Origin of the sequence: Luteitalea sp., assembly GCA_009377605.1 — a bacterium.
Lineage (GTDB): Bacteria > Acidobacteriota > Vicinamibacteria > Vicinamibacterales > Vicinamibacteraceae > WHTT01.
Genome location: WHTT01000051.1, coordinates 8,548 through 49,880, shown reverse-complemented (window position 1 = coordinate 49,880; position 41,333 = coordinate 8,548). Strand labels below are relative to the sequence as shown.

Here is a 41,333-nt window from a genome sequence, read left to right as displayed (position 1 = left end):
CCTTATAGGGGAGCGCCCGTAGCAACGCCGCGTCGACGAGGCTGAAGAGCGCTGTCGTCGCTCCGATCCCTAGCGACAAGGTCAGGACGGCAAGCAGCGCAAACCACGGCGACCGCGAGAGCGTCCGACAGGCGAACCGGACGTCCCGAAACAGATCGCTCATGGGAGACCTCTCCTGTGAGTGGACACTTTTCCCAATAGCCCTGCCCCGCTTGAACGCCACGAGCGAGGCAATACCTGCCACCCGCCAGTCGGCCAGCACGCGACTGACGTCGTCAGCGGCCCGGGCATCCTTATTGACGCAGACGTGTGCGTTTCGGCCGTCCTGGGGCGGGGGCCAAAGAGAAGGTCGGGCCTAGATTTCCGACCGTAAGGCGATGATGGGGTCGATGCGCGACGCGCGGCGGGCGGGAAGATACGTCGCCAACAGGGCAACGCTCGTGAGACTCACCGTGACCACGACGTAGGTCAAGGGATCCGTCGGGCCAACGCCAAACAACAACGACGACATGACACGCGTGAGCAGCATAGCGGCGCCGATGCCGAGTACGATGCCGGCCAGTGTTAACACGAAGCCGTGTCGAAGAAACAGCCGGCGCACATCACCCGTCTGCGCGCCGAGCGCCATGCGGATGCCAATCTCGCGGGTCCGCTGCGCCGCAATGTACGCAACCACGCCATAGATCCCCACGATGCCGAGCAGTAGCGCAACCCCCGCAGCGATCGCCAGCATGACCAGCGTGAACGAGGTCTGGGCCATCGAGTTCGCGCGAATCTCCTCAAGGGTCCGCACATTGGCGAGCGGCAGGTTTGGATTGACTGACCAGACTGCTTGCTGGAGCTCGCGCAGAAAGCTCGGGGAGCCCATGCGGTCCGACCGAACCACATACGCCACGTTGCGCGCCATGGAAATCGGGCTGTTCTCAAACTCCCTCATCAGCATCGGCCAATACACGATGGCCGGCGCTGGCTGGTTGAGGCCATCGTCGCGTTCGTTTCCGACCACGCCGATGATTTCCCGCCACGGGCCCTCGAGGCCCTCCCTGATCCGCTTGCCGATGGCTTCGGCAGGGTCGTGCCAATACTCGCGCGCCAGACTCTCGGAGACGATCGCGACGGGTCTGGCCTGGTCGCTATCAGCCCACGTGATCGCCCGGCCGACGAGCACCGGGTTGCCCATCGTCTCGAAGTAGCCAGGCGCGATCCGCTTGTCGCGGCGAAGCGGAGTCGGCCCTCTGCTTGCTTCGGAGAAGTCCTCGACGAAAAGCGAACCGTTACGCCTGATGCCGTCCATCGTCACGGAGGACGAGAGGCCGACCGAGATGACACCAGGCACTTGCTCGAGGCGCTGGGCGATCTGCTCGTATGTGCGGACGGCTTGTTGCGGATCCTCGACAAGCGCCTCGGGAATCGAGACGCGGAACGTCTGCACCTCCTCGGGCCGCACGAAACCCGGATCGACCTGTCGCAAGGCCACGAACGTCCGAATCATCAACCCGGACACAACCAGCAGCACGACGGCCAGCGCGACCTCTGACACCACGAGCACGTTGCGCGCCCGATGCCGCCAGGGTGCGTCGCTCGCCGACCGGCCACCTTCCTTGAGCGCCGCGACGTTCGGCGTCCAGAATCTCATGACCGGAATGAGGCCGAACACGAGGCCCGTCAGCACCGAGAGGGCCAGCGTGAACAGCAATACCACCGGATCGATGGCGATCTCGTCGATCCGCCGCAAGGTTGGTGGTGCCATCCACGCGAGAAGGCCGGTGCCGGCGAAGGCGAGCGCCACGCCGACTGCTCCGCCCGCGAGCGCCAATCCCACACTCTCCGACAGCAGCTCTCGGGCCATGCGGCCGCGACTGGCTCCGAGCGCGGCACGGATTGCGAGCTCCTGCTGGCGTCCCTCTGTTCGCACGAGGAAGAGATTGGCCACGTTCGCACACGCAATGAGGAGCACCAGGCCCACCGTACCAAAGAGAATCCACAGCACGCGGTCGGCGTCGCCGATCACGTCCGCGGAAAGTGGGTGCACATTCGGACCCAGCCGCACCTCGTCGAACATCTTGCGCGTGGCTCCGGGCGGCAACGGAAACCGATCGAACATCAGCGGGATCATGCGCGCCACGTCCGCGTTGGCCTGTTCGAGGGTGACGCGAGGCTTCAGCCGTGCGATCGCCTGATAGCTGAAGTCCGTTCCCACGACCACCTCGGCTCGATTGAGTTGGAATGGCAACAACACGGCAGCAGCCGTGCGCGGGAACGTAAACGATCGTGGCAGGACACCGATCACCTCATGAGGCTGACCATCAACGTTCAGTGACTGCCCGACCGCGTCTGGGGCGCCGCCGAACCTGCGCTGCCAATACCCGTGCATCAAGATCACCCGCAGTGGGCTGCCAGGGGCATCATCCTCCTTCGTGAAAGTCCGGCCGAGCAGCGGCTGCACGCGCAGCAGCGGCAGCAGGCCGTCCGTGACTCGTAAGGCCTGTGCGCGCTCCGGCTCGCCGCGTTCGGTAACCGAGACCTGTGTGGCGTCCCATAACGCGATATCCTCGAAGACCCGACCGGTCTCACGATAGGTAAAGTACGTGGCAGGACCCTGTTCGAGCAGGGGTATGTTGAGCCCTGGAGCCCGGAGCCACACGGCGAGCAGGCGGTCCGGCTGATGAAGCGAAAGTGGCTTCAGCAACACGCCGTACACCACGCTGAAAATGGCGGTGTTCGCGCCGATCCCGAGGGCGAGCGTCAAGACGGCGACGGCTGTGAAGCCCGGACTCCGGCGCAGCACGCGCACGGCATGCCCGACGTCCTTCCATAGGTCTTCAACGAGGTTCAGGCGTCGCATGTCGCGGCACTCCTCCTTGCGTCGCTCGAGGCCGCCAAAGCGACGCAAAACGACGGTGCGTGCCTGTTCGAGCGTCAGCCCTTTCGCGACGTGCTCGTCAATCTGCCGCTCGATGTGATCCTGCAACTCCTCGTTCAGCTCGTGATCGAGTTGTCGGCGGCGAAACAGGGCACGCAGCCGGAGCGGCACCGTGTAGAACCAGCGCTCCAGTCGCATCGGTCAGGCCTCCTTCAGCGTCACAACGTGTGAGATGCATAACATAGTTATCTCGGTTACCGAGCCAAGATTAGCACCGGCCGTCTCGGTAAGCAAGAGGATGGGAGGCCAGTGTTTGGGTTAGGCTCAGCAGTCAGTAACGGCTGCCGACCGCGAGGGATGTCGCATGGACCTGGCGCTTTTCGACTTCGACGGCACCATCACGACCAAGGGCACATATCCCGGTTTCGTGCGTCTCGCGGTGCGTCCACGACGAAAGCTCGTCGGCGCCATCATGCTCGCTCCGAAGATCGTTGGGTACCAATGGAGATTGGTGTCGGAACGGGCCATCAGAAAGGCCATGTCGAGGGTCGGGTTCTGGGGAGAAGACCCGGACCGCCTGCGCCGATTGGGAGAGCGGTACGCCACGGAAGTCTTGCCCGGTCTGATCCGCCCGGTAGCACACGAGCGAATTGCATGGCACAGGGCCCGAGGGGATCGGATCGTTATCGTCTCGGCTTCGCTCGACGTCTACCTTGGACCATGGTGCCGAGCGCTCGGTCTGGATGTGATCTGCACGCAGCTCGAGGCGCGGGACGGACGCCTCACGGGACGATACCTGCGTGGTGACTGCTGCGGGGAAGAGAAGGCGAGACGAATTCGGGAACGTTACGCGCTGGCCGACTATGTGATGGTCCACGCTTACGGCGATACGGAAGAGGATCGTCAAATGCTCGAGATAGCGGATAGAAGATACTTCCGTTGGGAGGAGGTCCGCGAAGTGCCGGCCGTCAGCCGAGCTACGCGTAGAGGCGACGGCGGCGTGTGATGGTTTCGGAGGTCGGACTGAACCGGCAGTGTTCGCAACCACCTCAGAGCGTCATGGTAAAGTCCCTGAACGCACCTGTGAGCTGGTGTCTGGTACGGGAGAGCTTTTCAAGCGAGGTAGAACGTGTCCAAGCTGCGCCTCAGGATTTCGATGTCGTTGGATGGCTTTGTGGCCGGTCCCAGCCAGAGCGTTGACAATCCGCTCGGGATCGGTGGTATGCGTTTACATCAATGGGTAGTTCCGCTCGCGACCTGGCGCGCGTCGCACGGGCTCGAAGGCGGAGAGGTCAACGAAAGTACGCAGGTTGTCGAGGAGTCGCTTGCTGATATCGGCGCGACGGTCATGGGACGCAACATGTTTGGCGGACACCCCGGTCCCTGGGATACCAATAAGCCCTGGAACGGCTGGTAGGGAGCGAACCCGCCGTTCCATCACCCGGTGTTCGTGCTCACCAATCACGCTCGCGAACCGCTCGAGCTCGAAGGCGGGACGACCTTCACGTTCATCACTGACGGCATCGAGGCGGCGCTCGAACGGGCGCGGCAAGCCGCCGACGGTAGGGGGGTGTCGCTGGCCGGCGGAGCAAAGGCTGCCCAGCAGTATCTGGCGGCCGGCCTCGTCGATGAAATGGAAATCCACGTCGTGCCGACGCTCCTCGGCAGCGGTGAGCGCCTGTTCGACGGCGTTGGCGACGATCTACATGGGCTCGATCTGATGCGAACGGTCGCCACGCCAAAGGTGACGCACCTCAAGTTCGCAAGGCGCTGAGCGGCAGCGAAGATCGCGGCGCTTCTTCGTACGCCGGTTAGCACGGCGGAGAGCAGTCGGTCGACCGCTTCGAGCGATCAATCGATAAGGGCGCCTGTCTGCCGTACCGCCCAATCGTCAATGAGGTTCTTCGACGCCCGCCCCGGTCTTTCAATCGAGTTCTTGCGGACCGCGGCCTGCGGCCGCGCCCCCCGCCCTTCGACTACGCTCAGGGCGCCCCGAGCGAGCGACAGCGAGTCGAGGGGCGACGCTCACTTGCGAGCCCAGAAGACTGACTCAATGCGTCAACTTTTGGGTTCTCAAGGGTTTTAGTGAGCGGACGAAGTGAATGATGGTACGATCCAATTTTTATAGAAGGTACGATTCCTAAGCTATTTGTAGTACGACTCATATATCAAATAGGGTACGATTAGTTTAGGCAGAGCAATCATCGCTTGGCCGCAACGCCCAAGCGTCATCTCGCCGACCCCTCGCTCGCGGTAGCCGCCATTGCTGCTACACTCCGGCGCCTGCTCGGGCCGGAGATCGAGCTGGCTGGCTTCCTCTTCGAGTCGCAGGTCGTCCACGACCTGCGTGTGTACGCACAAGCCCGCCGATCCACCGTTCGGTTCTACCGGGACAACAAAGGGCTCGAGGTCGACGCCATCGTCGAGGCCGCCGATGGCCGCTGGATTGGGATCGAGACCAAACTCGGCCACAGCCGTGTCGACGAAGGAGCGCACAACCTGCTCGCCCTTCGGCGCAAGCTCTCGGAGGAGACGAACGCGCTGTGTGGTGCCCTGGTTGTTGTCGTTGCGGACAGCCCAACCTACGTCCGGCCCGATGGCGTCATCGTGACATCGGTGGCGTCGTTGGGCCCGTGATGATGACGCGCCCGGCGCTGACCGGGACTGCGTGCTCACGCGGCCTTCAGAATGTCATCCCTCGACGGGTTGGCGTCCGTTCGCTTTCTTCCGTATCCTACCCGTCGCGCATCCGCGAGCGCACGGAGGGATAACATGCAGCGGATCTCGGTTGAGCCACAGGTGATAGCAAGTACCCAGAGCGAGGCGTATGCGACGCTGCTCGCACGCGCCCACCGGCGGACCGGCGCCCTGCCATCGGAGATGATCGTTCGCCACATCCTGTCGGTCACCCGTGACGCGGACTGGCCGGTCCAGCGCGACGCGCTCGAGGCTGTCCTTCGCCGGCTTGCCTCCGCCCGCACTGCCGACGTCCAGATTGTTGCGCGACCGCCGCGGGGTCGGCTCGTGGGACTTTACGCGACGCGACGCCGTGAGTCGCGTGCACAGCCCTACCGCACGCTCCTCCGTGGGATCGAGCCCATCGACGGCAGCTGCGATTGCGCGGACTTCCTGCGGAGCTCGCTCGGCCTTTGCAAGCATCTCCTCGCGGTCTTGGAGAAGGTGGCCGCGAAGCGCCGCGGACTGCACGTCGCGCGCACGCCGACCTCCAACGCCGGACTGCTGCGCTGGGATCCGGTCCGCCCGTTGACGGGTCCCGGCGACTGGCTGGCGCGCGTTCATTGGGTGGACGGCACACCCGCCCGCGATCTGCGACAGTGGCTGCATCCAACGGACGGGGATGCCTGGACCGTGAAGACGCCCGAAGCACCCGCGCAGCGGTTGGCGCTGGTGGGTCGACTGCTCAGCGCGCTCAGAGACGGCGACGACGAGCCGGCCTTACACATGTTGCTCCAGGCAGACCGTCGGCGACTCGCGGGCGAGATCCAAGCCACGCGCGCCATCGAGCGCCTGCGCGAAGCGCTGGGGAGCCTCAAGCAGCGGCTCTATCCCTATCAGCGTGAAGCGGTCGAGTCGTTTCTCGTGCGGGGCAGGCTGCTGCTCGCCGATGACATGGGGCTCGGCAAGACCGCGCAAGCGATTGCCGCGTGCCACACCCTCTGGAGCACTGGCCGCGTTCGCCGTGGCCTCCTGTTGGTTCCGGCCGCCCTCAAACCGCAGTGGATTCGCGAATGGCGGCTCTTTACGAACGCGCCCGCCGAGATCGTCGAAGGAACACCCGGCCAGCGTCGTGCCATGTTCGAGACATGCCGCCGCGGGTTCCTCGTGGCGAATTACGAACAGCTCATCAGGGATCTCGATATTGTTCGCGACTGGAATCCGGACATCGTCGTGGTGGACGAGGCGCAGCGGATCAAGAACTGGGCGACGAAGACCGCGCTCACCGTGAAGCGCCTGGATCCGCGGTATCGCCTCGTCCTCACGGGCACGCCGATGGAGAACCGGCTCGACGAGCTCGCGTCGATCGTCGAATGGGTCGACGACATGGCGCTGGAGCCGAAGTGGCGTTTGGTACCGTGGCACACGACGTCCGTGGATGGGAAGGCCGAGATCGGCGGCGCCAGGAACCTCGACACGCTGCGGGCACGTCTCGCCGGCTGCATGATCCGACGCGGCCGCCATGAAGTGTTGTCGCAGCTGCCTGCGCGGACCGACACGCGAGTGCCCGTCGAGATGACCGCGGAGCAGATGGACGAGCACGATGCGCTCAACCTGCCGATCGCACAGCTCATGAGCCGCGCGAAACGGCGACCGCTCACGCAGGCCGAGTTCTTGCGCCTGATGATGTTGCTCACCACACAGCGGATCATCGGCAACGGCCTGGCGCAGCTCCGTTTCGAGCAGATCTGGCCCGACCTCTCGCGGATTGCGCGGCCCACGGAATCGACGCTGCGGGGACTGGCGAGCCCGAAGCTCGTGGAGCTCCGCGAGCTAATCGGGCAACTCGCCGTCTCGCAGGAACGGAAGGTCGTGGTGTTCAGCCAGTGGCGGCGGATGCTCCGGCTTGCGGACTGGACGACGCGCGACGAGCTGTCGCGCGCGGGCGTCCGGGCGGCGTTCTTCACGGGAGCAGAGGGCCAGAAGCGCCGGACCCAGAATCTCGTGGACTTCCACGACGACCCCGCGTGCCGTGTGCTCTTCGCGACCGATGCCGGCGGAGTTGGCCTCAATCTCCAGCGGGCAGCGAGTGCCTGCATCAACATCGAGCTGCCTTGGAATCCGGCGGTCCTCGAGCAACGAATCGGCAGAATCTACCGCCTGGGTCAGCGTCGCCCGATCGACGTCTACAACCTGGTCAGCGAACCCGGCATCGAGTCACGGATCGCGGAGGTGGTCGGGTCCAAGAAAGCGTTCTTCACCGGGTTATTCGACGGTGCGACCGACGAGGTGACATTCGAACGTTCCGGAAGCTTCCTCTCCCGGCTCGAACGTGTCGTCGGGCCGGCGCTCGAGTCCGCAGGAACCCAGGCTGCGGCTGCGGCGACCGAATCCGAGGACGATACCAGGGAAAGCGAGGTCGATGCGAGCTTTGCGGCTGGAGAAGAGTCCGGTGACGCAGCGGGTCCGACCGGGCCGGAGGCGGTACCGGCGGAGTCAGCCATAGACCTCCAGCGACTCTTTGCAGGCTTGACGGTCCAGCGAACCACCCGTGGCGGCCTCGTCATCGAGGCGCCCCCTGAAACCGCCTCGACGCTTGCTGCGCTCTTCACGGGGATGGCGCAGATCCTTCAGACCGCTGCAGCGCCCCCGGCGACAGCAGCGAGGAGATCCACAGAGTAAGGGCTCGACGACCGGCGCCAGGACGCTCCTGTACCCGCATGGGTAGACCGTTCTGAGTGAAGGCGAATGAAATGGCGTCGATTGAGGGTCACAACAGCACGTCCGTTCCCAGTGGCGAAATCGAGGACCTCGATGTCGGGAACGGCTCGCCCGGCATGGCCGCTCTCCCGCATGGTCACAACGTCATGACCCAAACGACGCAGCTCAACTGCGACCTGCTCCGGCACGTTCTCGTTTGCGTAGAAGTGCGCCACGTCAGGCTGCTTCGTGCGCAGCAATCATGTTGTCGACCTCCGTCGGATGGAGCTGGGCATAAGCCCACGCGTTGGCCAGGTCCTGAGCGCGAAGTGCCGGATACGCCTCGAGCAGGTCAGCTTCAGACGCGCCGAGGCGTCGAGCTTGCACGAGTAGCCAAACGGGGATCCTCGTGCGAGCGATACATGGCTCGCCTCCGCAGACCGTCGGGTCCGTGTCGATGCCGGGCATCGCGCCACCCAGCTCGGCAGCGACTCTCTGCAGCACGAGTGCCTTCTCGCCTGGGCTCAGCTCTGAAAGGGCTTTTTCGATTGTCTCAATAGGAGTGCGTTCGGCCATTGGAATAGGTGTGGCTCCACCCCACCGTTGTCTAGGCTCTATTCTACCGACTCTATGGTCATCCAGGGCGCCGACCCGTATCGCGACTCGGGATGGCGATTGAAGGCGACCAGGTGACCGATACGACCTCCGAATCAAACGACCAGTCTGTGGAGCATCCAGCCCAAAACGGTTGGCCGTATCAGCCATGCCCCGGCGATAGCCGCACGCCACGAACGTGGAACCACAGATGCACAGCAAGCCGAATCGAGCATTGATCGCGGACGTTCGCGAGCGACTCGCCCAGGCCGCGGACCCGGACAAGGCAGCGCCGATGCAGGCCTACATGAAATCGGCCATGCCTTACCACGGCGTGCAGATGCCGGGTGTGCGTGCGATCTGCCGGCAGCTGCTCGCTGAATACCCGATCGATAACCGGAACGTCTGGGAGGCAACCGTTCGGGCGCTGTTCGACCAGGCGCGGCACCGCGAAGAACGATCTGTGGCGATCGAGCTGAGCGGCCACCGCCCCTACCGCCGATGGCAGGATGTCGACACGCTCCCACTGTACGACCATCTCATCGTCACTGGCGCCTGGTGGGACCTGGTGGACGAGGTCGCGATCCGTCGAGTCGGGCCGATCCTGCTGACCCATCCAGAGCAGGTGCGGCCGATTCTGCTGCGGTGGGCCCATGACCAGGATATCTGGCGCCGCCGAACCGCGATCATCTCCCAGATCAAGGCCGTGGTGGCCACCGACACAAAGCTCCTGAAAGATTGCATTCGGCCCAACCTGGCCGAGAAGGGTTTCTTCATCCGCAAGGGCATCGGATGGGCGCTTCGGGAGCATGCCAAGACAGACCCGGAATGGGTACGCTCGTACGTCGAGCGGCACAGAGCAACGCTCTCGCCGTTGTCGGTCCGGGAAGCGCTGAAGAACATCTAGTGTCTATGTCACAAGGCGGGACAAGTGAGGGACGCGGCTAGTGGTGGGGCCCGCGTCATCACGTCACAAGCTGGTAGCCCGGATCGAGCAGTTGATGAAAGGTCAAGATCTGGTGAATGTCGTACGGGCTCGTCTCGCTGTCCGTACGCCAGTGTCGTAGCACCTGAAACACGTGACCCAGCCCGCCGGCATCGTCGATATCGGCATCGAGCTTGAACTTGAGGTCGTTCACCGACGAGAAGAACGTCAATTGCAGGACGCCTGCCGGAAAGCGCTCGTGCTTGAAGGAGCCGGCAGAGGCAAAGCCGGGCGGTGGCGTGTGCAGCTTGTCGCTGACGGGTGAGAAGTCGCCGGCCGAGACGGCAGACTTCACGTGGTCGCGAAAGTCCTTTGTCACGTTCGCAAAGATTCGGTCGCCGCGGACGCGGTATACGTCGGTCACGAAGCTCCACATCGCCCGCCCGCCGGTGACGGTATTACTCATCTTCGTGAACACGTTTAGGAGCCCTGCCTTCGGGATAGGCTCCAGACCGTCGTACAGTCCCTGCCCCTTCGAGCTACCGACCCCAGCGCTCGGACCGCCGGCTTCGAGCACGCTCCTGTCGAGCACGTCGCTGAGCTCGTGCAGCAGCGCGCCATAGCTCGGAAAGGTGACCTCGATCACCCTGCCAGGATGCACTGGGCAGAAGAGGTGCACATTGGCTGGGCGCGGCTCGTGCGGCGCCTGCTGCACAGCGCCAACTGGCCGATGTCGAAGGGGAAACAGCTGCACACTGTAGACCCGCCGCGGCGTCAGGCCGTCGATCTTGACCGTCGACGTGCCCTTCTTGTCGCGCTCGTTCGCAACGATCTGCCCAGAGGTTAGATCCCGCACGAGCACGTCGATGCGGTCATCGAGCCGCTTGCGATTGGCGTCGTGGGCACGAATGTTGAAGGCGGCCATGTCGCGTTCCCGTGAGCCGGCTGGTCATCACGGCCGCTCACTATTCGTGGTTGGGGCGCCGCATGATTCCCTTCGAAATGTAGTCAGAAGGCGGTCAGCGGTCAATTGCCTGTTTCATGCGCTTCGCGGCGCGGCACATGCGGCGCTGTACGTCGTGCCGGTATCGCGGCATTCACTCTCGTGTGAGATCCGTTGTACGAAGTTCGCATTGTCGCCAAGCAGCTGTTACACGGCCGTTTGATAATGTCACAACCGTCGCGCCGTCGATTCACGATCACGCGCGGTCGCTGGAGGGGCACTGCAGGGCAGACTGCGGATCAGGAGGCGGGCTTCACCGGATGGCCCCTGGCGCCACGGCTCAACCGTGCCGCCCGTGGAGGCCGTCTACAAGCGACTGGCGCCTGTTTACGACCTCCTCTACGGCGTCGGGTTGCAGCATGGCCGTCGGCGCGCAATGGCTCGGCTCTCCCCCCGTGCGGGCGAACGGATCCTGGAAATCGGCGTCGGCACCGGCCTCAGCGCGGTGGGCTACCCCTCCGGCTGCCAGGTCGTGGCCATCGATCTCTCGGCGCCCATGCTGGCGCGTGCCCGCGCCCGTCTCGCACGCCGCCGGGTGGGCCACGTCGCGCTCTGCCGGATGGACGGAACCCAGCTCGCCTTTCCCGACGCGCGATTCGACGCCGTCTACGCGCCCTATGTCATCAACGTGGTACCGGATCCGCTTCTCGTCGCGCGCGAGATGCTACGCGTCTGCCGGCCAGGCGGGCGCCTCGTCTTACTCAACCACTTCGCACCCGCTGACGGGAGTACCGGGGTGACCACACGCCTCGCCGGCGGTGTGGCGACCCGTGCGACCGGCGTGAACTGGAACCTAGAGCTCGACGCCTTCCTGCGGGACGCTGGGTTGACCGCGCTCTCGGTCGACCATGTCAACCTGCGCGTCTCATCGGTCGTCGTGTGCCGTAAATGCCAACCCGGAGACCATCGACCATGACGTTTCTCGAGGCCCTCGCGAAGCAGCGCTGGGACGATCATCGCTACTACCATCACAGCCGGATCAACCAGTCGCTACATTTCTTCAGCGCGCTGAGCTTCATCGGCGCGTACGTGTTCATCTTCCTGGAGCCGACGGTTGCCGTGCTGCTCGCGTGGCTGGTGGCCATGCCCGTGCGACAGATCGGGCACTTCTTCTTCGAGCCGAGAGACTACGATGAGGCGAATCAAGCCACGCACGAGTACAAGGAGGAGATCAAGGTCGGCTACAACCTGCGCCGGAAGGTCGTCCTGCTGACGATCTGGATGTGCTGTCCGCTGCTGCTCCTGCTCGACCCGACGCTCCTCGGCCTGTTCGAGGCGCACACCAACTGGCGCGCCTTCGCGGACAATGTCTCGATCCTCTGGCTCACGTTGGCTGGCGCAGCCCTGGTCGGCCGAAGCGTCCAGCTGTTCTTCCTCAGGGACGTCCAGACGGGGATTGTGTGGTTCACGAAGATCCTCACAGACCCGTTTCACGACCTGGAGCTGTATCACAAGGCTCCGCTGCACGTGCTACGGGGCGAGCTGGTCGATCCAATCGTTCCGCATCGGACGGCGTGAGCGGATCCAGCCACGGGACTCGCGTGGCGAGCATCTCCCAGAGCACCCGTCTCTTGAGCGCCGCGTCGGTAAGGCCATCGGTATGCCACCAGCCGTCTTGTTGCATTGCCGACGCGGCGGCCAGGAACCGCTCGGCCACTGCTGCGAAGTCCGTATCCGAGTAGTTGTGGCTGAAGATCAGGCGCCCGCTGCCCACCCAACTGAGGGCGAGACCGTGGGCCCGCAAGTAATACTGGAACATCCAGTTGTAGCGCGAAGGCACGGTGTAGTGAACGGTCCAGACCGAGCAGAGGTTCGCCACCTGCACCGGCAGTTGTCGGCTGGCGAGCGCCTGGTTCAGCGCCGCAGCACGGCTGTTCCATACCTCGTCTGCGCGAGCGTAGGACTCGCGCACTGCCGGCGTGTCGACTCGCCGCAGGAACTCGTTCATCGCGCCCATCACGTAGGGATGCGCGTTGAACGTGCCGCGCGCGAAGCAGACGTCGGCCGGGCGGTCGTCGCGAAACCGCTTCATCAGCCGTCGTTGCCCGCAGAGCACACCAATTGGAAGCCCTCCGCCGACCGTCTTGCCGTAGGTCACCATATCGGCCCGCACGCCGAAGTACTCCTGCGCACCACCGTAGGCCAGGCGGAATCCGAGGAAGACCTCGTCTACGATCAAAACGATGCCGCGCGCGGTGCAGATCTCTCGCAGTTGCCGCAGCCACACGGAATACGTCGTCCGATCGACAGTGGGGGAGGCGGCGCTCCCTATCAGCGCCCCGTCGCCTGGCGCGCTCCGGTTCGGATGCAGCGCCTGCAGGGGGTTCACCAACACGCAGGCGATGTCGCGCCGGCTCTCGAGCACTCGCAGCGTCGCTTCGTCCATCTCCTTCAGCACGTACACGTCGTGGACCGCACGCGGGTTGCCGACGCCCGGCTGCACGCCGTCCCACCATCCGTGATACGCCCCGCAAAACTGAACCAGGTGGCTGCGTTGGGTGTGATAGCGGGCAAGGCGCACCGCCTGCATCACCGCCTCGGTACCGGACATGTGAAAGGACACCTCGTCCAGCCCGGAGATGGCCCGGAGGCGCCGACTGTTCTCCTCGATGACCGGGTGATACGTCCCGAGCAGCGGGCCCAGCGCCCTCACGCGATCGATGCCGTTGTCGATGCACTCCTTGTAGAAGTCGTAGCCGAAGACGTTCACGCCGTACGAGCCGGCGACATCGTAGGCAAGGTTGCCATCGAGATCCTTGACGAGAACCCCGTTCGATTCCTGGGCGAGCGCGCCGACCTTCAGATGCTGACGGACGAAGTGGCTGTACTGGAAAGGAACGCGATAGAGCCCGGTGAACTGGAGGTCGGAGATACCAGGCTCGATCGCTTCCGTGACACGGATGGTCTCTGGCGCCCGCTCGCGCAGCAGCTCGGCGAGCCGCATGAAGCCCGCACGGCGGCGTTCCGCGACGTGCGGCGGCGCACCGTCGGACTGGAAGAACCGGCCTGCGTCGAACGTATAGAAGGGAACGAGCGTCGCCAGGCGCTTCGCGATGCGCGCGTGGCCAGACGGAGAGGGATGCTTCGCCCGCGAGAGCCGCAGGCGGGCGCGGGCGCGAGGAATGACCAGGGCAACGAGCGCGGCCCCCAGTACGACAGCCGTCGTCACCATTCGACATCCTCCCAGTGAGACACGCTCCATCGGTGATCGAGCGGATCGCTCAGCACGACCGGATCAACTTCCTCCTGACCAACCGGATTCCGCGTCGGCTGGCGACGAGGTTCATGGGCTGGTTCAGCCGGATCGAGCATCCGCTGCTCTGCCGCGCGTCGATGGTGGTCTGGCAGCGTTTCGGCGGCGACCTCAACTTGCACGAAGCGAAGAAGAGCCGCTTCAGCAGTCTGCACGACTGCTTCGTGCGAGAGCTCAAGGAGGGAGCCCGGCCGATCGATTCCAGGCCCGAGGTGCTCGTCAGCCCTTGTGATGCGATTGTCGTCGCATCGGGGCGCGTCGAAGGGACCGAGCTGATTCAAGCGAAGGGGCTGACGTACACGCTCGACGAGCTGCTGGTAGATCCCGCGCTCGCCGAGCTCCACCGCGATGGCGTCTACGTCACGCTGCGACTTCGATCGAACATGTACCATCGCTTCCACGCACCGGGCGATTGCGACGTGGACGAGGTGATCTATGTCGCAGGTGATACGTGGAACGTGAATCCCATCGCGCTCCGCCGCATAGAGCGGCTCTACTGCAAGAACGAGCGTGCGATCCTGCGGACGCGCCTTCGTCTGTCCCGGGAGCCACTCACGCTGGTCCCCATCGCTGCGATCCTGGTGGCAAGCATTCAGCTGCACGTCCTCGACGTGCGGCTCGATGTGAAGTACGGGGGCCCCAACCGGATCCCCTGTCGGGCGTCGTTCGAGAAGGGAGAAGAGCTCGGCTACTTCCACCATGGCTCGACGATCATCGTCTTGGCGAGCGGCGATGTCACGATTTGCGACCACATCCGCGAAGGGGGCTCCATCCGCATGGGACAGCCGTTACTACGACGAGAACCACGGTAACGCCGGCGCCTGACGTTTGTGTAACGTCGGCGCCGGATCAGGGCACCGCTGCCGTACGCATCACCGGATACAGGTTGTAGCGCTCATCCCACGAGCTGTGGCGACGGTAGAAGAACTGGAGACGCGCCGCCGGGTCCTTGGCGAAGTCGGGATCGTCCGCGAGCCTGCGCTCGAACTCCGCCTTCAGCGCCGGATCGGTCTTCAGCATGTCCCGCGCGACCTCCTCCGCCACGTAGTCCTCCATGTACTCTGTCCGCTCGAACGCGCTGTTGAGCTCTCCCCAGGCCGCAAAGGAGTCTGGCGCTTGCGGCTCGAGCAGCGCCATCACCAGACGCGCCTTTGCTTGCGCGATCGGGACGAACAGCGAGCCGGCTGGCACATCGCGCGTCTCCTGCTTCCACTGCCCCTCCAGGGTGAGGCGCTGATGACCCTCGAACGGCTCGGGTGCAAAGCTGGCCTTCGCGGCGCGAAAGGTCTCCACGCGCGCCTGCGGTAGTCGCTCGCGCATTGTCCTGAGCTCGATGCCATGCAGCTCGAGCTTCTCGCTCATCCAGCCAGCGTGTGCTGCGGGGACGATGTATCCGCCGGCGGGGGCGTTGATGGTCAGGCTTGGCTGAACATCGTCACGCAGCGGGACCTTCCAGATCTGTGGCTTGCTCTCATCGTAGCGAGTCATCAGCGCGCCGGAGATCTCCGATTGAGTACGCGTGTACGCATAGCCGCGGAACTCGACGAGGCGTGTCTTGTCGGTTGCGTCGTAGGCCAACGGCACACTCACGCCGCCGAGTTCGGCGGCACGGGTGTCGGCCTCGGCCGCGAGATCGCGCCAGGACGCGCCCTGCTCGGCAGCAAGCTCCAGCAGCGCGATGACCGTGTTGTAGGTCACACCGACGCGGGTCGGATAGTCCTTCCACGAATGTGTCTCGACGAGGATGCCGAACCGATTGCGAAGTGGGAAGTATCCGTTCGAGAAGCGGGGTGGCATGACCGCGTCGGCGATACCAGACGCCGGGTCGTCTGGCGTCAGGAATGCCGGGTAGAAGGGCAAGGGAAGCGAGCCTTGCGCGGTGAGCTTGGAGAGGAGGGTGTCGCGGATGGTGCGTCCTGTCTTGCGCAGCGCCGGATCGCCGGAGTAGAGCGGCTCGAGCGTGATCGACACGTCGTGCTCGAACTGCGCGCCGTCGGTGACGTGCAAGTCAGCGGTGACAATCGGGTCCCAGGCGTCGAGCAGCCGCAGCATCGCATGCATCTCGGGTGCGTCCGCCACGGCGTAGTCGCGATTCAGGTTCAGGTTCTGCGCCGTCGTCCGCCAGCCCATTTCCTCCGGGCCGCGTTGGTTCGGACGGTTCCAGCGGCCGAAGCGCTCGTGTCCATCGACGTTGAACACGGGGACGAAGACCAAGACCAGATGATCGAGCGCACCCTTGGCAGCGCGGCCTTGCAACAGCTCGCGCAAGGCTCGGAAGCCGGCATCCTTCCCGTCGATCTCGCCGGCGTGAATGCCGCCCTGCACCAGCAGAACAGGCAGGCCACGTGCACGTGCAGCGTCTACCGTCAGCGCACCGACAGTGGAGGCAAGCAGTGCAAGCATTGGCCTCCCTTCCGGTGTTCGGCCAAACTCCGTGCAACGTACGTGCTCCGGGAAGGCCTTCTGGAACGCGGCGCACAATGTGACCACCTCATCGTAGCGCCCGGTTCTTTGGTAGCCAGAGCGTTCAGCCACGGTCACCAGCGCATCGGAGGACGCGGCAGAAGCTGCCGCCTGTCCGTGCGCGACCAGGGGAGGGTGCAACGGCGCGCGCCCGGCGGCCGCGACCACAAGCACAACAGCGACAAAAACACGTGAAAGTGAGCATGCTGCCAGCCGGCTTTGCATACGGTATCTCTTTAGTGGTTCTTGGCCGGGCCCTGAAACGAATTCGACCCCGCTCGAGGCCGCGCGCTACAGACGGCGGGGGGTCAAGCCGTCGACAAATGAAACACGCTATATGAACGTGGTGGAAGCTTGAGCGTCATCTTCGCGGCAGGTTGCGGTGCATCGATCTGCTGCGGCGTCACACGCGTCGGCTGCTCGAAGGTGTTGACGGCTTTCAGGTCGGCCCCGGTCAACGTCTGGCTGGCGAGCACACGCGTCGGCGTTGGATCGCGCCAGTCGAGCATCAATTCCCGCTCGGAGTCGAGGTCGCGATTGAGCACCAGCACACATGCCTCGTTACGGCTTGCATCGACGGTGACGGTGACATCGGCGTAGGGCACTTGATCGTCGCGGGCAAAGTCGGGTCGCAACCCCTCTGCGCGAATCGGGTACGTCTCGGACTCGACCAAGAGATCGAGCACCTGGCCGCGGGCGTATTGGAGCGCCCAGGCGTACGGGTAGTAAATGGTCTGACGCAGCACACCCTTTTCGTTGGTGACCAACGGCGCGATCACGTTGACGATCTGGGCCAGGCAGCCAACCCGCACGCGTTCAGACTCGCGAAGCAGCGTGTTCAAGAAGCCGCCGACGAGCAGCGCATCTTCCAGGTTGTACGGCTCTTCCAAGAGACGCGGGGCGAACTCCCGTTGGCCGTTCGCGAACCGGCCGCCGCGCGCCCTGTACCACACGTTCCACTCGTCGAACGACAGCCACAACCGCTTCGGCGACTTGAGGACACCCTGGACATAGTCGCAGACCGCTGCAATCTCATGGATCTGACCCTCCATGTCCAGGTTCATGGCAAGATAGCGCGACGTATCTTCGCCGGTCAGCTCGGGCGTGTTGCCGTAGTAGTTGTGGAGCGAGATCGCGTCCACCTGGTCGTAACATTCCTCGAGCACTTCACGGTCCCAGACGAGATAGGTGGGCAGTATCGTGTTGCTCGAGCCGCACGCGATGAGCGTGAGCGTGTCATCGAGGACACGAAGCTGGCGGGCGGTGTCGCGCGCCTTGCGCCCGTATTCCCGCGCGGGCATGTGGCCCATTTGCCACGGCCCGTCCATCTCGTTACCCAAACACCAATACCGGACATTGTGCGGTTGCTGGTAGCCATGCTGGCGGCGAAGGTCGCTCCACTTCGTGCCCTTGTCGAGGTTGCAGTATTCGACGTACGCGACCGCCTTCTCCGGAGTGCCGGTGCCGAGGTTGAATGCCAGTAGGGGCTCGGTGTCGACGAGCCGGCACCACTCGATGAACTCGTTGGTGCCGAATTGATTGGTCTCGAGCGAGTTCCAGGCCCGTTCCAGGACCGTGGGACGCTGGTCTTTCGGACCGACGCCGTCGAGCCAGTTGTACCCGGAGACGAAATTGCCGCCCGGATAGCGCATGATCGGCACGCCGAGCTCGCGGACCTCGGTGATCACGTCGCTGCGAAAGCCGTTCTTGTCGGCCAGTGGCGAGTCTGGCTCGTAGACGCCCGTATAGATGGCCCGTCCCAGATGTTCCAGGAAGGCGCCCAACAGCCGGCGATCGAGCTCCGCACGAGTGCGGGCGCGGTTGATGACCGTCCGGGCGGGGCCTCGCCCTTGCGCGTACCCAATCCCGCTCAGCCAGGATCCTGCAGCCAGCGCAGCGCTCGACGATGCCAGCTGGCCGAGAAAGCTTCGTCGGCTCGTCATGTACGTCATGGCAACTCCCTGCGGAATGTGAACGATCACGCTCTACGGTAAACGCGATGAGTGCCCACGCGCAAATCGATATGGCAGTCCACTCTTGGACCACCGGCCCCTGGTGTGTTACCGCGAGCAACTACCCGATCATCACGAGAGCGACGGTCACGCAGAGCTTGACCTATCGCGGCTTCTAGGGCCGCTTCGAGTATTCCGGGGCGCGATATCCGACAGGGCGCGATATCCGACAAGGGCGCGATATCCGGCGGGATATCCGACTTGACAGGTCGCCTTTCGGCGCATAGCCTATCTGGGCTTACGTGAGACTGAGTCTCAATATCGAATATTCATTGAGCGCGCCGCAAGGGAACCCTGCTCATGATTCGTCGTTGCGCCCTCGGTCTCCGCCTCATCGCGCTGTCGCTTGGCGCGTCGCTCCTCCTCACGATGCCGACCGCTGTCGGTGCCCAAACAGTTGATGATAGCGATGCCCCTTGCACCGTCGACGCCGGGGAGCCGGAGCGAACACTCTCCGGCGTCGTCGCCGACGCGCAAGGTGCACGTATCGCCGGCGCGACGGTGAACGCTACGTGCGGGAGCTTCACACGCGTCGTCGAGACGGCGTCGGACGGCCGCTTTGCCCTTCGGCTGCCTCCGGGCCGCTACGACGTGCAGGTGGAGAGGTCTGGGTTCGACATCTTCCGGCAACAGGTGAGCGTTGCGGCAGACCAGGACACGGAGCTGAGCGTGCCGCTCACGGTTGCGCACATCACCGACACCGTGACCGTCAGCGCCCCCTCCGGCATCGTGTCGCGCAGCGGGACCGGTACCAAGACCGATACGCCGCTCAAGGAGACGCCGCAGTCTATCTCCGTCATTACGCGAGAGCAGATCGAAGCGCAGAACACGCAGACCATGGAGGAGGTCGTGCGGTATACGGCCGGAGTGCGCGCCGAGATGTACGGCCCTGACAACCGCGGCGACTGGTTCACCATGCGTGGAGGCAGCGAAGGCTCGACGCTGCTCGATGGTCTGAAGCTGCCGCTGAGCGGCTGGTATGGCAACGTTCGCAACGAGCCGTATGCCTTCGAGCGAGTGGAGGTGCTGCGCGGTCCGAGCTCCGTCCTGTACGGCCAGAACGGCCCCGGCGGCGTCGTCAATCTCGTCTCCAAGTTGCCGCAGGCGCAAGCGCAGCGTGAGATCAGGGTCCAAGCGGGCAACCATGCGCACAAGCTGATCGGCCTGGATTTCACGGGTCCGCTGAACAACGATGGCAGCTTGCTGTATCGTTTCGTGGCGCTTGGCAAGGACAGCGGCACCCAGGTGGACCACGCAGACGAAGAGCGCCAGCTCGTCGCGCCTGCGCTGACCTGGCGGCCGAGCGCTGCGACGTCGTCCCTCACCGCATATGGCCAGTACCAACGCGATGAGAGCGACAACACGGTAGGGTTCTTTCCTTGGGAAGGCACGATCCTTTCCGCGCCCAATGGCCGTATTCCAGATGACACCTTCATCGGTGAGCCCGCCTGGGACACCTATGGTGGAGAGCGCACCCGCTTCGGCTACCAGCTCAGTCATCAGCTCAATGACACATGGAACGTCAGGCACAATCTGCGTCATGACAACGTCGACGGACACCTGCGCGGCATGTACGCCGACTTCTACGAAGGGCTCCTGGACGATGGGCGCTCTGTCAATCGCATCTGGTATGCATCCCGGACCGAGACGCGGATCACGAACGTCGACGTTCTGGCCGAGAGAAGGCTGACGCTTGGTCCAACCGAGCACACGCTGCTGGTGGGCGTCGACGGCTTGTGGTCACGCGACGTCAATCTCGATGTGGGAGGGGATGCGACTCCGCTCGATGTCTATACGCCTGTCTACGGTACTTTTCCATTGCCCGAGCTCGAGTTCGGCCCGGAGAATCCCACCGACACCAGACAGATTGGTGTGACGGTTCAAGACCAGATGAAGCTCGACGAGCGGTGGGTGTTCGTCGCGGGGCTTCGGCACGACGCGGCAGACGTGGACGTCGAGGACTCCCCGGAGTCAGGCGCTGACGACAACGCATGGACGCATCGGCTGGGGGCGGTTTATCTTGCCGATGGCGGCTGGGCGCCGTACGTGAGCTACAGCACGTCGTTCGAGGTGTTCACCGGCGCGGACTACTACGGCGTTCCGTCCAAGCCGAAGCGCGGCGCGCAGTGGGAGGGGGGCGTGAAATGGTCGCCTACCGATGAGCGGGTCGCCGTAACCGTGGCTGCTTACACGCTGAATGAGAAGAACCGTCCAACGACCGATCCAGACAATCCGCTGAATCAGGTGCAGCGAGGAGAGGTCACCGTCAACGGTGCCGAGCTGGAAGCGACGGCGCGCCTTCGCGCTTGGGATCTGGTGGCGAATTACACCTATACCGACGCAACGGTCACCGAGAGCAGCGATCCGGATGACCCGTATCTGAACAAGCGCCTGCACAGCATTCCGGAGCACTCCGCCTCGCTGTGGGCGGTACACAGGTTCGGGATCGGCCCGGTTCGCGGGCTCAGCGCCGGCATGGGCCTCCGCTACGTTGGCGAGATCTGGGACGGCACGGATGTGCTCTCCGCGCCGTCGACCACACTGGTAGATGCCCTGTTCGCGTTCGATCACGGGCCGTGGCGTTATGCCGTGAATGCCAGCAACCTGTTCGACAAGTCCTACATCGCTACGTGCATCGACCGTGGTGACTGCTGGTACGGCAACCGGCGCAAGGTTGCCGTCACGGCCGCGTACCGCTACTGAGCTTTGGACAACAGGCCGTCATCCCCTGGCTCGTCAACCGTGGTTGGACGAGACAACCGTTGTGGCAATGATCGCGGCCATGACAGCATCATCAACGGCTTTGACCGCCTTTTGGACGGCGTCGGCTGCCCAGGCGCCTTGCGCAATCTCCTTGGCTCTGCGTTTCATCGCGCGCTTGTCTCGCGTGTCGACGACCTTGCGAAGTCCGTCAACGGCGAGCAGCAGGGAGATCAGCGCACCGGCGCGCTGATCAGGTGGGTGACCATTCACGAGCGCGTCGTGCAGGGACGCGCGAATCTCCGTCTCGTGTCGGGCGTCTGCCGTCGGCCAGCGGCGGGTCGGGAACAACCCGAGGATCGTTCCCTGTTCGCGCCGAAGAATACCGCGGTCGGCCAACCGATCGAGCAGTCGATCTCGTAGACCCTTACCTAGCTGTTTGAGAACCGACACCGGCTTGCTGCCCTCCTTATCGGAGACAAGCCGCAGCGCCTTGTCTAGCACCTCATCGCCGATCGGGGAAGCATCACGGACGATGAGACGCCCCTTTCTCACCTTCTCGCCACGATCGGCAATGTCCACGCACCCGCGGACAGCAAGCTCCACTAGCAGGGCACCAGCCAGAGCGTGGTCCAACTTCGTTCGGTCGATGATCGGCTTGCCGGTCTCATCGTCGAGCAACAACAGCAGCAAGTCCTCGGCTGTGAGCATTGTCTCGAACCGTTCTCATATCAGGACGGACGTCGGGCTTCGATAACGAGCTCGTCGCCATCGCGTTCGAACGGACGTTCACTGAAGTCGCCGAACATGTTGATCAGCTCGAAGCCAGCGTGACCAGTCGATGTCGCCGCCGACCGTACCTGAGGCAGAAAGGTCTTAGAGATCCGGTGGGTATCCGCTGCCCATGCTGTGTCGTGACCTCACCCTTTCGGCGGCCGTAGATCGAACGCTGCCATCTCTGCGGGGCTCCGTACCAAGAGGTAGCCATCGGCCATGGCCGGGTGGTTCCAGGTCTTCCCGTCCAGGACGGAGAAGCGCACGATCTCCTCATGACGCTTTGGCGTCGCGCGCACGAGCGCCAGGTCCCCGTCCTCGGTGAGGACGATCAAGTGGCCGTCCGCCAGCACCAGTTGGCCGTGACCGTACCGTCCGCCTTTCCACATCTGCTCGCCCGTCTCCGCACTGACGCACGCGAGAATCGCTTCGTCGAGCCCATAGATGAAACCGTCGTGGAGGACCGAGCTGGTGAAGCGATTCTTCATGCGGATGTTGCGCCAGACCTCCCGCGCGGTGAAGTCTGCCTCTTCGCCCTGAATCTCGATGACCGCTGCGCCGGTGCCGTATCCGCTCGAGACGAAGACACGATTCTCTCCGATCACGATCGGCTGCGACGCGTTGACGTCGAACGGTGTCTTCCACGGATACTCCCAGAGGACGTCGCCGTTGCTCGGTGAGAGTCCCATCAGTCGCGACGCGCTGAAGACGAGGATCTGTCGCACACCGGCCAGCGTCACGAGCATCGGCGACGAGTAAGCCTGCTGGTCATCCAGCGCTGACCAGCGGCGTTCGCCCGTGCGACGGTCATAAGCCACGACGGACCGACCGCTGTTCCCGCCCGGCAGCACGACGATGGTGTCGTCGACGAGGAGCGGCGCTGCCGCCATGCCCCACTGCAAGTTGTCCGCGCCCGCGTCGCGGAGGATATTGGTTCGCCATACCACGCGACCATCTGCTTCGTCGAGGCACCGGAGCTCGCCGGTGGCGCCGAGCGCGTACACGCGACCCTCCGCCCATGTGGGCGTTGCGCGCGGCCCATCACCGCCCTGGCTTTCGCGAAACGCCGCTGTCCAGCTATTCGTCCAGAGCTCGCGACCCGTCGCGACGTCGTAGGCGGCGATGACCTCTTCCTCGTCACGTTGCTCGATGGTGAACGCCCGGCCATGCGCGATTGCAAATGAGGCGTATCCACCGCCGACGGGCTGTTTCCACACGGGCTCCAGCCCACCGGCAGGCCACCTCGTCAGGATCGGACGCTCGCGGTAGTGACCGTCCCGATTCGGGCCGCGAAAATCGCTCCAGTATGTCGACCCCTCGGCGGCGGCTGACGCCCGCCGGACTGTACCAGCTTCGTATTTGGCGCGCTGGCTCTCGCGATGCTGCGCGATCCGCGTGGCCTGAGCTCCCTCCGACGGCATGAAGGTCAGGTACGGCATCCCGCTGCCGTGCAGCACCATTCGCAAGCCGAACGCGTACAGCACGACGCCGACCATGACCAGGATAGCGATTACTACGGCGCTGCCCTTGAGGATCTTTCTGAGCATGGCTACAGACTACCAGCCTTCGCCTCGCCGGAGCTATCGCGTGGGCGAGGCTACGGCTAGGCAGGCCACCGAACGCGATAGCGAAGGCGGGCTAGGCAAGCCGAAGCCATAACGCGACTTGTCTCGCCGAAGCTCGCCGCAGGCAAGCGAAGGCGGACTTCCTACTCAACGGACCCTGCCAGGCGTCGGCCTGAGCGTTTCCATCTTTGTGGCAGCGCCCAGCACTCGCTCGCGCGAGTAGAGGAGCGGGAAGTATTGGCCCCGCACCCAGAGCTCGAAGAGATCGCGGTAGTGCGGGCTGTCGGGATTTCCGGATTGTCCGGGAGCGTTGGTTCCAACCGAATGGTCCCAGTTGGCGGTATCGATGATGATCCGAAACGACGCACCAGAAGCCTGGTTGTTCTCTCCGCTCGTGCTGTTGACAGTGAGTCCGTAGCCGCCCCGGGGGTTCGGTCCGACATCCAATTCAGCACGTCGCGCTTCGGGAACCGCCTGACCCAGCGGATGCTTGATCAAGACATGCTTGAAGCGCTCCTGTCCATAGCGCCACGCCGATCGATCCTCACCCAAGCGCTTCGTCAGATCCGCGAGCGCCTCTCTCAAGCTCGAGCGCAGGAGATCGTCTCGCCCCGCAACCGGATCCGCGCCGAAGCGGGCGTCGGGTGCCGTCAGCCATTGGACCACCCGTGTCATGGATATCGTTTTGATGAGAGCGCGTGCTTCCGCAGGTACCATCAGCGCCCGCACGTTCTCAGATAACTGCCGTTCCCACGATACGTAGATTGCCGCCTCGACCGAGTCTCGATCGAGCACGAAGTCCCACCGCGAGAGGTCGTCTATCACCCGACGAAGGCTGGGATCCGATACTTCCACGCGAGACAGGAGCCAGACCAGTTGACGCGCCGGAATCGAGAGCTCGTCGTGCTGCAGCGCCATCATGTCGGCCATCGAGAAGCGCTTGCCCGAGGCGAGGACTTCGTGGATGCGATTCGCGCGGTATGGATCCGCCCAGCTCCAGCCGACGGCGTTTCGATGACGGTATCCGTCAGGGACGAGATTGTGGTTGGCCGTGGTGATGTAGCCTTCATCCGGGTCGACCATCGACGGCAGCGCCTTGATTGGAAGATAGCCGTCCCACTCGTATCGACCGTCGCCAGGAACGGGAACCAGACCGCTCCAGTGTTGTCGAACAGGTGCGATGCCGACCGCTTGCCACCCGATCGTTCCGCGGAGGTCTGCCCACACCATGTTCTCGGCCGGCGTTCGACTGTAGGAGCAGGCGTCGCGAAACTCTTCCCAGCTCGTCGCCTGATTCATGCGCAGGCTCGCGAGATAGGGCGCTCCACCCTTCTCGAGCCAGCCTGCACGCAGCGCATACGCCTTGTGATTCGTCTCGTCCTCGTGCAACACCGGCCCATGTCGTGTGAACTTCAGCGTCACGTCGACCGGCTGGGCGCCCTTCACCCGGATCGTCTCTCGCTCCACGCGCATCGATTCCCAGGCTCCGCGGTATCGGTATTCGTTCGGGTTCGACGCTCGCGTCTCGTAGACGTACAGGTCCTCCATGTCGATCCCAAAGACCGTCAGACCCCACGCCCCATGCGCGTTGTGCCCGATCGACACACCCGGGAGCGCAGGCTCGCCACCGCCAATCACGTTCCAGCCCGGTGCGACCAGATGGACCAAGTACCGAAGCGACGGCGCCTGAAGCGCGCGGTGCGGGTCATTGGCCATGATGGGCGCGCCATGCTCGGTTCGCCGGCCACTGAGCACCCAGTTGTTGCTCCCGATGCCATCGGCGGGGACGCTGCTCGCCGGGTCTTGCGTCTGCGGCGCGCCCGACACAAAGGTCGGGCCTACACGTCTCCTGGCCAGGCCTACCGTCGTTGTTGCCAGGTCTTCCGGCTCGAAGGCGATGTCCGATCGATGTGCTCGATAGAACCGCAGGACATTGGCATCGAGCAGCGTGAGATCGAGCGCGGGGTCCGGCTCTAGAACGGGGTCACCGGGGTGGAAGTAGTACAGCTCCTTCACTTTGTCGGCGCCGATGGCTCGAACCGCTCGTGCAACAGTCAGCTCCTGCGTGAGATTCGAGAACAGGCCTTGGTGCCGCGACACGACGATCTCTGGTGTCCAGGGTTCCGGCCGGATGCCAAGGAGACGGAGCTCCATCGGCAGGCGAGAGTCGTCTTGCCGGACCTCGTCGATGTACGCGTTGATTCCCGCGGTGAACGCTTCGATGATCTGCTGGCCACGTGGGTGGTAGTGATTGAGCTCGCTGCCGAGGTCGCCACGGTATCGGAGCAGCCGCGCCCCGATGTCGCGATCGAGCTCGCGCTCACCGAGAATCTCCGCGATCGTGCCGGTTGCCCGCCGCCGCCAGATCTCCAACTGGAACAGCCGATCGCGCGCGGCATTGTAGCCCTGGGCAAAGAACACGTCGTGCTCGTTTCGAGCATAGATGTGCGCGATGCCCCAGGGGTCGACGGCGATCTCGACCGGCGCCCGAAGGCCGTCGACGTCGAGGGTGCGTCGCTCGGGAGCCGGTCTCGCGGAGAGCGCCGTGCCTGCGGCGAAGATCGCGACAAAGAGACGTAGCACCATGGCCTGCGATTCTACTGCAGGCCTCAGCGGAGCACGTCGAACCTGCGGGAGAACTTGACGGTCAGTGAGCGATCCGTGCGTTCCGGTCGGTCGAAGAGATCATAGAGGCCGCGTGTGTCGGTATAGACAATGAAGAGCCCGGTGTTGGCGGCCCGCAGCCACGCGAAGCGAAAGTTCATCGACCAGAGGTCTGCACGGTCGTTGTACTGCACGAGCGCCTGGACGAACGTGCGGGTGTTGAACGAATAGGAGGCCCGTGTCCTGACGAGGCTGGCGACGAAATCGCCCCATGGGAGATCGACATCGTTGCGCTCGTAGGTCACCTCTGTGGTCAGCGTTTCGCGCAGCCGCATCCGCAGCGTCGGGCTCACCGAGACGCGGTCGCCTCCGAAGAAGCCGCCGATGGTCGTCTCGACGTCGAGGCTGACCGGGGCACCCTGGTTCGTCATGAAGACGAGCTGCGCTTCTCCATGCTCGTACGTACCGGGCGGCACCACCACGTCAGGAAAGATCTCGAACGGTGTGCGCACACCTTCGTGCGTGAGGTTGAAGCCGGTGTGAACCTCGTAGCTGTTCTTGAGCTCCCAGTGATTGTCGATGTGCCAGTGGCCACTCTCCTGGAACCCGTCGAAGCCCCAGAAGCCTCGGTAGGACGTATGCGGGCGCAGCTCCTGGATGTTGAGGAAGCTCTTGGGACGAAAGCGTGTCATCAACCGCGCGTCCGGCTTACGGTACCCGCGACGGGTGAGGAAGCCGACCTCCGGGTTGAACTGCTCTCCCACCTCTTGATAGCCGAGCTCGATGTCGTAGCGCGGCAGATTCGTGCGCGACCGCACGTTGAACGCGACATCGTCCTCGTCTACGCCCGGTGTCTGCGTTTTGGCCACGAAGCTCGAGAGGACGGTATGCTGCCCAACTCCCCATTGGCCATCAACCGCGTACGTACGGTTGTAGTCGTCGGACGAGGCCAGGCTGCCCGTGCCCTGGCGGTTCACGACGAGCACACCCACCGATGAGCGGTTCGGCAGGTCACGGCTCACTCGGGCGACCGAGAAGTTGTTTCCTGGCGTACGATCCTGGAACTCGTCGGTTTGCATGTTCAGCAACCCGATGTTGTATGGACCCCTCTTGCCGGACAAACGAGCGCCACCGAGAATGGGAATGGCTTGACCCGCTTCGCTGATGCCGATACGCCGGCTGAAGAAGAGATCCACCTCGCCAGGGTTGCCCACCGAGAAGAAGCCAGCATTCTCGAGGAAGAACGACCGCTTCTCTGGGAAGAACAGGTCGAATCGATCGAGATTCACCTGCTGATCGTCCACCTCCACCTGAGCGAAATCGGTGTTGACGGTCGCATCGAGCGTGAGGCTTGGCGTCACGTTGTACTTGGCGTCGACGCCGACGTCGCCGAGAAGATCGCTGTCGACGGGCTTCTCACCCGACGCGACCACGTTCCCGAGGGCGTAGGGCGTCACCGTCAGCTGACGAATGCTCGGCGTTTGGAGACCCGAGACGGTCCCGGCCAGCGACAACCTGTAGAGGTCGTACTGCCGCGGGATCGGCGCCCAGTAAGAGCGCTCGTTGCGGCGCCGGATGTTTCGCTGGAAGTTCACGCCCCATGCCTGATCGGTGCCACCCGGAAAGCGCAGCGTGCGAAAGGGGATGGCGAACTCGGCGCTCCAACCGGTGTCGTTGATCTTCGTACGGACCCACCAGGCGCCATCCCAGTTCAGATTGAAACCGCCGCCGGAGCCGGACTGCTGGGTCTGGCTCCGGCCGAGACCGCCGCCCCCTTGGCCCTCGTTGGTGACCTGTCCGTCGTATTCGATGCCAGCTGGATTGGTTCCAAAGACGAACCCGTTGAGGCGATCGCTGTACGTGTCGAAGATCATCTGGAAGCTATCGGTCTCATCCAGCGGTGCGTCACGGCGCGCGTCGGAGACGATGATCGACCGAGGGGCGCGGTCGTAACACACCACGCCAACGTACAGTGTGTTGTCGGTGAAGAGCAGGCGCACCTCGGTGCGCTCGGAAGCTGGCTGTCCCTCGTTTGGCTGCTCCTGCCAGAAAGAGGTGGCCACGGGTGCATCGTGCCAGATGGCCTCGCCGAGGACTTCGCCATCGATCACCGGATCTTCATCGACGCGCATCGCCGTCGTCGACGGGCGGCCACCCGTGGATGACGAGCCGCCGCCGACCTGGAGATCTTGCGCGAGCGTGGAGGTGGCCGCCGCGATCGAGACAAGAGCCGCGAGTAGAGTAGCGATCGGCCGCCCGAGCAGGTGGACGTCTCCGCATCGGACGCCAACAGTTGAGTCCCGAGAGGCAGGCATGTCGGTGTGACTACGACGGGCAGGGCTGCGGCGCAACATGGTGGCGTCTCGAGACGTTTCGAGCTGCAAACCACGGTCGTACGCATCCCGCAGGTCTTGTGCGATCTGTTCAGGAGGGGTTTCCTGTTCCGGCACCGCGACCACATAGTATGCTCTTCGCAAAGGTGGACCGTGGCGCTGTGACAACTCTCGAACGCGACGAGCGGTTCATGCATCTCGCAATGGACGAGGCTCGCAAGGCGGCCGATAAGGGCGAGGTCCCGATTGGTGCGGTTGTCGTTCTCGATGACGAGATCATTGGCGCCGGCCACAATCGACCGATCACGGCATCGGATCCCACGGCGCATGCCGAGATCGAGGCGCTGCGCGCTGCGGCGTCGCGCATCGGGAACTACCGGCTCACGAGCGCGGAGCTCTTCGTCACCGTCGAGCCCTGTCTCATGTGTGTCGGTGCGACCGTGCATGCACGGGTCGCGCGGGTTGTCTTTGGTACGCGCGAGCCGAAGGCTGGGGCGGCCCGCTCCACGATGCGAGCGTTCGAGCATCCGGCCCTCAATCATCGGGTCGAGGTGGTCGAGGGCCTGCTCGAGCAAGAGGCCCGAGGCTTGTTGCAGGAATTCTTTCGTGCACGTCGGCCGGAGGCTCCCGGGTCGGTCGACACGGCCGCCACCCATCGTTCACGCAACTCCATGTGATTGTGTTGTTTAGCGCGTGAATTCGCTGTGATAAGATTAAGAGTCTTGCCTTGCGGAGAGGTACCGAAGTGGTCGTAACGGGGGCGCCTCGAAAGCGCTTTGTCGGGTGATGAGCCTGGCACGTGGGTTCGAATCCCACCCTCTCCGCCAACTCGCCTTCGGCGAGTTGGCGCATCGGCTGGTCTTCCCGTTTGGCGCGACGTGCGCTGCACGTCGCGACCGGCACCGAATCCCACCCTCTCCGCCAAATTATCTACTTTAGAATCAATAGTTTAACGATATAGCCCCGCCGTCCGGGTGCAACGCCGCCGATCTTCGCTGCGTTCTTCGCCTTTGAGATCGCGGTAAATACGCCAGTTTGGGCCACGTGGGTGCCTTGAATAGCCCACGTGGGTGCCTTCAGCACCCTGTCAGCTGTCGACCAAGGGGGCGTGTGTGCTTAGGTCGAGCCGCGTACCCTGCCGCGCGAGCTTGACTGTAAATTCGTTTTGGGAGCATTATACTTTCACGTGTTTAGGGACCAACATTCCAGATGCGGATCATTGCCAAGAGAGCTCTGCGGGAGTTCTGGGAGCGGCATCGCGATGCTGAGGAGCCGCTTCTGGCTTGGTATCGGGAGGTCGAGCAGGAAGATTGGGACACGCCGGCGAAGGTCAAAGAGAAGTATCGAAGTGCCAGCATCGTGGCCAATAACCGTGTGGTCTTCAACATCAAGGGCAACAGCTACCGGCTTGTTGTGAAAGTCAACTACGGGGCTCGTATCGTGTTCGTTCGCTTCGTCGGCACTCACGCGGAGTACGACCGGATCGACGTGGAGGAGGTGTGAACATGGGCAAAATCAAGGCGATTCGGAGCGAGGCTGACTACAACGCCGCGCTCGCTCGCATCGAAGCGCTCATGGACGCCGAGCCCGATACCCCTGAAGGCGATGAGCTCGATGTCCTGGCTGATCTCGTTGAGCACTACGAAGAGAAGCATGTCCCGATGGGCTTTCCCAGCCCAGTCGCGGCCATCGAGTTTCGTTTGGAACAGGCGGGCCTCGCACCACGAGATCTCATCCCGTTCATCGGCAGCCGAGCCAAAGTCTCGGAAGTGCTCTCGGGCAAGCGACCGCTGACGATGCCAATGGCGCGTGCTCTCCACGAGCACCTAGGAATTCCGGCCGCGGTGCTTCTGCAGCAGCCGGGTGCCGATTTCGATACGGAGATCGAGACGCTCGAGTGGGACCGCTTTCCGATCAAGGCTATGGCCAAGGCGGGATGGATTCCTACAGTCCGAAATCTAGCCGCTCGTTCTGAGGAGTTGGTGCGCGACCTGATCAAGCAGGCCGGTGGCCCGACGGTCGCGTGTGCGGCACTCTACCGCAAGAGCCATCAGACACGAGCTAACGCGAAGACAGATCCGTTTGCCCTCAAGGCGTGGTGTTGGAAAGTGCTGGGTGACGCCAATCGCGAGAAGCCGTCCGTGATGTATCGCCCAGGGACAGTGACGCTCGAGTTTCTTCGCCAGCTCGCTCAGCTCAGCTGGTTGGAGGAGGGGCCGCGCCTAGCGAAAGAGTCCCTTGCCAAGCACGGCATCCCGCTTGTGATTGTCGCTCATCTTCCCAAGACGTACTTGGACGGTGCTGCGTTGAAACTCGGTGACGGAACTCCCGTCATCGGGTTGACGCTGCGCTACGACAGGCTGGACAATTTTTGGTTCTGCCTACTGCACGAGCTCGCACATGTCGGATGGCACATGGACATCGATGGCCAAGCGGCGTTCGTGGACGATCTGTCCCTGCGTGACGTCGGTGGCGCGCCGGACGATCCCCGGGAAGCGCAGGCAGACGAATGGGCCGAGGAAGCGCTGGTTCCTCGAGCCATTTGGGAGTCGAGTGCTGTACGGGCGGAGCCGACGGCGATGTCCGTCATCAGCCTCGCCAATGCGCTCAAGGTGCATCCCGCTATCGTCGCCGGAAAGATTCGGCACGAGCAGCGGAATTACCGCTTGCTTTCACAGTTCGTCGGAATAGGTGCTGTGCGGCATCACTTCGGGAAGCCGGGGCCCTCTTCATCTCGTCGGAACAATCGGAAGACTCAGTGAGGCTCCATGGCTCGACGCATGACCCTGGCTCAGTTCAAGAGCCACCTGCAGCAGCAGGGCAATCAGCGACGTCAAGCAATCAATCGCTACAACCAGGTTGTTCAGAGTCACAACCGTAAGGTCAAGACGGCGATCGACAGCTACAACCGCGAGGTGCGCGCCTACAATCAGCGGCTCCGCGCCAACCAGCAGCGTGTGCAGCAGGCCATCCGTCAGCTGCAATCTAGGCCGGTCGTGGTGACGCGCTACGTCACGTTCCGAACCTCAGTCGAGACCCTGCACCGGTCTTACGTTGCCCTCGACCGCGACCAGGGCTACGCGGCAGAGATGGGCGAACTACTCGATCTATCCGAGCGCGAGAACGCCAACAGCCTCGACGTGATGAATGCCCTGCTGAACGAGCAGGGCGCGCAACTCGCCGGCGACGACTTGGCCAGGTTGAAGGACACCCGCATCACGGGCGAGCTTGTGACGCTCTCGCCGGATCTCGATAGCCGCTGGCGCGGCGCACTCTTCGCCCTCGACCCACGAAATCCCGACGCCTCGCGGCACTTCTGCACCAGCTCCCGCGAGATTTTCACCGAGATTCTCGAGAAGCGCGCGCCGGATGACGCCGTGCTGCAGACGTTTCCTGATTGCGCCAAAACAAAGGACGGCCGCCCGACACGTCGCGCCAGGATTCAGTTCGCGCTGCACGAGAGGGGATTGCTCACCGCTCCGCTCGAGCAGTTCATCGATGACGATGTCGAGAACATCATCGAGCTGTTCAAGGTGTTCAACTCAGGCACCCACGGCGAAGCCGCGAGTATCTCGTTCCCGAGCCTCGTGGCCGTCAAGACGCGCGTTGAAGATGGCATCGTCTATCTGAGTCGCGTGTTCGCCTGAGGCCCGGGGTGAGGCGGACCACTTCGCACGAACATGCCCGTAAGAGCCGAGATCCTGAAGGCGCTCGCCGACTTCATCGCCAACGAAGGCGGGATGAAGTTCCAGCATTTGGCAGTCGCCCTTGGCCGCATGCGGTGGCCGGAGCTGATTGCCTCCGAGCGCAGGGCTGACCTCGGGCTTGACGCCTATGCCAGCGCGCTCCTGTCGGCTGACGGCGTCGGCAAGGGGCTGGCCTCATCTACGACGCCAACACTCGAGAAGATCGTTGCCGACGCCGAGAGGGCAACGAAGCACTACGGCGACCTGAAGTCACTGATCTTCGTCACGCCGGACACGGTCAGCAGGAAGAAGCAAGGGCCATGGGTGACGGAGATTCGCTCCAAGTACGGCCTTGAGCTCACCGTCATCGAGCGCGAGGACATTGTCACGTCGCTGATGTTGCCGGCGGGCGTGATGCTCTGCCGGAACTTCCTGCACCTGGACATTCCGGTCGAGCCCGGCCTTGCCGAAGAAGTCGCGCGGATAAAGGCGGCGGTGGCCGAAAGTGCCGCCAATCTCGCGGCGCGGGTCAAAGGGCCGATGATCGCCCTGCGGGCGCACAGGCTCGAGGCCAATGGTGCCGAAGCCGTCGATGTCTTCACCGTGAACGACATCCGCACAGCACTCTGCCAGAACCGGCGCATCGTGCTCGAGGCGCCGGCGGGCCGTGGCAAGACCACCACGCTCGTCCAGCTCGCGAGCGACGTGCAAGCCGGCCAGATCCCCATCTTCATCGACCTGCCAGGGTGGGTCGTTTCTGGACGCGGCATTCTGGAGTTCATTTCCGGCACGCCGCAGTTTCAGGCGCAGGGGCTCGACGCGGGCGCGCTCGCCCGCGCCCAGACCGCTGAGCAGCTCTGGTTCCTCCTGAACGGGTGGAACGAGGTTGCCGAGTCCAGCTCCGAACGGGCCGAACAGGCGCTGCGCGACCTCGACCTGCACTTCCCCCGTGCAGGTATCGTCGTCGCAACCCGGATGCATCATCTGGTCCCGCCGCTGCCGGGCGCGGTCCGGCTGCGTCTGCTTCCGCTGCTCCGGCGCGAGCGGGCCGCGTACCTGGCCGCGCGCCTGGCCGCCAAGGCTCGCGGACTGCAAGCGCTGCTCGATGCAAAGCCAGTCCTCGACGACCTGACGCGGACGCCCTTCATCCTTTCGGAGGTGGCCTCGCTCTTCGAAGCGGGAGTGCCGATTCCTGAGACGAAGATGGGCGTGCTCGGCGCCGTTACCGAGCTGCAGGAGAAGGGCGAGCATCGCAACGCCTTGCAGGGAGCGCCTCTGTTCGGCCGTGCCAGCGACTACCTGGAGGCGCTCGCGACGGAGATGACCCGGCGCGGCGCTGTCTCGCTGCCTGAAGAGGATGCCCGCGCCATCACGGTTGCCGTCGCAACGGACCTGGCGTCGCGCAATCAGATCGCCGATGTGCGGGAGCCTGCGGCCGTCCTTGCCGCGCTGTCCGCTCACCACGTCCTTGAGCGCGCGGATTATCCGGGCGTGTCGTTTCGCTTCGGCCATCAGCAGTTTCAGGAGCGCTACGCAGCGCTTGGCATCGCGGGCAGCCTCTTTGCCCTGGCCGAGGGCGATGCCGACGGGCTGCGCCGCTACACTTCCCATTACGTCAACGAACCCGCCTGGGCGGAGTCGCTGCGCATGGTCGCCGAAACACTCGGCATCGCGACCGGCCATGCGGAAGCTGACAAGCGCCAGGTCCGCGCCGGGCGGGAGCTTCTCGAGATGGCGCTTGCCGTCGACATCGTCTTCGCCGGTGAACTCGCGCATCTGTGCGGAGCGGCTGTGGGGGTTGATGCTCGGCAAGCATTTGGCGGCCGACTGCGCGCACTTCATGCCGGCCCTGATGCGAGGTTCCGCGACCTCGCGGTCGCGGCTATGCTGGCAACCGGCTCGGACGACTTTCAGGACATCGTCGCTCCCCTCCTGTCGTCGGCAGACCGGGAAACGAGGCTCGGCACGTATCGCCTCTGGCCGGACTTCAGTGTCAGCAGCCTCGGTCCAGAATGGCGCAAAGTCGTGAGTGCATGGCCTGACGACGTGCGAGCGGACTTCGTCTCGGAGATGCTGCACAATGGGCTCAACCCCGAGGCCGCGGCTTTCGCTGCTGCCGACAAGAGCGCCGTCGTGAAGACGGCATGCGCGGAAGCGCTTGCCTGGACCGGGTCGGACGATGCACTGGCGAGTGTGCTCGGCAGCATGGACGCGCCGGCCTTCGAGGCCTTCGCGCTTGATCACATCGACCAGGTGCCAGCCGCACTTCGCGCCAACGCAGTTGCCGCGCTGAAGGAGTTCATCGCCGAGACGAAGGACGAGCTCAAGCGTCTACGGACTGCGCTGAACCTGATTGAGGCTGGAGAGGTCGGCTGGGACGATGTCGTGAAAGGCGCGCTCGCGGCGCTGCGTCCCGAAGATATGCGGAACGCGGAAAGCCACTACATCCAGCCAGCCGTCGAACATCTGCACAAGGCCGATCCGGCGTGGGTAAGCGAATGGCTCGCCGTGCAGGTCGGCGAAGGCGTTCTCTACCACGCCGACCACTGGCTGACGTTCGCACCCGCCGTACCCGAGGCCCTGGTGGACAAGTACGTGGGCCGCCTCGAAACCGAGGACCTCAAGCACGCGCGGTTCGAAGGGATGATTCGGGTCATCGCCGGCGGCGCGACCCCGACGCTGGCAGCTCGCATATATGCGAAGGTGCGTGAGCTGCGCGGCAAGGTGGAAGCGGAGCCAGAGACCCGTCCCGAGCTCGAGTGGGCCATCTTGAGGCAACTCGAAGCGGCCTTCCGCGCGCTCCCTGACGACGTCGCGGTAGCAGGCATCCTCGCATCCATTACCGGTACGGGTGAGCCCATCGACATCATCGTGGCCGCGCACCTCCTCCGCAAGGTCGGGCGGCGCAATGACACGCCGCTGCAGCTCGGCGACCTGAGCCTGAAGGCACGTCTGCGGAAGTACCTGAAGGGAAACCTCGAGACCGTCTTGAAACAAGACGACTTCGACGGCCAGGACAAGGCGAACCTGGCGTCAGCGCTCGCGCAGCTTGGCCACGCCGAAGACATGCCCGACCTTGTCACCCTCATCAAGGCCGATATCGAACGTGTGCGACGCGGCCGAAAGGCGAGGGCCGACGGAGATCGTGGTCCGCTTGGCAATGGCGGGAGCATGAGCTATTCCGGTTGGCATGTTGAGGCCGTTCTCCAACTCGACCCCGCGGGTGCGCAGCAGGTGCTCGTCGGCCTGTTGCCGCAGCCGGAGTATGCCGTCGATGCCGCGCAGGCGATGGCCCGTGATTTCCATCCGAAGCCAGAGCGCGCATTCGACAGGAAGTTTCGCTACGAGCTGATGTGGGCTGCTCGCGAAGGACTTGCTCCCGCACTGCCCGACAATGCCCGCCGTGAGCGCTACGCTGAGGCTCTGAACGCCGAAATCGCGCGCCTCCTAATGCTGCCGGAAAACGAACGGCCGATGCGGGAGCTGAAGGAGCTCGCAAAGGCGCTCGCCGCGATCGACGGTGGCGCCTCGGCGGCGGTCATCGTGGAGGTCATGGCGCTTCCGGCCTCATGGGATGAATACACCCGCGCCGATGCCGTTGAGCTCTTGCTGGCCAGCGGTGTGGTGGTGCCTTCAGCCGCTGCCTTCGGTATCGTTGACTCTATCCTGAAGCGTTCGGAAAAGTACGGGCTGCAGGATTCCGAGAAATACCTGTTCCAGCGCGCAGTCGCACTGTGTGCTTTCGTTGACGAGCCCGCGAAGGGCGTTGCGAAGATGCGCGAGGCCATCACAGCGCGCCGCCTGTACTGGTACGACCTGCGCGAGATCGTGATTGCGCTTGGCGAGAGCCGATCCGACGCGGCCCTCGACTATCTTCTCGAACTCGCCTCAGACCCGAACCTCTTCGAGGCATGCGAGGAGAACCTCATCAACGCCTTCGCGGCGCTTGATACGCCACGCGCACGCGAGGTTCTCCTCGGGCTCATCGAGCCGGGAGCGGGTGGCATCACCCTGCCACCACGGCCACACCGCGAGGATGTGCTCGTGGCCCGCATCAGCGACCTCGCCTGGCGCGAGCCCGCCATCGCGCGGCGCCTCATCGCCTTGTGCGAGCGCGACCTTCCCGACCTCAATCGGCACCTCCTCTGCAAGGTGATGAACTGGCTTGGGACGGCTGAGGCACGTGCGGGGGCGCTAAATCTCATCGACGACAGCAAAGGCTGGGGAGCGATTCCATGGGGTGTCCGCGAGCTTCTCGAAGGCGCCTTCGTTGAGCGCAGGCCGTACGGGGACAGCCCCGGCGTCTTCACGCAGCATGCGCGCGCGTCGAATGAGCTCCGCACGTCGTTGTTCAAGATGGCAAACAGGGACGCGAAACGCCGCAAGTCCGCCTTTGGGCTGCTCGGCCAGATCGAAGAATGGCGTCTTGAACGCGGCCGTCCGGCGGGCGAACCGCGCCATCCCGATTTCCAGTCTGGCTCCCCTTGGCCGCCGATGGAGCCGGCATGACGTTGCTAAGCCGTGACGGCCGTTCCGTCACAATCTGATCGCTGTCGCAAGGTTTCAGAGCCAGATCGGGGAGTCCGGCCGGTTGGTGCAACCAGGTGCAAGGCGCCGCGGCAGCGATGGGCATTCACGGCACTCTCGGCAACGTGGTTTCTGTAAGTTACAGATTCTAAAAGGTTCTGCCGGGTTCGAATCCCACCCTCTCCGCCAATAAGCCCTTATTTTTCAAGTATTTGTATTGATGGGCACCTGCGCGGGCCACGTGGGTGCTCGCGCACCCGTTCGTCGGCCCTGCGGTCCTTTGTTTTCAAAGACTTACCTGGCCACACGGGTTCTGGTGCAACGCGTGATTTCCTCTTCTGCGCCCGCCCCGCACAGGACCGCTCGCGCGTTGTCGTGAAACGCATCTCATCCTTGCTGTGCTTTGGGGCGATCGATGGCGGGCCGCGGTCTACAATGAACATCGGCGACACCGCCATGGACCTGCAGCAGAAGCGTAACGACATCCTCCGCATAGCGTCACAGTACGGGGCGTACAACCTCCGCGTGTTCGGTTCCGTCGCGCGTGGCCACGACCGCGCGCACAGCGACGTCGACGTGCTGGTAGATATGGACCCCGACCGTTCGTTGCTTGACATCGTGGGGCTTGGCCAGGATCTCGAAGCCCTGCTTGACCGCAAGGTGGACGTGGTGACCGGCGCGAGCCTACACCCAGCGCTCCGCGAGCGCATCCTGGCGGAGTCGCGACCGCTGTGAAGGACGAACGGGTCTACCTCGGTCACATCCGCGACGCCATCAACGACATCGAGCAGTACACATCGGTGGGCCGCGACGCGTTCATAGCCGAGCGGATGCGCCAGGATGCCGTCATTCGCAAGCTTGAGATCATTGGCGAGGCCGTCAAGCAACTCTCCGCTACTACGAGGGAACGTCGTCCGGAGATCCCTTGGAAGCAGATCGCCGGAATGCGCGATCGTCTCACGCACGATTACTTCGGTGTGGACCTCGCGTTGGTTTGGCGTGTCGTGGAGCGAGACCCGCCTACGCTGAAGGCAGCCGTTGCCGCCTTGCTCTAACGGCCCCCAGCCAGCCATCTGCTCGCAGATCAGCACGCAGTATGTTGAGATCAGCACGCAGTATTGCGTTGTTGCCTGAAGCAAGGTATCGTCATACTTGCCTAAAGCAAATATGACCGACAAGCGACGCGACCCCGAGCACTACGTGCCGTTGACGCCGATCGCGTTCGAGATTCTGCTAGCCGCCGCGGAAGGCGAGCGACACGGGTACGACGTGATGTTGGCGATCGAGCGCAGAACTGGCGGACGCCTCAGCCCGAATCCCGGCACTCTGTACCGCGCGCTCGACCGCCTTGTGCATGAGGGGCTGCTCGAGAAGACGACGCGCAGCGATCCGCAAGATTCAGAACCGCGGAAGCTCTTTCGCCTCTCTCGCCTCGGCGCGCGCGTGGCGGCTGCCGAAGCCGCGCGCCTCGCGGACCAGGTGGGCGCTGCACGTCGACTGCTCAAGCGATTTGGCAACGTGTCATGAACAACGAGCGCTGGTTGTGTCTCGCCGATCGCATCTTCCGCTGGCTTCTGTACGTCTATCCCAAGCCGTTTCGTGACCAGTACGCGGACGACATGGCCCGGGTGTTCCGGCTCCGATGTCGACGTGCCGCCGGCGAACGAGGTGGCATCGCGGCCGGGTGGACGTGTGCAAGGGGACTGTCAGATCTTGTCGCAAGCGGCCTGATCGAACGCGTGCTCCAGCGGCGGGAATCGAGAGTTGATTCGCAGGTACGAGTATCCGAGGGTGACACCATGGTGAGCAGGATTAGGCAGAATCTTGGCTATGGATGGCGCACGTGCCGGCGGCGGCCGGGATTCGCGCTCGTGCTGACTGCGACGCTCGCGCTCGGAACCGGCGCGACGATTTCTCTGTTCAGCATCGTCGATGCGGCGCTCGTGCGTCCCCTGCCGTATCCAGAAGCCGATCGCATTGTGTCGCTGCTGCAGCGCGATTCGCGATTCGGCTTGGCGCCGTTCGCGCCGCCGTATCTGCAGGATTTGCGCGAACGGACGACCAGCTACTCGCATCTCGCCGGCTTCTCGTCCACGTGGGATGTGACGCTGACCAGGGTCGGGGAGCCTCGCAGGGTGCCAGCCGCGTTCGTCTCGGATCAGCTGCTCGCCATTACTGGAATCGGTTTGGAACAAGGCCGCGACTTCATGCCCGAGGAGCACAAAGCCGGAGGCAGACCGGTGGCGCTCGTCACACGCGGGTTCTGGGATCGCACCTTTGGCCGCGGCGTGTTGTTGAACGGGCAAATTGTTCGCCTCGACGACAAATCGTTCACGATCGGAGGTATTCTGGCGGAGCCTGCGCATCTGCCCGTCACGGCATCCATCGTAAACCGCGACAGTACTCGCGCGCAGGTGTGGCTGCCGTTCGTGCACAATCCGCTCGCGCAGGTCCGCACGATTCCGTTCATGAACGTCATGGCGCGGCTGAAGCCTGGAATCGCAGCCGCGCAGGCGGAGGCGGAGCTCCAGAGCGTCGGCGGGACGCTGCACCGCCAGGCCGGAGACGCCAGGCAGCCCGCTGACTTCGCGGTGATCGCCACCAGCGACCTGATCTCACGCGACTCGCGCCGCATAGTTCTGGTGCTGTTTGGGGCGGCGCTGTGTCTACTGCTGATTGCGTGCGTCAATGCCGCAAACCTCCTGCTGGCTCGCGCGTCGGCGCGTCAACAGGAGCTCGAAGTACGCGCCGCGTTGGGCGCATCGCGTGGCCGCATCACGGAACAGCTGCTGACGGAGAACCTGTTATTTGCCGCAGGCGGATCGCTTGGCGGTCTCCTTCTTGCCTGGTGGTTGCTGTTATCAGTGCCGGCGCTGGGAATTGGCAATCTCCCGCCGACCGCTGAGATTGGAATCGACCTGCGCGTCGCCAGCTTTGCCGTGTTGCTGTCGGTGATGACGACGATGCTGTTTGGGCTCGCGCCAGCGTGGCTGTCGTCGAAGACCACGGCGACGGTGACGCTCAGGGAGGGGCGCCGAACGGTCGGCGGGTCGAGCCGTGCGCGTAACGTGCTGGTCATCGTCGAGGTTGCTCTCGCATTGACGCTGCTCATCGGCGCGGGGTTGTTGTCGCGCAGCCTGTGGCAGCTGACCAATGTGCCGACCGGTTTTCAGGCTGAGGGTGTGCTTGGTCTTCCGGTGGCGGTGCCCGAATCACGCTACGCGACGGCCGCTGCGCGTCGCGTGTTCTTCGCCAAGGCGTTCGGCCGCCTCGCCGAGCTTCCGGGCGTGCAACGTGTGTCGGCTGTCAACCGGGTCCCGTTGGCTGGATCGAATGTTTATGTCGGAATGGAGATAGAGGGGCAGCCCTCCGCAGGAGAGCCGCCCGCCATGGACCGGCGTGTCTCGTTTCCCGGTTACTTCGAGCTCATGGGTATCCTGCTCATGCGCGGCCGCGATTTCGAATCGGCCGACGATGCGGAGAGAGCCGAACCCGTGGCCATCGTGAATGAGATGGCCCTGCGTCGATACTGGCGCGGCGGCGACGCGCTTGGCCGGCGTGTGCGATTGATGCTGCGGAACGGCCCAGGCCCATGGCTGACGATCGTTGGCGTCGTCGGTAACGTGCAGCACCACGAGCTTGCTCAGCCGCCGCAGCCGGAGGTGTACGTTCCTTATGCACAGGCGTCCGTCGAGAGCATGGTGGTGCTCCTGCGCACCGGAGCCGATCCGGCGGCGCTCCTGCCGGAGGCAAAGGCGGCCATATGGGCGCTCGATCGCGATATGCCGCTCGATGGGGCCGGCCTGCTCAGTGATCTTTTGTTCGACGCCAGCGCCCAGCAGCGCTTCCGCGCTCTCGTGCTCAGCGCGTTTGCCGTGCTCGCTCTCGGCCTGGCGACAATCGGCATCTATGGCGTCATGTCGTATTCAGTCGCGCGTCGCAATCGCGACATCGGCGTCAGGGTTGCGCTCGGCGCGCAATCGCGCGATATCCTCCACATGATTCTTCGCGAAGGCCTAGCGCTGACCGCCATCGGCCTGGTAGCGGGTGTGGCGGCGTCGCTGGCGCTGTCTCAGATGTTGGCGGGTCTGCTGTTTGGCGTAACGGCCACTGATCCACTGACGTTTGCCGGCGCGGCCGCCGTGCTGACGGTGGTAGCGTTGGTGGCCAGCTATGTTCCGGCACGCCGTGCGGCTCGCCTCGATCCGATAGCGGTCCTGCGCCTGGAATGATGCGGTCTAAGACGGTCTAAGACGGTCTAAGACGCAAGGCGCGTCTGCTCGCTAACGGCACTTCGAGTTCCCGTTCTCTTAGCGACGCCAGCATGCTCGGCGGATTAGTACGCTTCGACGTCTTCGACGTCGACCACGTCCACATCTTGCACGTGCTCGTCGATGACCCGGTTGCATCGCTGCGCCAATCCTGACGCTCGAATGCCTTCACACACTGTCCTGACCCCGCAACCACGCTCTACCTCGGTGCAATCCGGTGCAAGGCGCGACGGCATCGCCGGCATTTACGGCAACCCTGGCACTTTAGAATCTGTAACTTACTGATTCTAAAGGAGCTGACTGGGTTCGAATCCCACCCTCTCCGCCACCTCGCCTTCGGCGAGTTGGCGCATCGGCTGGTCTTCCCGTTTGGCGCGACGTGCG

Annotated in this window: 27 protein-coding genes, 1 tRNA gene and 1 pseudogene; 19 read left to right on the top strand and 10 right to left on the bottom strand. The window is 63.9% G+C overall.

Annotated features, from left to right (window positions below):
- Positions 1 to 355 precede the first annotated feature (355 nt).
- A complete protein-coding gene (locus GEV06_17245; protein MPZ19643.1) occupies positions 356 to 2,845 on the bottom strand; it encodes an FtsX-like permease family protein in 2,490 nt (829 codons plus the stop codon).
- A 382-nt stretch (positions 2,846 to 3,227) separates the two neighbouring features.
- Between GEV06_17245 and GEV06_17240 the strand changes: the two genes are divergently transcribed.
- The 4 genes and pseudogenes from GEV06_17240 to GEV06_17225 all read left to right on the top strand — a co-directional run bounded on the left by GEV06_17240 (position 3,228) and on the right by GEV06_17225 (position 8,221).
- A complete protein-coding gene (locus tag GEV06_17240; GenBank protein ID MPZ19642.1) occupies positions 3,228 to 3,869 on the top strand; it encodes an HAD-IB family hydrolase in 642 nt (213 codons plus the stop codon).
- Between the two features lie 123 nt (positions 3,870 to 3,992).
- A pseudogene (locus GEV06_17235) lies at positions 3,993 to 4,637 on the top strand (dihydrofolate reductase).
- A gap of 434 nt (positions 4,638 to 5,071) precedes the next feature.
- A complete protein-coding gene (locus tag GEV06_17230; protein MPZ19641.1) occupies positions 5,072 to 5,500 on the top strand; it encodes a DUF4143 domain-containing protein in 429 nt (142 codons plus the stop codon).
- A 51-nt stretch (positions 5,501 to 5,551) separates the two neighbouring features.
- Positions 5,552 to 8,221, top strand: a complete 2,670-nt coding sequence (locus GEV06_17225) for a hypothetical protein (protein ID MPZ19640.1) — start codon at positions 5,552 to 5,554, stop codon at positions 8,219 to 8,221.
- A gap of 255 nt (positions 8,222 to 8,476) precedes the next feature.
- Here the strand turns inward: GEV06_17225 and GEV06_17220 are convergent, their stop codons facing one another.
- Entirely contained in the window at positions 8,477 to 8,815 is a 339-nt protein-coding gene (locus GEV06_17220) for a DUF433 domain-containing protein (protein MPZ19639.1), read from the bottom strand.
- Between the two features lie 229 nt (positions 8,816 to 9,044).
- On the opposite strand from GEV06_17220, the gene GEV06_17215 reads away from it, so the two are divergent.
- Positions 9,045 to 9,740 (top strand): DNA alkylation repair protein, encoded by a 696-nt coding sequence (locus tag GEV06_17215; GenBank protein ID MPZ19638.1) that lies wholly within the window; start codon positions 9,045 to 9,047, stop codon positions 9,738 to 9,740.
- A 58-nt stretch (positions 9,741 to 9,798) separates the two neighbouring features.
- On the opposite strand, the gene GEV06_17210 is transcribed toward GEV06_17215, so the two are convergent.
- On the bottom strand, positions 9,799 to 10,683 hold the full coding sequence (locus tag GEV06_17210) for a hypothetical protein (GenBank protein ID MPZ19637.1): 885 nt from the start codon (positions 10,681 to 10,683) through the stop codon (positions 9,799 to 9,801).
- A gap of 298 nt (positions 10,684 to 10,981) precedes the next feature.
- On the opposite strand from GEV06_17210, the gene GEV06_17205 reads away from it, so the two are divergent.
- On the top strand, positions 10,982 to 11,677 hold the full coding sequence (locus GEV06_17205) for a methyltransferase domain-containing protein (protein MPZ19636.1): 696 nt from the start codon (positions 10,982 to 10,984) through the stop codon (positions 11,675 to 11,677).
- The gene (locus GEV06_17200; protein MPZ19635.1) at positions 11,674 to 12,279 is read left to right on the top strand and encodes a hypothetical protein; all 606 of its coding nucleotides are present in this window, start codon (positions 11,674 to 11,676) and stop codon (positions 12,277 to 12,279) included. The genes GEV06_17205 and GEV06_17200 overlap by 4 nt, the downstream gene beginning before the upstream one ends.
- On the opposite strand, the gene GEV06_17195 is transcribed toward GEV06_17200, so the two are convergent.
- Positions 12,179 to 13,933 (bottom strand): aminotransferase class III-fold pyridoxal phosphate-dependent enzyme, encoded by a 1,755-nt coding sequence (locus GEV06_17195; protein MPZ19634.1) that lies wholly within the window; start codon positions 13,931 to 13,933, stop codon positions 12,179 to 12,181. The two genes, GEV06_17200 and GEV06_17195, sit on opposite strands and share 101 nt — an antisense overlap.
- 113 nt (positions 13,934 to 14,046) lie before the next feature.
- On the opposite strand from GEV06_17195, the gene psd reads away from it, so the two are divergent.
- Positions 14,047 to 14,826, top strand: a complete 780-nt coding sequence (psd, locus tag GEV06_17190; GenBank protein MPZ19633.1) for a phosphatidylserine decarboxylase — start codon at positions 14,047 to 14,049, stop codon at positions 14,824 to 14,826.
- Positions 14,827 to 14,863: 37 nt separating this feature from the next.
- Here the strand turns inward: psd and GEV06_17185 are convergent, their stop codons facing one another.
- Positions 14,864 to 16,702, bottom strand: a complete 1,839-nt coding sequence (locus GEV06_17185) for a peptidase M14 (GenBank protein MPZ19632.1) — start codon at positions 16,700 to 16,702, stop codon at positions 14,864 to 14,866.
- Positions 16,703 to 16,785: 83 nt separating this feature from the next.
- Positions 16,786 to 18,420: an alpha-N-arabinofuranosidase gene (locus GEV06_17180; protein MPZ19631.1), complete on the bottom strand. Its 1,635-nt coding sequence runs from the start codon at positions 18,418 to 18,420 to the stop codon at positions 16,786 to 16,788.
- A gap of 369 nt (positions 18,421 to 18,789) precedes the next feature.
- Between GEV06_17180 and GEV06_17175 the strand changes: the two genes are divergently transcribed.
- Positions 18,790 to 21,192: a TonB-dependent siderophore receptor gene (locus GEV06_17175; protein ID MPZ19630.1), complete on the top strand. Its 2,403-nt coding sequence runs from the start codon at positions 18,790 to 18,792 to the stop codon at positions 21,190 to 21,192.
- A 33-nt stretch (positions 21,193 to 21,225) separates the two neighbouring features.
- Here GEV06_17175 and GEV06_17170 read toward each other — a convergent pair whose 3' ends face one another.
- From GEV06_17170 to GEV06_17155, 4 genes are all read right to left on the bottom strand, one after another.
- Positions 21,226 to 21,900 (bottom strand): GPP34 family phosphoprotein, encoded by a 675-nt coding sequence (locus GEV06_17170; protein MPZ19629.1) that lies wholly within the window; start codon positions 21,898 to 21,900, stop codon positions 21,226 to 21,228.
- A gap of 209 nt (positions 21,901 to 22,109) precedes the next feature.
- The gene (locus tag GEV06_17165; GenBank protein MPZ19628.1) at positions 22,110 to 23,510 is read right to left on the bottom strand and encodes a PQQ-binding-like beta-propeller repeat protein; all 1,401 of its coding nucleotides are present in this window, start codon (positions 23,508 to 23,510) and stop codon (positions 22,110 to 22,112) included.
- Between the two features lie 165 nt (positions 23,511 to 23,675).
- Positions 23,676 to 26,114 carry a penicillin acylase family protein gene (locus GEV06_17160; GenBank protein ID MPZ19627.1) on the bottom strand — a complete coding sequence of 813 codons (2,439 nt, stop codon included), beginning with the start codon at positions 26,112 to 26,114 and terminating at the stop codon, positions 23,676 to 23,678.
- Between the two features lie 23 nt (positions 26,115 to 26,137).
- On the bottom strand, positions 26,138 to 28,447 hold the full coding sequence (locus tag GEV06_17155; protein MPZ19626.1) for a hydrolase: 2,310 nt from the start codon (positions 28,445 to 28,447) through the stop codon (positions 26,138 to 26,140).
- Between the two features lie 149 nt (positions 28,448 to 28,596).
- Here GEV06_17155 and tadA point away from each other — a divergent pair, with 149 nt between their 5' ends.
- The 10 genes from tadA (at position 28,597) to GEV06_17105 (ending at position 40,910) form a co-directional block, all read left to right on the top strand.
- Entirely contained in the window at positions 28,597 to 29,142 is a 546-nt protein-coding gene (gene tadA / locus GEV06_17150; protein ID MPZ19625.1) for a tRNA adenosine(34) deaminase TadA, read from the top strand.
- A gap of 54 nt (positions 29,143 to 29,196) precedes the next feature.
- Positions 29,197 to 29,292 (top strand) — tRNA-Ser (locus tag GEV06_17145).
- A gap of 382 nt (positions 29,293 to 29,674) precedes the next feature.
- Positions 29,675 to 29,968, top strand: coding sequence for a type II toxin-antitoxin system HigB family toxin (locus GEV06_17140; protein ID MPZ19624.1), 294 nt, complete (start codon positions 29,675 to 29,677; stop codon positions 29,966 to 29,968).
- Positions 29,969 to 29,970: 2 nt separating this feature from the next.
- Positions 29,971 to 31,227 (top strand): ImmA/IrrE family metallo-endopeptidase, encoded by a 1,257-nt coding sequence (locus GEV06_17135; protein MPZ19623.1) that lies wholly within the window; start codon positions 29,971 to 29,973, stop codon positions 31,225 to 31,227.
- A 6-nt stretch (positions 31,228 to 31,233) separates the two neighbouring features.
- Positions 31,234 to 32,112, top strand: a complete 879-nt coding sequence (locus tag GEV06_17130; protein MPZ19622.1) for a hypothetical protein — start codon at positions 31,234 to 31,236, stop codon at positions 32,110 to 32,112.
- 33 nt (positions 32,113 to 32,145) lie between these two features.
- Positions 32,146 to 36,660 (top strand): hypothetical protein, encoded by a 4,515-nt coding sequence (locus GEV06_17125; GenBank protein MPZ19621.1) that lies wholly within the window; start codon positions 32,146 to 32,148, stop codon positions 36,658 to 36,660.
- Positions 36,661 to 37,113: 453 nt separating this feature from the next.
- Positions 37,114 to 37,413: a hypothetical protein gene (locus tag GEV06_17120; protein MPZ19620.1), complete on the top strand. Its 300-nt coding sequence runs from the start codon at positions 37,114 to 37,116 to the stop codon at positions 37,411 to 37,413.
- Positions 37,410 to 37,733: a DUF86 domain-containing protein gene (locus tag GEV06_17115; protein MPZ19619.1), complete on the top strand. Its 324-nt coding sequence runs from the start codon at positions 37,410 to 37,412 to the stop codon at positions 37,731 to 37,733. Before GEV06_17120 ends, GEV06_17115 begins: the two co-directional genes overlap by 4 nt.
- A gap of 112 nt (positions 37,734 to 37,845) precedes the next feature.
- Complete coding sequence (locus GEV06_17110) at positions 37,846 to 38,205, top strand: PadR family transcriptional regulator (GenBank protein ID MPZ19618.1); 360 nt, start codon at positions 37,846 to 37,848, stop codon at positions 38,203 to 38,205.
- Entirely contained in the window at positions 38,202 to 40,910 is a 2,709-nt protein-coding gene (locus tag GEV06_17105) for an FtsX-like permease family protein (GenBank protein MPZ19617.1), read from the top strand. The genes GEV06_17110 and GEV06_17105 overlap by 4 nt, the downstream gene beginning before the upstream one ends.
- The last annotated feature ends 423 nt before the right edge of the window (positions 40,911 to 41,333 follow it).

What these genes read in the sequence shown, in the direction of transcription:
- GEV06_17170 (MPZ19629.1), bottom strand. Translation starts at nt 21,900, where the DNA reads ATGCTCACAGCCGAGGACTTGCTGCTGTTGTTGCTCGACGATGAGACC.
- GEV06_17220 (MPZ19639.1), bottom strand. Translation starts at nt 8,815, where the DNA reads ATGGCCGAACGCACTCCTATTGAGACAATCGAAAAAGCCCTTTCAGAG.
- GEV06_17165 (MPZ19628.1), bottom strand. Translation starts at nt 23,510, where the DNA reads ATGCTCAGAAAGATCCTCAAGGGCAGCGCCGTAGTAATCGCTATCCTG.
- GEV06_17185 (MPZ19632.1), bottom strand. Translation starts at nt 16,702, where the DNA reads ATGCAAAGCCGGCTGGCAGCATGCTCACTTTCACGTGTTTTTGTCGCT.
- GEV06_17140 (MPZ19624.1), top strand. Translation starts at nt 29,675, where the DNA reads ATGCGGATCATTGCCAAGAGAGCTCTGCGGGAGTTCTGGGAGCGGCAT.
- GEV06_17160 (MPZ19627.1), bottom strand. Translation starts at nt 26,114, where the DNA reads ATGGTGCTACGTCTCTTTGTCGCGATCTTCGCCGCAGGCACGGCGCTC.
- GEV06_17245 (MPZ19643.1), bottom strand. Translation starts at nt 2,845, where the DNA reads ATGCGACGCCTGAACCTCGTTGAAGACCTATGGAAGGACGTCGGGCAT.
- GEV06_17105 (MPZ19617.1), top strand. Translation starts at nt 38,202, where the DNA reads ATGAACAACGAGCGCTGGTTGTGTCTCGCCGATCGCATCTTCCGCTGG.
- GEV06_17180 (MPZ19631.1), bottom strand. Translation starts at nt 18,420, where the DNA reads ATGACGAGCCGACGAAGCTTTCTCGGCCAGCTGGCATCGTCGAGCGCT.
- GEV06_17130 (MPZ19622.1), top strand. Translation starts at nt 31,234, where the DNA reads ATGGCTCGACGCATGACCCTGGCTCAGTTCAAGAGCCACCTGCAGCAG.
- GEV06_17215 (MPZ19638.1), top strand. Translation starts at nt 9,045, where the DNA reads ATGCACAGCAAGCCGAATCGAGCATTGATCGCGGACGTTCGCGAGCGA.
- tadA (MPZ19625.1), top strand. Translation starts at nt 28,597, where the DNA reads ATGCTCTTCGCAAAGGTGGACCGTGGCGCTGTGACAACTCTCGAACGC.
- GEV06_17175 (MPZ19630.1), top strand. Translation starts at nt 18,790, where the DNA reads ATGATTCGTCGTTGCGCCCTCGGTCTCCGCCTCATCGCGCTGTCGCTT.
- GEV06_17155 (MPZ19626.1), bottom strand. Translation starts at nt 28,447, where the DNA reads ATGCCTGCCTCTCGGGACTCAACTGTTGGCGTCCGATGCGGAGACGTC.
- GEV06_17200 (MPZ19635.1), top strand. Translation starts at nt 11,674, where the DNA reads ATGACGTTTCTCGAGGCCCTCGCGAAGCAGCGCTGGGACGATCATCGC.
- GEV06_17135 (MPZ19623.1), top strand. Translation starts at nt 29,971, where the DNA reads ATGGGCAAAATCAAGGCGATTCGGAGCGAGGCTGACTACAACGCCGCG.
- GEV06_17110 (MPZ19618.1), top strand. Translation starts at nt 37,846, where the DNA reads ATGACCGACAAGCGACGCGACCCCGAGCACTACGTGCCGTTGACGCCG.
- GEV06_17225 (MPZ19640.1), top strand. Translation starts at nt 5,552, where the DNA reads ATGTCATCCCTCGACGGGTTGGCGTCCGTTCGCTTTCTTCCGTATCCT.
- GEV06_17125 (MPZ19621.1), top strand. Translation starts at nt 32,146, where the DNA reads ATGCCCGTAAGAGCCGAGATCCTGAAGGCGCTCGCCGACTTCATCGCC.
- psd (MPZ19633.1), top strand. Translation starts at nt 14,047, where the DNA reads ATGGGCTGGTTCAGCCGGATCGAGCATCCGCTGCTCTGCCGCGCGTCG.
- GEV06_17240 (MPZ19642.1), top strand. Translation starts at nt 3,228, where the DNA reads ATGGACCTGGCGCTTTTCGACTTCGACGGCACCATCACGACCAAGGGC.
- GEV06_17120 (MPZ19620.1), top strand. Translation starts at nt 37,114, where the DNA reads ATGAACATCGGCGACACCGCCATGGACCTGCAGCAGAAGCGTAACGAC.
- GEV06_17195 (MPZ19634.1), bottom strand. Translation starts at nt 13,933, where the DNA reads ATGGTGACGACGGCTGTCGTACTGGGGGCCGCGCTCGTTGCCCTGGTC.
- GEV06_17210 (MPZ19637.1), bottom strand. Translation starts at nt 10,683, where the DNA reads ATGGCCGCCTTCAACATTCGTGCCCACGACGCCAATCGCAAGCGGCTC.